This is a genomic window from Dinoroseobacter shibae DFL 12 = DSM 16493, assembly GCF_000018145.1.
Taxonomy (GTDB): Bacteria; Pseudomonadota; Alphaproteobacteria; order Rhodobacterales; family Rhodobacteraceae; genus Dinoroseobacter; species Dinoroseobacter shibae.
The window spans coordinates 110,596-167,029 of the sequence record NC_009952.1 but is presented as its reverse complement, the minus strand read 5'-3'; the positions used below and the strand labels follow the sequence as shown (position 1 = coordinate 167,029).

Sequence of the window (56,434 nt, the reverse complement as noted above, 5' to 3'; positions counted from 1 at the left end):
GTGCTCAGGGCATCGGCTGCCGCGGCCTTGCGGGCCTCGGCGCGGGCGATCTCATGGGCGAGTGCGTCGCGCTTGGCGGCGATCTCCTCCGGGGCGGCGGTGGCGGATTTCAACTCCGCACGGCTGGCCTCCAGACGCCCTTCCAGCTCCCCCTTGTGGGCCTCGGCGGTCTCCAGCCGGTGCCGCCAGCCGCTGATCTGGGTCGTGATCTCCTGGCTGCGGCGGGTGCGGGCCTCGCCTTCGCGGCGCAGCTCGTCATGGGCGGACCGCTTGGCCAGCATGGTCATCCGCGCGGCATCGACGGTGACACGCACCGCTTCCACCTGCGCCCGCGCGGCCTCCAGATCGCCCAGATCGGCCTGGGCCGCCTGCGCCTCGGCCACGGCCTTACGGGCCTCCAGCACCTCGTCGCGATACCGGCTGACCGCACTACCAAGGGTTTCGAGCTTGCCTGCCATGATATTGCGGTCGGCTTCGGCACGGCTGAGCGCCCGGCTCGCCTCGCCCAACGCGCGCTCCGCGCCCTTGCGGGCTTCTCGCGCGGCCCGGTCTGCCTCCGTCGCTGCGCGCATGGCCGCCTGCAGGCCCTCATGGGTTGCGCGCGCAGTGGCCGCCTTGGCCTCCGCGGCCTCGAGATCGGCCTTCAGTGCTGCCAGCCGGTTGATCTGCTGCAACCGCGCCGCGGCGGCGGAGGGCGCATCCTCCGCCCGCGCCGCCAGCCCGTCCCAGCGCCACAGATCGCCCTCGCGGGACACCAGACGCTGCCCCGGCTTCAACGCCGGTTGCAGCCGCGCGCCCTCGGCCCGGTCCACCAGACCGACCTGCGCCATCCGCCGCGCCAGCACAGCGGGCACCTCTACATGGGCCGACAAGGGCGCCGCGCCATCGGGCAGCTTCTGGGCCGCGTCATAGCCCGGCAGCAAGTGCCAGCCGGAGCGGTCGCCCTCGACCTCCGGCGCCTTCAGGTCATCGGCCAGGGCCGCGCCCAGCGCCGCCTCGTACCCGGGTGCCGCCGTCACGGCATCGAGCACCTGGCCCCCCTCGGCCCGCGCCCGGTCCACCAGCTTCTCCAGCGCGCCGACCTCGGCCCGGAGCGCGGTCGCCTCGCCCTCGGCCTCGGAACGGGCAGCGCGGGCCTCCGCCTCCGCCCCCTGCACCTCGGAGCGCTCCGCCTCTGCCGCGGCCAGCGCCGCCTCGGCGGCTTCGGTTTCGCCCTGGGCGGCCTGCTGATCGCGTTCCGCAGCCACAAACCGCGTCTCCGCATCGCACAGACCCGCCTGCGCCTCGGACAGGGCCGCCTCGGCGCGGCCCACCTGCTCCTGCGCGCGGGTCTCGGCCCGGCCCGCCTCCTGCAGCAGCCGCTGGGTCGACTGGTGCCGCGCGGCAAGCCGGGCGACATCCTCGGTCATCTCCGACTGGGTCGTCTCCCGGTCGGTCAGAACCTCGCTCGCCGCCTGCGCGGCCTCTGCCGCCGCCGCGAGCTTCTCGTCATGTCCGACCGACGCCTTGGCGATCTGCGCCTGCTCCCAGTCCAGCTTGGCGATGGTCTCGCCCGCGTCCCGGTTCAACTCCTCTTCCCGGGCGATATCGGCCTCAAGCGTCGCGATCCGTCCGGTCAGGGTCTCGATCGCCTCCCGCGCCCGGGTTTCCTGATCGGCCAGAGTGTCCCGCTGCACATGGAGCCGCTGAACCACTGCGCCGGCAATCGCTTCTTCCTCGCGCAGGGGCGGCAGGGCTTCGTCCGCGGCCACACGGGCCTTCGCGGCCTGACGTGCCGCGGTCTCGGCCGCGGCGGCCTCGGTCGTGCGCGCGGTCAGCTCGCCCACGGCCACGAGCCGCGTCTCATCCGCCTCTCGCCAGCGCCGATAGAGCAAGAGCCCCTCCGCCCGGCGCAGCTGCGCCCCGATCTCGCGATACCGCGCCGCCTGCTTGGCCTGCCGCGCCAGGGTTGCAAGCTGTGCCGCCAGCGCCTCCAGCACATCGTCGACCCGGTCGAGATTGGTCTCGGCCCCGCGCAGCTTCAGCTCCGCCTCGTGCCGCCGCTGATAGAGGCCGGAAATGCCCGCCGCCTCTTCGAGGATGCGCCGACGGGCCTTGGGCTTGGCGTTGATCAACTCGGAGATCTGCCCCTGCCGCACCAGCGCGGGCGAATGCGCGCCCGTCGAGGCATCGGCAAACAGCATCTGCACATCCCGCGCCCGCACATCCTTGCCGTTGGTCTTGTAGGCCGAGCCCACATCCCGGGTGATCCGGCGGATGATCTCCAACTGGTCGGTATCGTTGAACCCCGCAGGCGCGCGCCGGTCCGAGTTGTCGAGGATCAGCGCGACCTCGGCAAAGTTGCGCGCCGGGCGGCTCGCGGCCCCGGCGAAGATCACGTCCTCCATGCCGCCGCCGCGCATGGCCGTGGGGCGATTTTCCCCCATCACCCAGCGCAAGGCTTCCAGCAGGTTGGACTTGCCGCAGCCGTTCGGTCCGACCACCCCGGTAAGCCCATCCCCGATGATCAGATCGGTCGGGTCGACGAAGCTCTTGAAGCCATTGAGGCGCAGACGGGTGAACCGCATCGGGGGTCTCCGGGCATGATTCTTCGATCTCCAAGGGTCACGACCAGGGGCCATCGAGTCAATCCCGCCACTGCATATCGTCGTGGATAACTTGAAATCCGCGATATATTGCGCAGGCCGCTAAATGAGGCAGGCTTGAATTGCTGCACCTGCGACCAATGAAGACTTGACGCCTCCGGTGTCACGGGCGCAGAACAGTCAGGCATGGTTCCCCGTGCCCGCGCCAAGCGCCCGGGGGATCAAATGGGAATGTGGAACGGTCCGATCCAAACCGGAGGACCAAAGCCTCAGCCGCCCCCGCGACTGTATGCGGAGAGGGAGATCGACATGCCACTGGGGCCCGCCCCGGGAAGGCCGATCCACCCCGATGACCCGCGAGCCAGGAGACCAGCCATGCGCGACACCCTTAGCCGCCCGTCGGGTGTGACGGGCATGGAGAGAGACGACATGACGACCCAAACCACGACCCAGACCGCCGCAATCGCGCGCGCCGCAACCTCGACCACCGGCATCGTTGCCGCGATGGCCGCGGGCCTGCTGCTGCTGTTTCTGTCGGGCTACGCGCAAGCCACGATCCTGCATGACGCGGCCCACGACCAGCGCCACGCCATGGCCTTTCCCTGCCACTGAGCAGCGCCTGACAACATGTCCATGAAATTGCTGACCAGCGCTGTGTTCGCTGGGCTTGCAGCGGGGTTGATTGCCGCCCTCCTGCAATTTTCGTTCGTGACCTCGTCTCTTCTGGAGGGCGAGCTCTACGAGGCCGGGGAGAAGGTCCATTTCGCCGTGGACGGCACGCCACAGTCGCCGCGCGGCGGGGCCGAGGTCGACCTGGCGGCCGAGCCGGTGCGCTACGGCCTGACCGTGGCGTTCAACATCGTGACCTACACCGGCTTCGGGCTGCTGCTGGTGGCGCTGATGGCGTTGGCCGAAACGAAGAAGCTGACCAAGATCACCCCGCGCCAGGGCCTGATCTGGGGTCTTGCGGGCTTCGTCGCGATCCAGCTTGCCCCGGCCATGGGTCAACCCCCGGTCCTGCCCGGCTCCGTCGGCGCCGAGATCGGGCCGCGCCAGGCCTGGTGGCTGGCGACCCTGCTCAGCGCGGGTCTGGCGATGTGGCTTCTGGCCTTCGGGCGCGGTCTCTGGCCCTGGCTGGCGATCCCGCTCCTGCTTGTGCCGCAGATCATCGGCGCTCCGGTGCTCGACACCTATTTCGGCGTCACCCCGGCCGAACTTGCGGCAAGCTTTGCGGCCATGTCGCTGGGCTATTCCGCCGCCGGCTGGGCCGCCCTCGGCTTCTTCGCCGCCTATTTCTACTCCCGACAGGAGGCTTGAGATGCCCGCAAAGATCCCCGCCACGGTCGTCACCGGCTTTCTCGGCGCCGGCAAGACCACCCTGATCCGCCACATGCTCGCCAATGCGAACGGCAAGCGGATCGCCCTGATCATCAACGAGTTCGGCGATCTCGGGGTCGATGGCGACATCCTCAAGGGCTGCGGGGACGAAACCTGCAGCGAGGATGACATCATGGAACTCAGCAATGGCTGCATCTGCTGCACCGTGGCCGACGACTTCATTCCGACCATGGAAAAGCTGCTCGCCCGCGAGACCCCGCCCGATCATATCGTGATCGAAACCTCCGGTCTCGCCCTACCGCAGCCCCTGGTGCGAGCCTTCAACTGGCCCGGGATCTCGACCAAGGTGACCGTGGACGGGGTCGTCACCGTGGTCGATGGCAAGGCCGTGACCGAGGGCCGCTTTGCACATTCCGTGGCCGCCGTGGACGCCCAGCGCAAGCTGGACGAGAACCTCGACCACGAGACACCCCTGTCGGAGCTGTTCGAGGATCAGGTCGCCTGCGCCGACATGCTGGTGGTCAACAAGACCGACCTGCTGACCCCGGCCGAGGCCGAGGCGCTGACCGAGCGGCTGAAATCCGAGGCCCGCGGCGGGGTTCAGGTGGTCCGCGCCACCCATGGCGCGCTGCCGGTGGATGTGTTGCTGGGCCAGGGCATCGGGGCGGAGCACGATCTGGAGGCCCGCAGCGAGGTCCACCATCACCACCACCATGATCACGACGATCACGACGACGATCACCATGACGACCACCCCCACCATGACCACGACCACGACGCCTTCACGTCCTTCGTCGTCACCCTGCCGGAAATCACCGAGCCGGACGCCTTCGCGGCCCATGTCGCGCGCGTGATCGCCGATCACGACATCCTCCGGTTGAAGGGGTTCGCGGCCGTGGCGGGCAAACCCATGCGCCTGACCCTGCAAGCGGTCGGGCCGCGGATAGAGACCTATTTCGACCGCCCCCTCGGCGCGGACGAGACGCGCGAGACGCGCCTGGTGGTCATCGGACAGGCCGGGCTGGACAGCGTGGCGATCGCGGCAGCGCTGGCTGCGTAAGCCTTCGGTTATCGCTCAGGCCGGATCATCGCGCGGGCGCTTCGTGAAGGCGGCCGCGCAAACCGATCAGGGGGATTCGCCCAAAACCCCTTTCCGGCGCGCCTGACGCCATTCCGGAGAGCCGGTGTTTTCGGTGCCCAGCTGAAATCTTAATCTCGGACAAGTTTTGCCTGCAATACCGCGCAGATACCGCCCCTCACGCGCAGAAAACCTGTATTTGAGCCTCGTCTTTAGGCGGCGCGCGTGTCATACTTTGGTCTGAGGGGTTTGAACCTGTATCCAGGTTCGGAGACACATGATGCCTAGCGAAATCCGGATATTCCGGAGCTCACCTTTCGATCCCAACGCCCAGGAACTGCTTGTCCCGCCCAAGGCACGGACACGACCGGACCTGACCGACCTGACGGGACCGAACGCGTTCTTTTACCTGGCAGTCCTGCGGGAGGCGCCACAGGGCTGTATTGCACTGCGCAACATGGGCAGCTTCGGGCTGGTCAGCGCCTTCCGCTTCCTGTCGGACCGGGCCCGGACCAGTCTGCCCGACATCCTGATCGAGCAGGTCGAAACCCAGGCGCGCAGCCTGCGCCTGCCCGTTCTGCGGGCCTGGGTCGAACGGATGTACCCGGTTCAGGGCCAGGCTTTGCGCCGTAACGGGTACTTCCCCGTCGACCCCAAGACCGAGGAAGAGGACATGACCCTCTATGAGCGCCCCCTGCGCCGGGCGGCCACCTCACCCGAGCGACGGCAATCCGAACCGAGCCAGCCGGAACCGCCAGACCTTCGGACCCGGACCAAGGGGTCGTGACGGTCCTGGTGTTGCCGGGGCCGGTCCGGCTTGCTAGACCCGCGCGACAGGGTTGAACGGGGCGGATCATGCATCTTCTGGCGGCAACGCCCGGCAGTATCGACGACGGGCAGGAGCCCGTTGATCTCGGGCAGACGCCCGCGGATCTGGTCGTCATCTCCGCCGCGGATACGGAACTGGCCGGGCTGAGCGCAGCGCGGGCCGAAATGGACGCCCCGCCCCGGATGCGGCTGGCCAACATGATGCATCTGCGCCATCCGATGTCCGTCGACCTGCATATCGACGATTGCGCCTCGAAGGCCCGGTTGGTGGTCGCCCGCGTTCTTGGCGGGATGGGCTACTGGCGCTACGGGGCCGAGCAATACGCCACGCGGGTCGCGGCGGCGGGCGGGCATGTGGTTCTTCTGCCAGGCGACGACAAGCCCGATCCCGAGCTGCGCGCTCTCTCGACCCTGCGCGGCGCGGAATACGACGCGCTCTGGTCCTACCTAGTGGAAGGCGGGCCCGAGAATGCGGTGCATTTCCTGGCCTATGCGCGGCACTTGCTGGACCCGGCGCAGCCCGCGCCGCCCGCCGCGTCGCCGCTTCTGCGCGCGGGGGTCTACTGGCCCGGCGCGGGGCTGAGCAATCTGGATACGGTGCGCGCACAGTGGACCGAAGGCGCGCCGGTGGTGCCGCTGATCTTCTACCGCGCCCTGGTGCAAGGGGCCGGGCTGCATCCGATCAACCGCATGGTCAAGGCCTTGCGGGCCCGGGGGCTGAACCCGCTGCCGGTTTTCGTGGCGTCCCTGAAGGACCCGGTTTCCGCGGCGACGCTGGAGCATCTGTTCGAAGCAGCCCCACCGGACGTGATCCTGAACTGCACCAGCTTTGCCGTGGGACTGCCGGGGACGGAACGGCTGAGCCAGGGGGCGTCGAACCCCCTGGCGCAGCCAGCCGCCCGGGGGGCGCCTGTGTTCCAGGTCGTTCTGGCCGGATCGAGCCTGGAGGCCTGGGAAGGCGGCACCGCGGGCCTTTCGGCGCGGGACATCGCCATGAACGTGGCCCTGCCGGAGGTCGATGGTCGGGTGCTGACCCGGGCGGTCAGCTTCAAGGGCGAGGCGTTCTTTGACGACGCCACGGAATGCGCCATCGCCACCTACCAGGCCCAGGGCGACCGGATCGGCTTTGTCGCCGATCTCGCCGCGAACTGGGCACGGCTGCGACGGACGCCGCCGGGCGAGCGGCGCACCGCGCTGATCCTTGCCAACTATCCCAACAAGGACGGGCGGCTGGCAAACGGGGTCGGCCTCGACACGCCCGAGGCCACGGCGCGGATGCTCCAGCTGCTGCGCGACGCGGGCTACGGGGTGGACGCCCCCCCCGCCGATGGCGCGGCCCTGATGGACCGGATCCTCGCCGGCCCGACCAACTGGCTGACGGACAGGGCGGAGCGGACGGGCGGCGTGCGCCTGCCGCTGGACACCTACCGGGCCCATTACGCGGCCCTGCCGCTGGCGCTGCGGTCCCAGATCGAGGACCGCTGGGGCGCACCCGAGGACGATCCGTTCTGTGCCGACGGGGCCTTCGCCCTGTCGGTGATCCCCTTCGGCAACGTGGTGGTCGGCATCCAGCCCGCCCGCGGTTACAACATCGACCCGACGGAGACCTACCACGCCCCGGACCTCGTGCCGCCGCACAACTACCTCGCCTTCTACATCTGGCTGCGCCATGTCCAAGGCGCCCATGCGCTGGTCCACATGGGCAAGCACGGCAATCTCGAATGGCTGCCGGGCAAATCGGTGGCCCTGTCGGAGACCTGCTTTCCCGAGGCGGTGTTCGGCCCCCTGCCCCATGTCTATCCCTTCATCGTCAACGATCCGGGCGAAGGCACCCAGGCCAAGCGCCGGGCGCAGGCGGTGATCATCGACCACCTGACCCCGCCGCTGACCCGGGCCGAGACCTATGGCCCCCTGCGCGACCTCGAAGGGCTGGTGGACGAGTATTACGAGGCCGCCGGGGTCGATCCGCGCCGGATCGCCGAGCTGCGGCGTGAGATCCTGTCGCTGACCTCGGTCACCGGGCTCGACAAGGATGCGGGCTTCACCGGAGAGGAAGACAACGATCTGGCCAAGCTCGACGCTTATCTCTGCGAGTTGAAGGAGGCGCAGATCCGCGGCGGGCTGCACATCTTCGGCACAGCACCCACGGGGCGGCTGGCGCGCGATCTGGCCATCGCCCTGACCCGGCTGCCGCGCGGCGACGGGACCGGGGGCGATGCGTCGCTCCTGCGAGCGCTGGCAGGTGACCTGGACCTCGGATTCGACCCGCTGGACTGCGACATGGCGGCGGCCTGGGAGGGTCCGCGCCCGGACATGCTCGCCGCGATCGCCAAGGACAGCTGGCGCAGCACCGGCGACACGGTGGAACGGTTGGAACTGCTGGCGGCGGCCTGCGTCGAGGGCGCTCCGGCCCCGGGCCCGCAGAGCGCGACGGTGCTGGCCGAGATCGCGGCGGACGTCCTGCCCACCATCGCCGCCTGCGGCCCGGCCGAGGGGGCGGGCCTCCTCACCGCCCTGGATGGGCAGTTCGTCGCCCCGGCGCCCTCCGGCGCGCCCACGCGGGGCCGCCTGGACGTGTTGCCCACGGGGCGGAATTTCTATTCCGTCGACAGCCGCGCCATTCCGACCCCAACCGCGTGGAAGCTGGGCTGGAAATCGGCCAATTTGCTGATCGAGCGGCATTTGCAGGACCAGGGCGACTGGCCCAGAACGCTGCTGCTGACCGCCTGGGGAACAGCGAACATGCGCACAGGCGGGGACGACATCGCCCAGTGCCTGGCCCTGATGGGCGTCAAGCCGCGCTGGGACGCCGCCAACCGGCGCGTCACCGGGTTCGAGGTGCTGCCCCTCTCGGTCCTCGGCCGTCCGCGCGTCGACGTGACCCTGCGCGTTTCGGGCTTCTTCCGCGACGCCTTCCCGCAGCAGATCGCCCTGGTGGACAGTGCCGCCCGCGCCGTCATGGCCCTGGACGAACCCGAGGCCGACAACCCCGCCGCCGCCCGCGCCCGGGCCGAGGGGCATACCGCGCGGGTCTATGGCTCCAAGCCCGGGGCCTATGGCGCGGGGCTGCAGGCGATGATCGACGAGCGGCTCTGGGCCGACAAGGCGGACCTGGCCGAGGCCTATATCGGCTGGTCAAGCTATGCCTACGGGGCAGAGGCCGAAGGCACCCCGGACCGCGACGGCTTCACCGCGCGCCTGTCCCAGGCCGACGCCATCGTGCAGAACCAGGACAACCGCGAGCACGACCTGCTGGACAGCGACGACTACTACCAGTTCGAGGGCGGCGCCGCGGCGGCCATCGCGACCCTTCAAGGGGCGGAACGGCCGATCTATCACAACGACCATTCGCGCCCGGAACGCCCGGTGATCCGTACCCTCGACGAAGAGATCGGCCGCGTGGTCCGGTCCCGCGTGGTCAACCCGAAATGGATCGCGGGCGTGAAACGCCACGGCTACAAGGGCGCGTTCGAGATCGCGGCCACGGTGGATTACATGTTCGCCTTCGCCGCCACGACCGGCGCGGTCAAGAGCCACCATTTCGACCTCGTCCACGCCGCCATGCTGGAGGATGACGACACGCGGGAGTTCATCGCCGAGGCCAACCCGGCGGCCCTGCGCGAGATCGCGGAGCGACTGTCGGAGGCAATCGACCGCGGCCTGTGGCAACCCCGCTCGAACTCCGCCAAGGCCCGGCTGGCCCAGTTGGGGGCCGACACCCAAGCCGCGGAATGAGGATGTTGGAACAACGAGGCGGATGTCGCGCCGGGGCACGGCCCCGCCCCGGGCACCGCTGAGCGCGCAAGGCTCCCTTAGGCGCATCCGCCTCCGAACGGAACCGCCCGCCGGTTAAGGTTAATCGCCCACCGGAAACCGGATGCACTCCGAATGGCGCGGGACTGTCCGCCCAGCACAACCCCTGCTTCTTTTGTGCAAAAATACTCACGGCGCAACACCCGCCACCGGGAACGGCGTGGATCAGTACTCCACCCCGATCTGGGCCTTGATCCCGGCGCGGAAGGGATGCTTGACAAGCTCCATCTCCGTGACCAGATCCGCCGCCTCGATCAGGGGTTCCTTGGCATTGCGCCCGGTCAGAACCACATGGGTCATCTCGGGCTTCTCATCGGCGAGGAAGGTCAGCACGTCCTCCAGGTTGAGGTAGTCGTAGCGCAGGGCGATGTTGATCTCGTCCAGCAGCACCATCTTGTTGGCCGGATCGCGGATCAGTTCCTTGGCCTTTTCCCAGGCGGCCTGGGCCATTTCGATGTCGCGGTCCTTGTCCTGGGTCTCCCAGGTGAAGCCCTCGCCCATGGTGTGGAAGGCACATTTGTCGGAGAAGGTCGACAGGATCAGGTCGCGCTCGCCGGTGCTCATGCCCCCCTTGATGAACTGCACCACGGCGCAGGGCATCCCGTGCGCGATGCAGCGAAAGATCATCCCGAACGCGGCCGACGACTTGCCCTTGCCCTTGCCCGTATGGACGATGATCAGCCCCTTTTCGTCGGTCTTGGTGGCCATGATCTTGTCGCGGGCGGCCTTCTTCTTGGCCATCTTGGCGTTGTGGCGCGCGGTGTCGTCAGCGTCGGTCATGGGATCCTCCCTCAGAATATCAGCCCCAGCAGCAGCGGGGCCAGAACAGCGGTCAGTACTGCGTTTACGCCCATGCCGATCCCGGCGAAAGCCCCGGCGGTCTCGTTGACCTGAAACGCCCGGGCGGTACCGATGCCGTGGGCCGCGACCCCGACCGCAAAGCCGCGCGCCCGCCAATCGCGGATACGCAGCAGGTTCAAGAGAGGTGTGGCCGCCACCGCGCCGATGATGCCAGTCAGGATCACCAGCACGGCGGTGAGCGTGGGCAGGCCACCGATGTTCTCGGCGATGCCCAGCGCCACGGGCGCGGTGGCCGATTTCGGGGCCAGCGACATCAGCACCTCGCCCCGCAGCCCCAGCGCGTAGCCGACCCCGACCGCCGTCGCCATGGCCGCGAGCGAGCCGGCAAAGAGGGCCGCGATCATCGGCAGGGCGGCACGGCGCACCTTGGCGAGATTGGCGTGGAGGGGCGCGGCCAGCGCGACCGTGGCGGGGCCGAGCATGAAATGGACGAACTGGGCACCCTCGAAATACGTGTCATAGGCGGTCCCGCTGGCCCAGAGCACCAGCGCCAGAAGCGCCACCGCCACGAGCACCGGATTGACCAGCGGCGCGCGGCCCGACAGCTTCGACAGGGCGTCCCCGGCGACATAGGCCGCGAGCGTGGCGGTCAGCCACAAGAGCGGCTCGGAGGACAGGTAGACCCAGATCGCGCTCAGCTCAGTCATCGCCCGCATCCCCGATCAGTCGCGCGACACCGACGAAGACCAGCGCCCCCACGCTGATCGCCACAAGGGTGCTGATCACCAGAGCGATGAGCAGCGGCACACCGTTTTCCCCCAGCACATCGAGATGCGCCACCACCCCGACCCCGGCAGGCACGAACAAGAGCGACAGATGCGCCAGCAGCGCGTTGGCCGTGGGCCGCACCGCCTCCGCCACCTGGGGCAGCACAAGGAAGAACCCGAGCAGAAGCACCAATCCCAGGACCGGCCCCGGCACCAGCAGGCCCAGGGAGCGGGCAAGGACCTCGCCGATCAGCTGGAAGACGAGCAGGACAAGCAGGTGCAGGATCATCGGGGCCTCTCGGCGCGGGCATCGCGGCGCATACGCGCAGCCTAGGGCCAAGGCCCGGCGACGCAACGCAGAAAAGTGACCTTTGGTCGGGCTCTGGTGCTCTGGCAGGTCACGGGCCGGAAAGCGAGAGGGTTCAGCCGGGCGCGTGGCCGGGGCGCCGGATGGGATCGGTCGGTCAACTGCCATGGCCTCGCGTCCCGATGCGCCGGGTGCTGCAATGTGGGAAGGCCCGGGCGGATGGAGAAGAAAACGCGCCCGGCACAAGCCTCGATTTCGGGGCGGCACCCTGTGTTCATGCAGGCGCGGATGGCTTTGGATACTGGGCGCATCTACGACCAAAGTCGGAGGGATTTGTCAGGCAGTCTGCATTCCAAACGCCCTTTGCCCGGGCGGCGGGTTCGTTGCGAAACCTGCGACGGGCCTTGCAATCCGAGGCGGGCATTTGCCGACATGTGCACATCTGTAGTGGTCCGGACGCGACAGCCGAACGCGCCGTGCCGGAAGGCCCATGCAACACCTTGACACGAAAAGGAGGTTTCGCGTGCGAAACACACCTGTTTTTTGATTTCATTACAATGCCTTGAAGTGGTCACCAAGTTCTTAATCGACCGTGCGCTCCTGCACAATCGGTCCGCGCCGATCAGGTCGTTTCCACCTCTTGCCCCCAGCACATTCCCGGTTAGGTCAGGGCAAACAGCAAAGGACATCCCATGACACAGCCCAGACTTCTCGGCCTGTCCGGCTCCCTCCGGGCGGGCAGTTTCAACACGCAACTGATGCGTGAGGCGGCAGCGCGCTTCGGTCCCGCGGAGTTCAGTGAAGGCAATCTGCGCCTGCCGCTCTATGATGGCGATCTGGAGAGCGCCGAGGGCATCCCGGCCGAGGTGCAGATGCTGGCAGACCAGATCGCCGCGGCGGATGCGGTGATCATCGCGTCGCCGGAATACAACCAGAGCCTGACCGGGGTGTTGAAGAACGCGCTCGACTGGGTGAGCCGGTTGGAGGGCAAGCCCTGGGCCGGCAAGCCGGTGGCGATCGTCGCGGCGGCGGCGGGGCGCGCGGGCGGGGCGCGCGGGACCTATGCCCTGCGGCTGGCGATGATGCCCTTCGGCGCCCATGTGCTGCCGGGGCCGGAGGTTCTGGTGGCAGGCGCGTTCAGGGAGTTCGACAGCGAGGGCAAGCTGATCACGGAAAGCTACCAGAAGATACTCGACGCCCTGATGGCGGAGCTGCGCAAGGCGGCGATGGCGGGCTGATCACCGGGCGGAGAAGCGGTTTCGAAACCGCTTGGACGGGGCCTGAGGGCAATCCCCTGCAGGCAGAGTAAGGGTCGGGCCCGGGTGGGCGTGGCATGCGTGGCTGCCGCATGCCCTCGCCCGCTACGCCAGCCCGATCCGCAGCGGGCCAAGCGGTTTCGAAACCGCTTGGGCGCGTGCCTCAGGGCGTCGGCTTCGGCAGGCTGGCGGCGGGATCGAACTCCGGCGGAATGCGGGCCCGTCCGTCGAGGATGAGGTCGGCGGCCATTTCCGCCAGTTCCGGGGCCATGCCGAAGCCGATCTTGAACCCCCCATTGAGGATCACCCGGTCCGGGCGCAGAGGATGGGCCCCCAGCATCGGCGCGTGGGACTTCGCGCGCGGGCGCAGCCCAGCCCAGCGGGCGCGCACCGGGGCATCGCGCAGGACCGGCACCGCCGCACGGGCCCGGGCGATCACAGCGTCGAGCAGGGCATCGGTGCCGGTCGGGTCGGTATAGTCCCGCTCGGAGGTGGAGCCGACCGCCGTGGTCCCGTCCGTATGGGGCACGATGTGCAACCCGTCGACGAACAGCTGCGGCAAGGTACGGGCGTCGTATCCGAGCACGGCCGCCTGGCCCTTCACGCCGTTGCCCACCTGCACCCCGAAATGTCCGCTGAGTTCGGCCAACCCCGCCGCGCCCGTCGCCTCGATCACCTTGCCGGTCGGTGCATGGTCGCCGATCAGGATCTCTGCGCCCAGCCCCTGCAGCGCCGCGGCCATGGCGGCGCAGGCCTTGGCGGGGTGCAGGCGCGCGGTCAGGGTGTCGTGGGTCACCAGGCCCGTGGAGGTCACGGGCGCCCAGTTGGCAAACTCCGTCGCAGGCCGGATGTGCCAGGCGGCGCGGCCCTGCCACAGGGTTTCGGCCTGCTGCGCCCGGTCCCGGGCCAGCGCCAGCGCCCGGTCGTCGGCAATGGGTTGCAGACGGCCCAGCCGGGCGTACCCCGGGTCGCACCCGGTGGCCCCCGCGATCTCGGTCCACCAGGCTTCCGCCCGGATCAGGCTGTCGAACTGCACCTGTTTCTTGGGATTCCACTTTTCCGGCGTATGCGGGGCCAGCGCGCCGACGACGCCACCGGAGGACCCCGCGCCCACGTGATGCGTCTCGATCACCCGGACCCGTGCGCCCCGGCGCGCGCAGGCATAGGCGGCCGAGAGCCCAAGGATCCCCGCGCCCAGCACGGTCACATCCGGAATTGCCAAAGCCCGCCTCCTTGCTCATTGTCGCGGCTGGGCCGCCCGTTTCGAGCCGCCCTCGGAACAGGCGTGTAAGGCAGGACAGAATGCAAGGCCAGAATTTGGGCCAGATCTCGGGCCAGCGGGCCGAGGTGACATGGACCGAGGGGGTGCCGGTCTCGGCGCGGTTCGACGACCCGTATTATTCCAAGGCGGACGGGCTGGCGGAGACGCGGCATGTGTTTGTAGCGGGCAATGAGCTGCCCGCGCGGTTCGTGCCCGGGTTTGCAGTGGCGGAGTTGGGGTTCGGTACCGGCCTGACGCTTGCCGTGATGCGGGCGGCCTGGCGCGGGGCGGGGATTGCCGGGCCCTTGCGATTCACCAGTTTTGAAGCCTTCCCCATGGCCGTGCCGGAGATGCGCGCGGCCCTGGCCACATTCCCCGGTGTTGCGGCGGAGCTGGCGGATGTGTTGGCCGCGCTGGAGGGCGGTGCCGTTGTCGTCGAGGCGGCGGATTTGAGCTTCGAGCTCGTGCTCGGCGATGCGCGCGAGACGGTACCGGGTTGGCACGGGTGTGCGGACGCCTGGTGCCTCGATGGGTTTTCGCCTGCGAAGAACCCCGAATTGTGGGAGCCGACGCTCTTGGCGGCGGTGGCGGCGCGGACCGCCCCGGGCGGGAGCTTCGCGACCTACACGGCGGCGGGGGCCGTGCGGCGCGCGCTGGCCGAGGCTGGGTTCGAGGTGACGCGGGCCCCCGGGTTCGGGCGCAAGCGGCACATGAGCCGGGGGCGGCTGCCATGACCGCCCAGAATACCCGTTTGGGCATCTGGCTGATGATCGTGACGACGGTGGTCTTCGCCTTGCAGGACGGGATCTCGCGGCACCTGGCGGCGGAATACAACGTGCTGATGGTGGTGATGATCCGCTACTGGTTCTTTGCGGCCTTCGTGGTCACGCTGGCGACGCGTCAGGCGGGCGGCGTGCGGGCGGCGGCGCGGACCGAGCAGCCGGTGCTGCAGGCGTTCCGCGCGGTGCTGCTGGTGGCCGAGATCTGCATCATGGTGACGGCCTTCGTGCTCTTGGGACTGGTGGAAAGCCATGCGGTTTTCACCTGCTATCCGCTGCTGATCGCGGCGCTGTCGGGGCCGGTGCTGGGCGAGAAGGTCGGCTGGCGGCGGTGGTGTGCGATCGGGGTGGGGTTCGTGGGCGTGCTGATCATCCTTCAGCCGAGCGGCGGGGTGTTCGCCGTCGAGGCGCTGGTGCCCCTGGCGGCGGCGTTCGGGTTTGCCTTGTATGGGCTGTTGACGCGCTATGCGGCGCGCAAGGACAGTGCGCAGACGAGTTTCTTCTGGACCGGGACCGTGGGGGCGGTGGCGATCACCGCGGTGGGTGTCTGGGGCTGGGAGCCGATGAGCGCGCCGGACTGGGGCTGGATGGGGGCGCTGTGCGTCACCGGGGCGCTGGGGCATTACCTGTTGATCAAGTGCTACGAGGTGGCGGAGGCGAGCGCGGTGCAGCCCTTTGCCTATCTGCAACTGGTCTGGGGCGCGATGCTGGGGGTGAGCGTGTTCGGCGAGCAGATCCGGTGGAACGTGGCGCTGGGCGCGGCGCTGGTAGTGGCCGCGGGGATCTTCACCCTGTGGCGGGCCCAGGTCGCCGCGGCGCGGGCGCGCTGAGCAAGGATTTTCGAAAATCCTTGGGCGCGCGCCGGTCTCAGCGGGCGGTCAGGCGCTCGATCACGCGGAAGGGTTGCGCGCGTCCGGTCAGGCGCATCTCGTAGATCACCCGGCTTTCGGTCACGCGCATGATGTAGTTCCGGGTCTCGCGAAACGGCACGTGTTCGATCCAGTCCACCATCGCGTCCTCATCGAGCCCCTTGGGGCTGCCGAAACGTTCCGTCCAACTGCGCGACCGGCCCGGGCCCGCGTTGTAGCCGATGGCGATCAGGGTCAGGTTCTCGCCGAACTCCTCGATCAGCTGGTCGAGATAGGCGGCACCGAAGCGCACGTTCTGGGCCGGGTCGCTGAGGAGTCGCGCCGCCGAGAACGGCTCGCCCAGCTTGCCGGCCATCAACTCGCCCGTCCCCGGCATCAGCTGCATCAGGCCGCGCGCGCCCGCGGGGCTGACCACCGCCGGGTCGAACTCGCTCTCTCGCCGGGCGATGGCGAGCGCCAGAGCCCGGTTGACCGCGAGCCCCTGGCCAGGCACCAGGTTGGTCACCGGGTGATAGGCCCGGTGCAGCACGCGCCCGTCCTCGGCCGCGAATTTCGCGATCTTGAGGGCGATATGCGGCTCGTCCCAGGCCAGGGCCACATCGGCCAGCGCGCCCATTTCCTCCAGCGTCAGCCGCTCGCTCAGGTGCACCAGGAATCGCTCCGCCAGGCTCCGCTGCCCGGCTTGTTGCAGGGCCCGGGCGGCGCGGAAGACCGAGGTGCGCGCATAGGGGCTCGCGGCCCAGTCGGGATAGGTCTCGCGCCCGGCTAGCGCGGGGTCGGGCGCGATCCCGGCCCGTTCGGCGGCGAGTTGGCCATAGAAGGCGGTCTGGTGCTCGGCCCCCATCGCATAGGCGGCGCGGGCCTCGTTCGGCCGACCCAGCGCCTCCAGCGCACGGCCTTGCCAGTAGCCCGCCCGGCCGAGGGAGATCGGCGAGGCCACAGCGTCCTCGAACCGGCGGAAATGGCCCAGCGCCGTTTCGGGATCGTTCAGCTTGCGCAGGGCGATGAAGCCGGAGAGCCATTCCAGATCGGCATAGTGGTTGCCCTCGGTCAGGAAGTGATTGGCGGCCAGGCGGTAGGCCTCGCGATCCCGGTCGTCGCGCATCAGGTCGCGGGCGAGGGACCGGCGGCGATTGGCCCAGGCCTCGGGATCGCCGAGGGCCGCGGCAGAGGTCGACTGCGCGTCCAGCAACTCGCGGGCGGAGTCGATCCGGCCCTTGCGCAAGCGCCACTGGAACCGCTCGTAGGCGAGGCCCGGATGGTCTTGCAGCGCCGCCGGGACCGCCGCGATCAGCCCGTCCACCCCCGGCTGGTCGATCCGCAGGGCGATCCGGGCCTCGGCCAGGCGCTGCCAGGCGGGCGGCACGCTGTCGAGCATCGCGCGCGCATCGCCGGTGCGCCCCTCCCACAGGAGACGGTCGAGCCGGGCGATGTTCTGGGGTGTGATTTCGCGGAAATGCTCGCGCAGGAAGATCGCCTGTTCTTCGCGGTCCAGGTTCAGGTGACGCCAGGCGGTCGCCAGGGTCTCCACCGCGCCCTCGGCATCGCCGGTCGCGGCTTGAGCCGCGGCCAGACGCCGTGCCCCGGTGCCGGTGCGTGGGGCTTGCGGCGCGAAATAGGCCAGCACGTCGGCCGGGGCGGCATTTTCGGGGATCGCATCCTCCCCCCGCGCCCGCAGAAGCGGCAGGCCGGGCCAGTCACTGTTACGCGCGAGGAAGTCGCGGTAGTCCTGCCAGCTGCCCTGGCGCGCGCGCAGCAGGGTCCAGATCACCACATCGCGTGCGGCCTGATCCTCGAGCGCCGCGGCGGCGCGCGTGGCGCGGTCCCAGTCGCTGCTGCGCGTGGCCTGCAATGCCTCCGCCAGATCGGCGCGGACCGGCGCGGCCTGCGCCACCAGCCCCACCGCCGCCATCACCATGAAGAAAACTCGAATTGCCTTGCCTGCCATCTGTCTCGACCCGCCCTGTTTGCCTGGCTTTGCTTCACCATCTAGGGTGTTGCGGCGCAATGTGACAGGGGGATTTCGCGCACGGTTTTGTGCCCTGCCCCTTGCGCTGCCCCCGGCCGGAGCGGTAAGGCGCGCGTACCGCCAAGGGTATGATCAACGTCAGGAGGGTCTTCATGTTCAAAGGGTCTATGCCAGCGCTGGTCACGCCGATGAAAGACGGGGCCGTGGACTTTGCCACGCTCGAAGCGCTGGTCGAATGGCAGATCGCCGAAGGCAGTCACGGGTTGGTGCCCGTGGGCACGACCGGCGAGAGCCCGACGCTGAGCCACGAGGAGCACGAGGCGGTGGTCGCCAAGGTCATCGAGGTCGCCGCGGGCCGGGTGCCGGTGATCGCGGGCGCGGGGTCGAACAACACGGTCGAAGCCGTGCGCTTCGTGCGCCACGCCAAGGACGCCGGGGCCGATGGCGCGCTGGTGGTCACGCCCTATTACAACAAGCCGACCCAGGGGGGCATGATCGCCCATTACACCGCCCTGGCGGAGGCCGCGGACATCCCCATCGTGATTTACAACATCCCCGGCCGGTCCGTGGTGGACATGACCCCCGCGACCATGGCGGCGCTTGCTGCCCTGCCGACGATCGTGGGCGTGAAGGACGCGACCGGGGATCTGGCGCGCGTCAGCCAGACCCGCATGGCCTGCGGGCCGGAGTTCATCCAGCTGTCGGGCGAGGATGCCACGGCTTTGGGCTTCAACGCCCATGGCGGGGTCGGCTGCATTTCGGTCACGGCCAATGTGGCCCCCGCGCTCTGCGCGCAGTTCCAGGAGGCGACCCTGGCGGGCGATTTCGCCACGGCGCTGGCGCTGCAGGACAAGCTGATGCCGCTGCATGAGGCGATCTTCGTGGAGCCGGGGCTGGTGGGGGCGAAATATGCCCTGTCGCTGCTGGGCAAGTGTTCGGAAGACGTGCGCCTGCCGCTTCTGGGTCTGAGCGACGGCACCAAGGTGCTGATCAAGGACGCGATGATCCATGCAGGGATCCTTGGCTGACCGGGTCTGACCTGAGCCTGCGGCCGCGTCTGGCGGCGGACCTGGAGGCGCTCTGCGTCATCTGGGAGGCCGCCACGCGCAGCACCCATCCTTTCCTGCCCGAAAAGGTGATTGCGACCGAGCGCGCGGCACTGGCAGAGACCTATTTCCCGGCGACCCGGACGCTGGTGGCGGTGCGCGGGGGGCGGGTCGTCGGCTTCGGGTCCATGCGCGGGGCGGAATTGGCGGGGCTGTTCGTGGCGCCCGAGGCGCAGCGGAGCGGTGTCGGACGGGCCTTGGTGGCCGAGCTTTGCGCCGGCATGGCGGTCACGCTGGAGGTCTATACGCTCAACATGCACGGGCGCGCGGCCTATCACCGGCTGGGCTTTGTCGAGACCGGGCGTCGGGTGGACACGGCCACCGGGCTGGAGCGGGTGCAGATGGTGCGGCCTGCGGAGAGTGCTTGAATCCTACCCTGCGTTTGTTATGTCACGGCGATGGCCAAACCCAAGACCCCCGAGGAAAAGAACTACAAGGTGATCGCCGAGAACCGGCGGGCGCGGCGCGAGTATGCGATCGAGGAAGACCTCGAAGTGGGCATCGTGCTGGAAGGGTCGGAGGTCAAATCCCTGCGCGAGGGCGGCTCGAACATCGCCGAGAGTTATGCCACGGTGGATGATGGGGAGTTGTGGTTGGTCAACAGCTACATCGCGCCCTACGCCCAGGCCAAGACCTGGAAGCACGAGGAGCGGCGGCGGCGCAAGCTGCTGGTCTCGCGTCGGGAGCTGTCGCGGTTGTGGAACGCGACCCAGCGGCAAGGCATGACGCTGGTGCCCTTGGTGATGTATTTCAACCATCGCGGGCTGGTGAAGCTGAAGATCGGTGTGGCCAAGGGCAAGAAGCTGGCGGACAAGCGGCAGACTGATGCCAAGCGGGACTGGAACCGTCAGAAACAACGCCTGCTGAAGCAGAACCTTTAGAGCGTCGGGCGCGGGGGTGCGCGCGCCGGATGTGGGGTGTGTCGGGCTCTGCGAGGGATGTACTGGCCAGCGTCGGGGGTTTGCGCCGCGCTGGTGCGCGTCGCCGGGGGCGAGAGGGGCCAGCCCCTCTCGCGCTCTCCCAAGGATATTTGATGACTTGAGGGAAGGGCGCGCGGTTGAGCCTCCCTTGTTCATGAATACGCGTGGCGTCCGGCCTGCCGGAGGGCGGGGCATGCGGCCTCTCTTGCCAGCGGGGGCAACGCTCGTTACGCACTATGTGTCACTTTGTTGAATAAGGCGGCTGGTCCCGTGTCCCAAGACGATCCCAAGACCCTTGTTTCCACCGATTGGCTGGAAGCGCACCTGTCCAACCCGGATCTGCGCGTGCTGGACGCCTCTTCGTACCTGCCCGGTTCGGGGCGCGATCCGAAGGCGGAGTATGACGCGGCCCATATCCCCGGGGCACGGTTCGTGGCGATCGACGATGTGAGCGATGCACGTTCGGACCTGCCCCACATGGCCCCACCGGTGGAGAAGTTCATGTCGCGGATGCGGGCCCTGGGCGTGGGTGACGGGCACCAGGTGGTGGTCTATGACGGCGCGGGTCTGTTTTCGGCCGCCCGGATGTGGTGGCTGTTCCGGCTGATGGGCAAGACCGATATCGCCGTTCTGGATGGCGGCTTTCCCAAGTGGCAGGCGGAGGGGCGCCCGGTCGAGGACCTGCCGCCCGTGGTGCGGGACAGGCACATGACCGTGCAGCGCCAGGCGCATCTGGTCAAGGATGTCACCCAGGTGGCCGCGGCGGCGAAGCTGGGCGAGCCGCAGGTGGTCGACGCGCGCTCCGCCGGTCGGTTTAGGGGGGAGGAGCCCGAGCCGCGGGCGGGCCTGCGCGCGGGGCATATCCCGGGGTCGAAGAACCTGCATTATGCGACGCTCCTGGCCGAGGATGGCACGATGAAGCCCCTCGACGAGTTGCGCGCGGCCTTCGTGGCGGCGGGCGTCGATCTGGACAAGCCGGTGATCACCACCTGCGGGTCCGGCGTGACCGCGGCGATCCTGAGCCTGGCGCTGGAACGGCTGGGGCATCGCGATCACAGCCTCTATGACGGGTCCTGGTCCGAATGGGGCATGTATGGCGATCTGAAGGTCGCCACGGGCTGAGCGCCCCGATGTTCGCGCATCTGCGCCCGCAGGCCGACGACCCGATCCTGGTCCTGATGCGGGCTTTCCAGGCCGATCCGCGGCCCGGCAAGGTGGACCTGGGCATCGGGGTCTGGCGCGACGCGGAGGGGCGCACGCCGGTATTCGGGGCGGTGAAAACGGCCGAGGAACGGCTGTGGCGAACCCAAGACACCAAGTCTTATGTCAGTTTCGCGGGCGACCCGGCGTTTCACGCGGCGGTGGGCGATCTGCTTCTCGGGTCGGTGACGCGGCCCCGGGCGGTCACGGCGACCACGGGCGGCACCTCCGCCGTGCAGACGTTGCTGGCCCTGAGCCAGGTGGCGCGACCGGCGGCGCAAGTCTGGATCCCGGCGGAGACCTGGCCGAACCACCGGGTGCTGGCGGAGCATCTGGGGTTGGCGACGCGGGCCTTCACCTATCTCGCGCCGGAGGGCACCGGGATCGACCGGGAGGTGCTGTTGCGCGACCTTGCGCAGGCGCAGGCGGGGGACGTGGTGATCCTGCATGCGTGCTGTCACAACCCGACCGGGATCGACCCGGACCCGGAGTTGCAGGCGGAGATCGTTGACAGCCTGGCGCGGACCGGGGCGGTCCCGCTGGTCGACTGTGCCTATCTCGGGTTCGGAGCGGTGCCGGAGGCGGACGCCGCCTTCCTGCGCCGCCTCGCAAGTTTGCCCGAGGCGATGCTCGCCTTTTCCGGCTCCAAGAGCTTCGGGCTCTACCGCGAACGCGTGGGACTGGCGCTGGTGCTGCTGGAGCAGCCGGGCGTGGTGGAGGCCGTGCAGAGCCAGCTGACACGGCTGAACCGGGTGAACTATTCCTTCCCGCCGGATCACGGGGCCCGGGTGGTCACGGAGATCCTGGCCGATCCGGCCTTGCGGACCGCCTGGGAGGCGGAGCTGGCAGCAATACGCACCGCCTTGAGCGCCAACCGCCAGGCGCTGGCCAAGGCCCTGCGCGCCCGGCTGCAGAGCGACCGATTCGACGGGCTGGCGGCTCAGAGCGGCATGTTCGCGATGCTGCCGCTCGGCAAGGAACGGGTGATGCGGATGCGCGAAGACTTCGCCGTCTATGCGGTGGGGACAGGCCGGGTGAACCTGGCCGGTGTGACCCCCCGGACCACGGACCGCGTGGCCGAGGCGATCGCAGCGGTGCTGCGGGACTGAACCTGCCCGCGCCGGGCCTCGGAGCGCAGACCGGGCGCCGCGGTTTCCCACGACACCCAATCCCTGCACTGTTCACACACTCTACGAGAGCACTGCGTTGAAGAGAAAAATCCCGGGCGAAGACCGCCCGGGAAGTTGGTCAGGCTGAGAGGAAGGAGGCTCAGCCCTTGGTGAAGTCGGGATAGGCTTCCATGCCCAGTTCGGAGGTGTCGAGACCGTTGATCTCGTCCTCTTCACTGACACGAATGCCCATGGTCAGCTTGAGCAGGTACCACACGATCAGCCCGACCCCGAAGGTGAAGACACCGTAGGCGGCGATCCCGACCAGCTGTGTCACGAGGCTTGCGCCCTCCTGGTAGAACACCACGGCAATGGTGCCCCAGATGCCGGCGAAGAGGTGCACCGGAATGGCGCCGACAACGTCGTCGATCTTGAACTTGTCCAGCAGCGGCACCGTAAAGACCACGATCACGCCCCCGACAGCCCCGATCCAGAGCGCGCCGAAGAGTGTCGGGTCGAGCGGGCTTGCGGTGATGGACACGAGGCCCGCCAGAGCGCCGTTGAGCACCATGGTCAGGTCCGGCTTTTTGTAGAGGACTTGGGTCAGAATCAGCGCGGTCAGAGCACCGGCCGCCGCAGCCATGTTGGTGTTGGCGAAGATGCGCGACACGTCAGAGACATCGCCCACGGTGCCCATCGCCAGCTGCGAGCCGCCATTGAAGCCGAACCAGCCGAGCCACAGGATGAACGTGCCAAGCGTGGCGAGGGCAAGGTTGGAGCCGGGCATCGGGTTGACGCGACCATCCTTGTACTTGCCCAGGCGCGGACCGAGGATGATTGCACCGGCCAGAGCAGCCCAGCCGCCCACGGAGTGCACGACGGTCGAGCCCGCGAAGTCCGAAAAGCCCATCTCGGACAGCCAGCCGCCGCCCCACTGCCAGGAGCCGGAGATCGGGTACATGATGCCGGTCAGGACCACCACGAAGGCGAGGAAGGGCCAGAGCTTGATCCGCTCGGCGAGGGCACCGGACACGATGGACGCGGTTGCAGCGACGAAAACCAGTTGGAAGAAGAAGTCCGAACCGATGGAGGCATAGTCCAGTGCCGCATCAGCCGCGGCCACGCCTACGGGGTCCAGAACGGTCGGGACGAAGAAGCTGCCCACATAGCCGTTGAAGTCGCCCGGATACATCAGGTTGAAGCCGATGAGCCAGTACATGACCGCGGCAATCGAATAGAGCGCGATGTTCTTGGTCATCTGCATGGTGACGTTCTTGGACCGCACCAGGCCGCCCTCGAGCATCGCGAACCCGCAGGCCATGAAGAACACCAGGAAGCCCGCCATGCAGAACAACAGGGTGGTCATGATGTAGGGGCCGATTTCGTCGAACGAGGGCGCGGCGTCCTGGGCAAGTCCAAGGCTCGGCAGGACAATTGCCGCCGCAGCCAGCGGAAGGAGTTTCGTAAGTTTCATGCGTTGAAGCCTTTCTACGAAGGATTTCCTGCGCTCAGAGCGCGTCGTCGTTGGTCTCGCCCGTGCGGACGCGGACCGCCTGCTGCACGTCGAGGACGAAGATCTTGCCGTCGCCGATCTTGTCGGTCTTGGCGGTGGTTTGGATGGTCTCGACGACCTGGTCGGCCATGGTGTCGCCGACGACGATCTCGAGTTTGACCTTCGGCACGAAGTTCACGGCATATTCCGCACCACGGTAGATTTCCGTGTGACCGGACTGTGAGCCGAAGCCTTTGATCTCGGTGACCATCATGCCGCGCACGCCGATGGAGGTGAGTGCTTCGCGGACCTCCTCCAACTTGAACGGTTTGATTGCTGCGATGATAAGTTTCACGTCTGTTACCCTTCCTTTTGCAGGTGCCCTGCGAGAGTTCACCGCCGAACAACAGAACGCGAACCGGGTTCATTCAACGAAGGCGCCCCGTTTCCCGACAACCCAGGGTTGTTGTCGCACATTTTTTGCACGAATTTGGGCTTCTGCACATTTTTTGTGCATTTGCTGCATGGCGAAAAAGCGACAGGGCAGTGCAAAAGCGAGTCAGGCGGGGTTACATAGGGCCAGTCCTTGGGGCGATCCGCGGGGTTGGCGTTCGGCCTCCGCAGCAGGTACAGGCATCGCGTATGAGTTCAGACAAACGAAAGAGACCGGTGCTGCGCGCCGATGCGAGGTCTGCCGGACATCCGGCCAAGGCCCGGACAGCCGCGGCCAAGGCCCCGGCTAAACCCAAGCCCAAGCCGCGCCGCAAGACCGCAGCCAAGCGCCGGAGCTCTGCTCGGTCCGGCCCGCCGCGGGGCCTGTTCGGGCGGCTGTTCTGGGCAATCCGGCGGCTGATCGGCTGGATCCTCGGGCTGATCTTCGCCATCACCTGGCGCGGGATCGCGGTACTGTTGCTGATCCTCGCGGGGTCGGTGGCCTACCATTACTCCACCCTGCCGCCGGCGTTGCAGCTGACCGATGGGCGGGTGCGGGGGTCCGTGACGCTGCTGGACCGGGACGGAGATGTCTATGCCTGGCGCGGGGACCAGTTCGGCGGTGTGATCGACGCCAACACCGTGTCGCCGCATCTGAAAAACGCGATCATCGCCACGGAGGACCGGCGGTTCTACCAGCATTTCGGCATCAGCCCGCGCGGCATCGCCAGCGCGGTACGGATCAACCTGCGCGAGGGGCGCGGGCCGTTGTCGGGTCATGGCGGCTCCACTATCACGCAGCAGGTGGCCAAGCTGCTGTGCCTTGGGACGCCTTACAAGCCCGAGAGCGGCATGACCGAGGCGGAGTATGAGGCCGACTGCCGCCGGGGCGGGATCTGGCGCAAGGTCAAGGAAGTGCCCTATTCGCTGGCGCTTGAGGCGGCCTATACCAAGGATGAGATCCTGACGATCTATCTCAACCGGGCCTATCTGGGCGCTGGCGCGCGCGGGTTCGAGGCCGCGAGCCAGCGGTATTTCGGCAAGTCCGCGGCCGAAGTGGATCCGGCGGAGGCGGCGATGCTGGCGGGGCTTTTGGTGGCGCCGTCGCGCTTTGCGCCGACCAACGACCTGGAGCGGTCCCAGAGGCGCGCGGCCACGATCCTGCGGCTGATGGAGCAGGAGGGCTACCTGAGTGCGACAGATGCCGCGGTGGCCCGGGCCAATCCTGCCACCCTGTCGGAAGCAGCCGAGCGGCGCGCGGGCGGGTACTTCGCCGATTGGGTGATGGAGGAAGGGCCGAATTTCCTGACCTCGGAGACCACCGAGGACGTGATCATCCGCACCACCTTCGATCAGGATATCCAGGCGGCGGCGGAAGAGGCGCTGAAATACGTGTTCGAGACCAAGGTCAGCCCCGGCTCCAAGGCTCAGGCGGCAATCGTGGTGATGTCGGCGGACGGGGCGGTCCGGGCCATGGTGGGCGGGCGCAAGCTGCAGGTGTCCGGCGCGTTCAACCGGGCGACGCAGGCGCTGCGGCAGACCGGGTCGGCCTTCAAGCCCTTTGTCTATGCCGCAGCACTCGACCTGGGCTACAGACCGAACGACATGATCCTCGATGCGCCGCTGACCATCGATATCCCCGGTTCAGGCCCTTGGAGCCCGCGCAATTACACCAACAATTTCTACGGCGAGGTGACACTAACCGAGGCGCTGAAGAACTCGCTCAACACGCCCGCGGTGCGCCTGTCGGAGCAGGTCGGGCGGGAGAATGTGCGCAAGGTGGCCAGCGATTTCGGCATCGCGCGAGAGATGGCGCCGGGACCGGCGCTGGCGCTGGGGGCGTCGGAGAGCACGTTGCTGGAGATGACAGCGGCCTATGCCGGGATCCTGAACGGCGGCAGCAGCGTGGCGCCCTACGGGCTGACGGAGTTGCGGCTTCTGGGGGATTCCGAGCCGCTGATGGGCCAGGCGGGCGGGATCGGCGAACGGGTGGTCAGCCAGCGCGCGGCGCAGGAGCTGACCTTCATGATGTTCCAGGTGATCGAGACCGGCACCGGCGGGCGCGCCAAGCTGCCCGACGGACGGCAGGCGGCAGGCAAGACCGGCACCACCCAGGCCGCGCGGGATGCGTGGTTCGTGGGCTTCACCGCCGATTACGTGGCGGGGATCTGGATGGGCTATGACGATAACACGCCCCTGACGGGCGTGACCGGCGGCGGGCTGCCGGCGGAGATCTGGCGCGAAACCATGCGCCGGGTCCACGAGGGCGACCCGCAAAGACCCCTGCCCATGACCCTGCCGCCCCCCCGGGTGGAACCGGCGCCACAGATCGCCCGGCAAGAGCGGCCGCAGATTGAAGACCAGATCCGCAACGCCGCCGAACGGGTGCTGCGCGATGTGCTTGGTGGGTTGCTGGGGCGGAACTGAGCCGCGGCGCGCGGCAAGGCGCTTCGAAGCGCCTTGATCAAGCGCTTTGCAAAGCGCTTCTGACGCGATTTCCAAATCGCGTGTCCAAGCCCGTTCGAACGGGCTTGGTGTCCGATCGGCAGATCATTCAGGTCCCGGTGGGCGCGGCAACACCCCGACCGGATCAGGTTGTATTGCGCAACGCCTGGATCATCGCGTCGAGATTGCCCCCGTTGCGGTCCAGCAGCGCGCCGATCTCGGTCCGCTCCGTGATCGCGAGGTTCACGCCTTCGATGACGATGTTGAAGAACAGGTCGCGCCCCGAACGGTCGGACACCAGGAAAATCACTTCGAACGGGGCCTCGCCCCGCAGGAACGCGGTCGATTTCACCTCGAAGAAGCTGCGCACGGGACGTGCACTGTTCACCTCGATCCGGCCGCCGACGAACTCCTGGAAACGACGTCCGTATTTGCGCGAGATATAGGTCTTGAACGCGTCCGTGTAGGCACGCCGCTGGGCGTTGGAGGCCGAGCGCCATTCCACGCCGAGAACCGATTGCGCGATGATGTCCACATCCGCGTAGCGCTCGAAGATGCGTTCGAACTCGCGATAGAGGGCCGAGCCGGTCTTGCCCGAGTTGATCGCCGCGTCGATCTCGCCCACGAGCCGCCCGACAAGATCCTTGGCCTCGTTGGTGTTGAGGGCCTGGACGGGCCGTGGTCCGAGCAGTCCGGCAAAGGGCAGGCTCAGGGCGAAGGCACCCAGAGTGCGGAGCACGCGGCGGCGGGAAAGGTTACTCGACATAGGGGTCCTCGTAGGGATCGAAGTAAAGGTCGTCGGCAGGGGCGCCGCCCTCGATCAGGGCCACGGAGGGGTCTCCGCCGAAATCGTCGTAGGGATCGAGATAATCGTTTCCGGTCCCACTCCCAAGCCGGAAGCGCCGGTTCTGCAGGTAAAGAATGCGTGTAGAGGCGTAGCTGTCGATGCTGTTGTAGAGCAGGTCGTCCACGACCGATCCGAACTCCGCCCTGTCCTTGAGTTGCTCGACGGTGAAGAGCCCCGCGCGCACGGTGAGGGGTCGGGTGAAGGTGACAAGCTCGCCGATGGGATCGATCACGATGTCGACCGCCCGTCCGGACAGGTGCCGAGAGGTATGCGGCCCGAGCAGCGGGACCGACACGAAGGGCCCCTCGCCCACGCCCCAGACATACATGGTTTCGCCGAAGTCGGTGTCGAGCTCCTGCAGGCCCATGGCGGTGGCCGGATCGAGCAGACCGCCGAGCCCCATGGTCGTATTCACGAGGAATCTGAACATGTTGTGCAGCGCATTCTCTGCGCGCCCCTGCAGCACGTTGTTGAGGATCCGGGCGGGCTGCTCGAGGTTTCCGGTCGCGTTGCTGATGCCCTGCACCAGAGGGTCCGGAACCAGGGTGACATAGGCTTCGGACGCCTCGCGCAGGATCGCCTTGTCCAGCGCCTTGTTGAAATTGTGCACACCCCGGTTGGCAGGCTCGAACGGGTCGATCACCTCGTCCGGGCGGTTGGGCGAGGCACAGGCCCCGAGTGTGGTGATCACCGCAAGGCAGACAAGGGCGCGGGTCAGGGACTGAAACATGTGAATGGGATCCGGGGCAGATTACAACAAATGGCTTGAGACTCGGGCAGCGTCGTGACGTACATATGGAAACTACAGCATTTATAGAACCCACGTTAAACAAGTGGCGTTAAGAATCGGCGCAGCCTCGCCAGTTCGGCGCGCACAGACACATACGGAGACAGGGATCGCCATGGCGCCACGCACCTCCCCGAACGCGGGCAAGGGGCTCGAAGAACTGGGTGCGATCCGTCGCGCCAACATGCCGTTGTTCGCCTGGGTCTTCGTGTTCTCGATCTTCGTGAACGCCCTGATGCTGACCGGGCCACTCTACATGTTGCAGGTTTATGACCGGGTCCTGGGCAGCCAGTCGGAAGAGACCCTGCTGGCGCTGTCGGTACTGGTCGCATTTCTGTTTTTGATGATGGGGATCCTGGATTGGGCCCGCGGGCGTGTGTTGGCGCGGGCCGGGGCGCGCATGCAGGACACCCTAGACCAACGGGTGTTTTCGGCGTCGTTGCGCAAATCTTTGCGCCAGGGGCAGACCACGGCGTCGACCGGGTTGCGCGACCTGGAGTCGATGCAGCGACTGTTGTCTTCGCCGGCTCTTCTGGCGGTGTTCGACATTCCGTGGACGCCGCTCTTCGTGGCCGCGATCTTCATGTTTCACCCTTGGCTGGGCTATCTCGCCCTGGTGGGCGGGACATTCCTGATCCTGGTGACGGTGCTGAACCAATGGCTGACAAGTCGCCCGGTCAGCAAGGCGAACGAGGCCTCGGCCCGCGCCGAGATGATGTCGCAGCAACTGGCCGGGGGCGCGGAAACCGTCGAATCGCTCGGCATGCGCGGCGCGGCCTTCACACGCTGGAGCAAGGTGCGCGCGGAGTCCCTGTCGGAGACGCTGACATCCTCGGACCGGACCGGCGGCTTTTCCACCCTGACCAAGACATTCCGGCTGTTCCTGCAATCGGCGATGCTCGGGCTTGGCGCATATCTCGTCCTGCAGGGGCAATTGACCGCCGGGGCGATGATCGCAGGCTCGATCCTGATGGGCCGGGCCCTGGCGCCGATCGAGATGGCGATCGGACAATGGCCGCTGGTGCAGCGGGCGATGAAGGGACGGCGCGACCTGATCGAGTTGCTGGATGCCATCCCGCCCGACCCGGAGCGGACCCCCCTGCCCAAACCGAAGGCGCGGTTGGTGGTGGAGCAGCTGATCGTGGTGCCCCCGGGCGAAGCGCAAGCGGCCCTGCGGAGTGTGAGCTTCACGGTCTCGCCCGGGGAGGCGTGCGGGGTGATCGGGCAATCGGGCGCGGGCAAATCGACCCTGGCGCGGGCGCTGACCGGCATCTGGCCCGTGGCGGGCGGCAAGATCCGGCTCGATGGCGCGGCGCTGGACCAGTTCGGCCCGGATGTGCTGGGCACCCATATCGGCTACCTGCCGCAACAGGTTGTGCTCTTCGACGGCACCATTGCCGAGAACATCGCCCGGCTGGCCCCGCAGCCCGATGCCCAGGCGGTGGTGGATGCCGCCAAGCGTGCGGACGCCCACGAGATGATCCTGAAGCTGCCCAAGGGCTATGACACGATGTTGCTCGGCAGCCAGACCCGGCTTTCAGGCGGGCAGATGCAGCGGATCGGCCTGGCACGCGCACTCTACGGCGATCCGGTGCTGCTGGTGCTGGACGAGCCGAACTCGAACCTCGACAACTCCGGCAGCCAGGCCTTGAATGCGGCCGTGGCGCGGATGAAAAAGGATGGCAAGGCGGTGCTGATCATGGCCCACCGGCCCGCAGCGATCGAGCAATGCGATACGCTTCTGGTGCTGGAGGGCGGCTCGCGCAAGGCTTTCGGGCCACGGGACGAGGTGCTGAAATCCATGGTGTCGAACCACAAGGAAATCCTGAAGAAAGCCGCTGGAGGCGTGTCATGACCGGACCCGCGGCCAAGAAATTTCCCGCCCGGCGGCAGCTCTTGATCGGTGGGATTGCCCTCGCGATCCTGGTCGGCGGCTTCGGCAGCTGGTCGGTGATGGCCAATATCGCCGGCGCGATCATCGCCCCCGGTCAGATCGAGGTGGACCAGAACCGCCAGGTGGTCCAGCACCCTGATGGCGGCGTGGTCCAGCGCATCGCCGTGGACGAGGGCGATACGGTGGCGACCGGCGACCTGCTGATCCAGCTCGATCCGACGCTGTTGCAAACCGACCTCTCGATCGTCGAAGGACAATTGTTCGAACTGATGGCACGGCGGGCGCTGCTCGTGGCCGAGCGCGACGGTCAGGAGGAGGTGATCTTCGACGAGGAACTCCTGCTGGTTTCGGCGACCAGCCCGGAGGTCGCGGATGTCATGGACGGCCAGCGGCGCCTGTTCGAGGCGCGCAACACCTCCGTCGAGACCGAAACCGAACAGCTGACCCGGCGCCGGGCCCAGATCGGCAACCAGATCGAGGGGATCGAGGCCCAGCAGACCGCCCTGACCCAGCAACTCGACCTGATCGAGCAGGAACTTGCGGATCAGCAGAGCCTGCTCGACCGTGGCCTGGCCCAGGCCTCGCGGGTGCTGTCGCTGCAGCGGGAGCAGGCGCGGCTGTTGGGGTCGGTGGGCGAGTTGACCGCCTCCAAGGCTGAGTTCGAGGGGCGGCAGACCGAAATCGACATCGAAATACTGAAACTGTCGACCTCGCGCCGGGAGGAGGCGATTTCCCGGCTGCGCGACACGCAAGCCCAGGAATCGGAACTCAAGCAGCAGCGCCAGGCCTTACGCGAACGGCTCAGCCGTCTCGATATCCGCGCGCCACTCGGGGGGATCGTCTATGACCTGTCGGTTTTTGCCGAACGCTCGGTGATCCGCCCGGCGGAACCGGTGCTCTATATCGTGCCGCAGGACCGGCCCTTGATCATCACAAGCCGGGTCAATCCGATCAACGTGGACGAAGTCTATGTGGGCCAGGAGGTGAACCTGCGGTTTTCGGCCTTCGACCAGCGGCTGACACCGGAGTTGAAGGGCAAGGTCGTGAGCGTCTCGCCGGATGCCTTCGTGGACGAGGCGACCGGCGCATCCTTCTACCGGGTGGAAACCGCGCCGCAGGAAGGCGAGATGGAGAAGCTGGAAGGGCTCGACCTGATCCCCGGCATGCCGGTAGAAGCATTCATCCGCACCGCGGACCGCACGCCGATCGAGTATTTCGTCAAACCGCTGAGCGATTATTTCAACCGCGCCTTCCGGGAAGGCTGAGCGCGGGACAAGAGGGGGAACCATGTCTGGAAAATTCGAAACGCGCCTGGCCGAGCTTGGGGTGAGCTTGCCCGACGCGGCCGCGCCGGCGGCGAACTACGTGCCATTCGTGATCGTCGGGAACATGGTGCATGTCTCCGGGCAACTGCCCGCGGCCGACGGGAACATGGTGCTCGGCAAGCTGGGCGCGGACCTTGACGTCGACGCGGGCGCAGCCGCGGCCAAGCGTTGCGCGATCAATCTGCTGGCCCAAGTCAAGGTGGCCTGCGGCGGGGATCTCGACCGGCTGGAGCGGGTGGTGAAGCTGGTGGGCTTCGTCAACTCGACCCCCGATTTCGAAGATCAGCCCAAGGTGATCAATGGCGCGTCGGATTTCATGGTCGAGGCGCTCGGCGACACCGGACGCCATGCGCGCTCGGCGGTCAGTGCCGCGGCCCTGCCCTTCGGCGTGGCCGTCGAGATCGAGGGCCTGTTCCAGATCCGCCCATGACCCCGCCCCTGCCCCGGGCCTTCGTGACCCGGCCCCTGGCCCATCGCGGGCTCCACGACCCGACAACCGCGCGGATCGAGAACAGTCGTGCGGCCATAGAGGCGGCGATGCAGGCCGGCTACGGCATCGAGATCGACGTGCAATTGACCGCGGATGGCGCGGCGCTGGTCTTCCACGATGCCGAGCTTGACCGGCTGACGGGCGAGACCGGACCTGTGCGGGCGCGCTCCCTCGCGGCGCTGCAGGCGATCCGCCTGCGTGGGGCCGCAGATGGGCCACCGGAACTATCCGAAGTAATGGCCCATGTGGGTGGGCGCGTGCCGCTCCTGATCGAGCTGAAGGATCAGTCCGGCAGTCTTGGCCCCGAGAGCGAGGCGCTGGCCGCGGCGGTCGCGGGCGTGATCGGCGCGGCGACGGACAACATCGCGGTGATGTCGTTCAACCCACACACCGTCCAGCATCTCGCGCGGCTCCTGCCTTCGGTGCCGCGGGGTTTGACGACCATGGACTTCCGCACGGAAAACACGCTCAGCCCCGAACAACAGGTCCGGCTGAACGCCATCGCGACCTTCGACGCGGTCGGTGCGAGCTTCATCAGCCACGATCGTCGCAGCCTCGACATGGACGCGGTGACCCGGCTGCGGCACCGCGGTGTGCCTGTTCTGACCTGGACCATCACCAGCCCGGCGGAGGCGCGCGAGGCCCTGCAGGCTGCCGACAACATCACCTTCGAGGGGTTCCTGCCCCCGCGGCCCGTGCCGGAGGCTTGACCCGCGACGCGCCGGGGCCATTTGTGCAAGGCGACCTTGTGGAGCCTGCGATGATCCCCGACCCCCTGCCCGACCCGGACCGCGCGGCAGCGCGCGAGACCCAGATCGAGATTTCGGTCGTGGGGCGTCTGGACGAGATCGGGGCCGCGGACTGGGACGCCTGCGCCTGCCCGGAGGTCGCGGATGGCGGGCGTCCGGATGATCCTTTCACGACCTATCGGTTTCTGCATGCGCTGGAGGCGTCAGGCTCCATCGGGGCAGGGAGCGGCTGGGGCCCGCGTTACCTGGTGGCGCGCACGGAGGATCAGGTGATCGCGGTCGCACCGCTTTATGCCAAGTCCCACAGCCAGGGCGAGTTCATCTTCGATCACAACTGGGCCCATGCCTATGAGCGGGCAGGCGGGCGGTACTATCCCAAGCTGCAGATCGCGGTCCCTTTTACCCCGGCCACGGGGCGGCGGCTCCTGGTGCGACCAGGTTACGAGGGGATCGGGCAATCGGCACTCGTTCAGGGCGCGGTCCAGGTGGCCGCGGAGGCGGAAGTCAGCTCGCTGCACATTACCTTCTGCACCGAGGCGGAGGCCGAAGCCGGGGCCGCGATGGGGCTCATGCACCGGGTGTCGCAGCAGTTTCACTGGGTGAACCGGGGTTATGCGGATTTCGACGGGTTTCTTGCAGACCTGTCATCGCGCAAGCGCAAGAATATCCGCAAGGAGCGGCAGACGGCCCATGCGTTCGGCGGCGAGATCCAACAGATCACCCGCGACGATTTGCGGCCCGAACACTGGGACGCGTTCTGGGTGTTCTACCAGGACACGGGCGCGCGCAAATGGGGCACACCTTACCTCACGCGGCGTTTTTTCGACATCGCCCAGGAAACCCTGCGCGACGACATGATGCTGGTACTGGCCCATCGCGCGGGGCGGCCCGTGGCCGGGGCGCTGAACTTCGTCGGGCGCGATGCGCTTTACGGGCGCTACTGGGGCTGTGTCGAGGATCACCCCTGCCTGCATTTCGAGGCGTGCTATTACCAGGCGATCGAGTTCGCGATTGCCCATGGTCTCGGCACGGTGGAGGCCGGGGCGCAGGGCGCGCACAAGCTGGCGCGCGGCTACCTGCCGGCACAGACCCATTCGCTGCACTGGGTGCGCGACCAAGGGTTTGCCGAGGCGATCCAGCGTTATCTGGAGGCCGAGAAGGATGCCGTGGGCGAGGAAATCGAAGTGATGACGAGCTATGGCCCGTTCAAGAAAACACTGTCGGAGGATTGATGGCACAGAAACTGGATGACAGCACACGGGACGAGCACCTTGCGCCGTTGATGCGCGCGGGCTGGGAGATGGTCGAGGGGCGCGACGCGATCAAGAAGACCTTCGTGTTCGGCGACTTCACCGAGGCGTTCGCCTTCATGACCGGCACAGCCCTTTGGGCAGAGAAATGGGACCATCACCCGGAATGGAGCAACGTCTACAAGACCGTCGAAGTGACGCTGACCACCCATGACGTGGGCGGTTTGTCGGAGTTGGATATCAAGCTCGCCAGCAAGATGGACAACCTCGCCTAGGCCGCCATCGCGGCATGCGCGCCGCGGCCGATGACCAGCTGTGCTGCGACCGCGGCCTCATGGGCGCGCAACACGCGGCGGGCGCAGGGGCCGAAACCGGCATCAAGGTCTGCCAGCTGCGGGAAAAAGCCCAAGAGCTCGTCTCGCGCGGCATCGCCAAAGCCCGCGAGACCGGCCATGCCGGGATGAAAGCTCTCGCTCGGGATCCCCTCGGCATAGACGATCTCGTGCCGTGCAAATAGCAGGTGGATATAGGTCACGCGCGCGCGTGGCGCCTGTACCACGCTGTGGCCATTGACGAGGTGCAGGGCGGCGGCAAGGACCTCAGCCTCTTCGAAGAGGAGTAAGAGGCGGGGATCCGACAGCAGCATCCGATGCTGGGGGGATACGTAGAGCGGGCGGTCGGATCCGAGCGCGTCGGGCGAGAAGCGGATCGGCGCCAGGGCCTCGCTGCCCGGAAGGGTCCTGCGCCCGACCCAGAGCACGGGCTGCGCCCCGTGATCCCGCGTCTGCACAAGATCCCCGGGGCGCAAGGTTTCGACCGGCACGACTCCTTCGGGGGTCAGGATACGCGTTCCCGCGACGAAACAAGGGGCGGTGATCTGCTTGACAGGCACATCGGTGCTCTCCAGCACCCATTTGCAACCCGTAGACTTGGCATCCTGCAATTGGGTGCCATCGGTGGCCATGAAGACCTGCGACCCGTCTTCGAGGTAGAAGGTCACACCATAGACCCACTGCTCGCCTTCGCCGGAGTCGAAGCCGATCCAGTCGCCGAGATACGAGTCTGTGACTTCCAGGCCGTTGATCATGTCGCCGGGGCCGATATCGCCGTCCTCGTCCTTGTCGACGAGGGACATCTTCATGACGTTCAGCTCCGTGCCCTCGGCCAAATAGTAGGCGTCGTTCGGCCAGCCCAGGCTTGTATAGGTGTGATCTCCGTCAGACTTCGCCACGCAAGACGCCCCGGTTTGGTCATGCCATATGCATGTTCGGGGTTCGTTCTAGTCCGATTACCGTATCGTTCAGGTTAACGCCCCAAGAAAAGAGGCAGCGACATCAGCCGTTTTCGCGCAGCACGGCGCCGGCGAGGTAGAGCGAGCCACAGATCACGACACGCGCGCCGGGATCCTCGGCCGCGATTTGCGCCAGCGCCGCGGCGACATTTGCCGCTTGCAGGCTCGGCAGGCCGAGAGCTGCGGCATGGGCGGCGGTCTCGGCCGCGGTCAGGGTCGCAGCTTCCCCGGGGATGGAGACCGCATGCAGGGCCTTGGCCCGCGCTGCGAGAGGGCGCAGGAAGCCCGCCACGTCCTTGGTCTTGAGCATACCGCAGATCAAATAGGTCGGACGTTCCGGCAGTCCGGCGAGGGTCGCGGCCAGCGCCAAGCCTGCCGCCGGGTTGTGCCCGCCGTCGAGCCAGAGCTCGACCTCCGGCGCGAGCTCCACCAAGGGCCCATGGCGCAGCCGCTGCATCCGCGCGGGCCATTGAGCCTTGGTCAGCGCGGGCTCCGGATCGCCGGTGCCGAGCGCGCGCAGGGCGGCAAGCGCCATGCCTGCATTCTCGATCTGGTGGGGTCCCGGCAGGACCGGCAGGGGGAGGTCCAGAAGCCCGGTTTCGTCCTGGTAGACCAACCGTTCATGCTCCACGCTCACATGCCAGTGCTGCCCATGGGCGCGCAGTGGCGCGCCGACACGGGCGGCGCGATCCTCGATCACCTCCAGCGCGGCGTCCTGTTGTGGGCCGACCACGCAGGTCACGCCGCGTTTCAGGATGCCCGCCTTCTCGCCCGCGATCTCGGGCAGGGTGTCGCCCAAAAACTGCTGGTGATCGTAGGACACCGGCGTGATGACGCAGAGCGCGGGCGTGTCGATCACGTTGGTCGCATCGAGCCGCCCGCCGAGGCCGACCTCCAGCAGGGTCCAGTCGGCGGGCGTGCGGGCGAAGGCCAGAAGGGCCGCGACGGTCGTGATCTCGAAATAGGTGATGGGCGCGCCACCGTTGGCGGTCTCGCATTCCGCCAGAAGGGCGGCGAGATCCGGCTCGGAAATCAGCTCTCCGGCCAGGCGGATGCGCTCGTGAAACCGTGCGAGATGCGGCGAGGTATAAGCGTGACAGGTCTGCCCCGCCCCTTCCAGCCCCGCGCGGATCATCGCCAGCGTCGAGCCCTTGCCATTGGTGCCCGCGATATGGACCACGGGCGGCAAGCGTCGTTCAGGGTGATCGAGCGTCGCCAGCAGGCGCCAGACCCGGTCGAGGGTCAGGTCGATGATCTTGGGGTGAAGCGTCATCAGACGCTCCAGCAGCAGGTCGGAGCCGGGCGCGTTCACCGTGTCACGACCGTCCTGCGCCGGGTTTGTCCTGCGCAGGTGCGCTCGGGGCCGCCTTCTGGGGCTCCGGCGTCGCGGGCGCGGGATCGGGCGCCGGAAGGTCACCGACAATGGCCGGCCCGAGACCCAGCAGCATGCGGGTGATGCGGATCAACTCGTCGCGCAGTTTCATCCGGTGGGTCACCCGATCGAGCATCCCGTGATCCAGCAGGTATTCCGCGCGCTGGAAGCCCTCGGGCAGTTTCTCGCGGATCGTCTGCTCGATCACCCGGGGGCCCGCGAAGCAGATCAGCGCATTGGGCTCGGCGATTTGAACATCGCCCAGCATGGCATAGGATGCGGTCACCCCGCCCGTGGTCGGGTGGGTGAGAACGACGATGTAAGGCAGTCCCGCTTCCTTGAGCATCTGCACGGCCACGGTGGTGCGGGGCATCTGCATCAGGCTGAGAATGCCTTCCTGCATGCGCGCGCCACCCGCAGCCGAAAACAGGATCAACGGACGCTTCAGCGCCACCGCCCGTTCGGCCGCGGCGATGATCGCATTGCCCACATACATCCCCATGGAGCCGCCCATGAAGCTGAAATCCTGGGCCGCGGCGACGATGGGGGTGCGGCCGATCTCGCCTTCGGCTACCAGCATCGCCTCGGGCTCGCCCGTTGCTTTCACGGCGCTCTTCATCCGCTCGGGATACTTCTTCTGATCCTTGAACTGGAGCGGGTCGGCAATGGGTGCGGGCACCTTCACCTCGGAAAACACACCGCCGTCGAACAGCGCCTCGAAGCGCTGGCGCGGGGTGATCGCCATGTGGTGATCGCAGCTGATACAGACGAACAGGTTGTCCGACAGTTCCCGGTGAAACAGCATGGTGCCGCATTCAGGGCATTTGCGCCACAGGTTCTCCGGCACTTCCCGCCGCGAAAACAACGAGTTGATCGTGGGGCGGACGTAGTTGGAAATCCAGTTCATGGGCGCGATTGTCCTGGGGCTATGCCGATTGGGTTCGAGATAATCGCCGCGGCGCGGAAATGCAATCAGCGGGTCACGACCCAGCGGATCGCGAGATAGAAGAGAAGCGTCAGCGCCATGTCCTGCCACAGCAGCACGCTGATCTCGGCGGTGTCCGAAATCGCAAGCTCGGTGGTGTAGAGCGACAGGCCCGGGATCGTGCCCTGCACCGATACCCCGAGGATCGCCATGCAGTTATTGGCGAAATGCATCCCCCAGGCCGCGCCGATATTGCCGGTCAGCCGGGTCAGATCCGCCGCCATCAGCCCGAAGATCCCCGCCGCCAAGGCCACCTGCAAGGCCGTGTCGCCGGCCGTGGTCGGGTCGTAATGAGCCGCGCCGAAGAGAGCACTGGGCAGCAACATCCAGACCAGCGGGCTGGAGAACCGCGCCGCGAGTTGCTGTTGCAGGTAGCCGCGAAAGAGCATCTCTTCCGCGCCGGTCTGCAGCGCGATCATCAGCAGGGCCAGGGGCAGGAACGACACCCAGATGCCCAAAGGCAGGTTTGGCAGGATCTCCATGCCCGGCAGGAAGAGCAGCAGCGAAAGGCCCATGCCCGCCAGGGTGATCACGCTCGCACGACGGAAGTCGCGCGCCGTCTGCTCCCGCGCGCCGATCACGCTCCCGAGAGGCCGGCGGTGGACCAGCCGCAAGCAGGCCCAGAGGCCCAGCACGAGCCCACCAAAGGTCGCCAGCAGCAGGAGCGTCGCCGTGGGTCCGGCAGCGGTCTGCACCCGCAGCAGCCATTGGGCCGCGGCGCCCTCGCCGCCGATCAGCCCGATGGCACCGAAGATCCCCATGAGCGACGCGGCATAGATCCCGATCACCAGGACACATCCCAGCACGAGCCATCCCAGCCCCGCGCGGCGGCGTGCGGGCTCGGTGAAATGGTCGAACTCTGGGGTCCAAAGGGACCGGGAAAGGGACATCGGGCGTCTCCGGGGTTGCGCGCGCGGACGCTAGGGGCTGCGCGGGCAGAGGACAACCGCCATGTTCCGCGCGCCCCTGCGACCGCTTGTACCCGCGAAGCCGAGCGCGTATCAGATGAGCCAGTTGCCAGGAGATCCATGTCATGCTCAAGCGTTCGTTCGACAAGTCCAAGCTGCCCAGCCGTCACGTCACCGAAGGCCCTTCGCGCGCGCCGCATCGGTCCTATTACTATGCCATGGGCATGACCGAGGAAGAGATCCACCAGCCGCTGGTCGGGGTCGCCACATGCTGGAACGAGGCCGCGCCCTGCAACATCGCGCTCAGCCGCCAGGCCCAGGCGGTGAAGATGGGGGTCAAGCAGGCCTCCGGCACGCCACGAGAATTCACCACGATCACCGTGACCGACGGGATCGCCATGGGCCACGAGGGCATGCGGTCCTCGCTGGCCTCCCGCGAGGCGATTGCCGATACGGTCGAATTGACCATGCGCGGCCATTGCTATGACGCGATTGTGGGTCTGGCGGGCTGCGACAAGTCCCTGCCGGGGATGATGATGGCCATGGTGCGGCTCAACGTGCCGTCGGTTTTCATTTATGGCGGCTCGATCCTGCCGGGTCGGTTGAACGGCGAGGACGTGACGGTTCAGGACGTGTTCGAGGCCGTGGGCAAGCACCAGGCCGGGAACTACACCGATGCAGAGCTGGAAGTGCTGGAGCGGGTGGCTTGTCCGTCCGCAGGGGCCTGTGGCGGTCAGTTCACCGCCAATACCATGGCCTGCGTGTCCGAGGCGATCGGTCTGGCGCTGCCGAATTCCGCGGGCGCACCCGCGCCCTACGAGAGCCGCGACCAGTATGGCGAGGCGTCGGGCCGCGCGGTCATGGACCTGATCGAGAAAGGCATCCGCGCGCGGGACATCGTGACCCGGAAGTCGCTGGAGAATGCCGCGCGGATCGTGGCCTGCACCGGCGGGTCGACGAATGCCGGTCTGCACCTGCCTGCGATTGCCCATGAGGCCGGGATCGAATTCACCTTGCAGGATGTCTGCGACATCTTCCGAGACACGCCCTATTTCGTGGACCTCAAGCCGGGCGGCAAATACGTTGCCAAGGACATGTACGAAGCGGGCGGCGTGCCCGTGGTGATGCGCGAGCTGCGCCGCGCGGGCCTGATCCACGAGGATTGCATGACCGTGACCGGCTATTCCATCGGCGAGGAGCTCGACAAGGTCACGCTCGAAGCCGATGGCCGGGTGATCTATCCGGTCGACACGCCGCTCTCGACCACGGGCGGGGTTGTCGGTCTCGAGGGTAACCTGGCGCCCGAAGGTGCCATCGTGAAGATCGCGGGCATGAGCGACGACCAGTTGGTCTTCACCGGCCCGGCGCGCGTGTTCGAATGCGAAGAGGACGCCTTCGAGGCGGTTCAGAACCGCGCTTACGCGGAAGGCGACGTCTTCGTGATCCGCAACGAGGGTCCCGCAGGCGGTCCCGGCATGCGCGAGATGCTGGCCACCACGGCGGCGCTCTCGGGTCAGGGCATGGGCAAGAAGGTGGCGCTGATCACCGATGGCCGGTTCTCCGGGGCCACGCGCGGCTTCTGCGTCGGCCATGTGGGCCCCGAAGCGGCCCATGGCGGCCCCATCGCGATGCTCAAGGACGGCGACATGATCACCATCGACGCGCTGAAGGGCGAGCTGTCCGTCGCGCTGAGCGAGGATGAGCTTGCCGCGCGAAAAGATGCCTGGAGCGGCCCGCGGGAGACGATCTATGCCTCGGGTGCGTTGTGGAAATATGCGCAGCTGGTTGGCGGCGCACGCCTGGGGGCAGTCACCCATCCCGGAGCCAAGGATGAAAAACACATCTACGCCGATCTCTGAAATCGGGGGCCGCATGCTGGCGGGGCTTGCCCTGCTGGCGCTCGCGGGCTGCGCGGAGTTGGACGGGCTCGGACTGGCCGGCGGGCCGGTTCCGCCGGAGGCAACCGTCACCGTCTCGCGCAGCGCCGTGACGATCTCGGGCCCACGGGGGTTCTGCGTGGACCCATCCGCGACCAAGGATCGGGATGGGCAGGCCTTCGTGCTGCTGGGCAATTGCGCCGCGATCACCCGGTCGGGGGCGGCGCCTCAGCCGCGCATCCGCGCACTCCTGACCGCGGCGGTCCGGGAGACCCAGGCGATCGAAGTCGCCGAGCAAGCCCCTTTGCTGGAAGCCTTTCTGCGCTCCGACAACGGTCGGGCCATGCTGAGCCGGGAGAGCGATCCCGCAACCGTCGATATCCTGGAAAGCTTCCAGCAGGGCGATGTGCTCTATGTCCATGCCCGAGATGACAGCGAAGGCTATGCGCCTGGCATGTCCTCCGACCACTGGCGCGCGATCTTCGATCTGGACGGGCGCGTGGTCTCCGTGGCCGTGCTTGGCTTCGAGGCCAATCCCCTGTCGCGGGCAGAGGGCTTGCGCGCCGTGCGGGAGTTTGCCGCGCGAATCCAGAGGGATAATCCGGCGCTGTGACGCCGATACCCTTAACCGTATTTCAAAACGCTTGTTGCATGACGGATCGGGCGTAGGATTTCGCGGGCGTGTCACCTTCGAGCTGACAGTGCGCCCTCAAGGAAACAGGGAGACCGCAATGATGTTGCGCCGGTTGAACGCGTGGATGTCAGGCGGCGGCGAGCGGGCCGCCCCTCCGGAATGGCAGGACGTGATGGCGCCGCCCGCCGGGTGCGACCGCAGTGTCGAGGTGCAGCAGCGCGATGCCGCCCGCCGCGCCCGCGCCCGGGCCGATGCGGAGGCCCGCGAGGCCGAGGCCCGGTTGCGGCAGACCCAGCGCCCACGGCCCGACTTGCCCACGGGGGCTGTCTGGGCCCAGCGCCCGACGGCCTGGCACCAAGCGACGGAAGATCCGATCCGCATCGGCCCGGCCAACGGCACCCGGATCACACCGGACCTGACGCTGTTTCACGACTGCCCGAAGGCCGAAATGATCCTGCGCCAGTCCCTCGCACCGGCCAGCGCCCCCGCGCCCTTCGCGCTGATCCTCGACACCCTGCATTTCGAAGGCAGCTTCCTGTCCCTGGTGACCGGCCTGCCGGACAGCGAAGCCGCCGCGCTCAGCGACCGCGACGTTCTGCGGATCGAGTTGAGGCTGGAGGCTTCGGCGCCGACGAAGCTTTATGGTCGTCTGAACATGGAGCAGGGGCCGAACACCGCCCAGATGCTGTCGGAATTCTCTGCGCCCGAAAGTGGAACATGTCATGCCGCCTTCGATCTGGCCTATGGCGATTTGCGCGCGCAGCCGGTAGATCATGCGTGGATCGACCTGATCGTGGAGCGCCCGGCCATGTTGCGGCTGACCTTGCATGACGTCCTGCTGTCCCGATATCCGCGGGCGGAAATGTGACCGAGACCGCATCGGGCGCAGGCCCGACCCCGTTCGAACTTGTGAAGACCCGGTTTCAGGGCGGGCTGTGGGAAGGCCGTCTTACGGCACGTGCGCAGGTCGCCGGGGCGCCCGCCCTGCGGCTGATCCAGGACGGGACCGATCACCCGGCCCCGAGGGTCACGGCCGTGGCGGGCGCGCCCAACGCCTGGGACGTGAGGTTCGCCATCCCCGTCTCGGCCCTTGGCGAGGGGGTCAGCGTGTTCCTGGTAACCGATGCGGAAACGGGCGCCGTGCTGGCCCGTGTGCCCCTGCTCGCCGGGGAGGACCTGGCCGATGACCTGCGCGCGGAAGTCGCCCTGCTGCGCGCGGAGTTGGATCAGTTGCGCGGGGCTTTCCAGACCGCGATGCGGGCGCGACTGCCCAATGACTGACAGCCGCCCTCGGGCGCGGATCGACTGACGCAGCGTAGCGGATGACAAGCCGCGCGGGCGGCGGCAGTCTGCGCGCCACATCCAACGCCACCGGAGACACGCCATGACCGCCTATCCGAACCTGCTGCGCCCGTTGGAGCTTGGCCATACGACCCTGCGCAACCGGGTGTTGATGGGGTCCATGCATACCGGGCTGGAAGAGACGCGGGATTGGAACCGGGTGGCCGAGTTCTATGCCGCCCGGGCGCGGGGCGGCGCGGCGCTGATGGTCACTGGCGGCATGGCACCGAACCCGGAAGGCGGCGTGTTTCCGGGTGCCGCGGGGCTCTATACGCCGGAGGACATCGCCAATCATCGGGTGGTGACGGACCGGGTTCATGACGCGGACGGCAAGATCGCGATGCAGATCCTGCATGCGGGGCGATATGCCTACAGCCCCGATTGCGTTGCGCCCTCGGCGGTGAAATCCCCGATTTCGCCCTTCGCACCACGCGAACTGGACGAGGCTGGCATCGAAAAGCAGATCGCCGATATCGTCACTGCGGCCGCCCGGGCGCGCGAAGCCGGCTATGACGGGGTGGAGGTGATGGGATCTGAGGGATATTTCCTCAATCAGTTTCTCGTCACCCACACCAACCGGCGCGAGGACCGTTGGGGCGGGCCCTACGAGAACCGGATGCGCCTGCCGGTGGAAGTCGTCCGGAGGGTACGCGCGGCGGTGGGCGACGATTTCATCGTGATCTACCGGCTGAGCATGATCGACCTGATCCCGAACGGGTCCACCTGGGACGAGGTGGTGCAACTAGCCCACGCGATTGAGGGCGCGGGCGCGTCGATCCTGAACACCGGGATCGGCTGGCACGAGGCGCGGATCCCGACCATCGCCACTTCGGTGCCGCGCAAGGCGTTTGCCTGGGTGACGCGCAAGCTGATGGGCGAGGTCGGCATCCCCGTGATCACCTCGAATCGGATCAACACGCCGGAAATCGCGGAAGAGGTACTTGCCGAGGGTTGCGCCGACATGGTGTCGATGGCGCGACCCTTCCTCGCGGATCCGGATTTCGTGGCCAAGGCCGCAGCCGGGCGCGCGGCGACCATCGCGCCCTGCATCGCCTGCAACCAGGCCTGCCTCGATCATACGTTTTCCGGCAAGCTCAGTTCCTGCCTGGTGAACCCGCGCGCCTGCCACGAGACCGAGCTGCGCTATGAACCGACCGAGACCCCGCGCCGGATCGCCGTTGTGGGCGCCGGTCCCGGCGGGCTGTCGGCGGCCCTGGTCGCGGCGGAGCGGGGCCATGCGGTCACGCTTTTTGACCGGGCGGACCGGATCGGCGGACAGCTCAACATGGCGCGCCAGATCCCCGGCAAGGAGGAATTCCACGGCCTCGTGGACTGGTACGAGACCATGGTGGCCGAGCGCGGCATTGCCTTGCGCCTGAACACGGACGCCACACCCGAGACCGTCGCGGGCTTCGACGAGGTGATCGTCGCCACGGGTGTGCTGCCCCGTGACCCTGGCATCCCCGGGCAGGACGCCCCCAACGTGCTGTCCTATATCGACGTGTTGCGCCGCAAGGCACCGGTCGGAGACCGAGTGGCAATCGTCGGCGCCGGGGGCATCGGCTTCGACGTGGCGGAATACCTGGCCCATGAAGGCGAGAGCCCGACCGAGGTTCCCGAGCTTTGGCGCCGGGAGTGGGGCGTCGCGGACCCCGAGGACATTCGCGGCGGCCTCGCCGCCGAGGGGCCGCAACCCACTCCGAGCCCCCGACAGATCACCCTGCTGCAACGCAAGGCAGAGAAACTCGGCAAGCGACTGGGCAAGACCACGGGCTGGATCCACCGCGCCAGTTTGCAGATGAAGGGTGTCAGGATGCTCGGCGGGGTGCAGTACGAAGGGATCGGTCCGGAGGGACTGCGCATCCTGCGGGACGGAACCCCGGAAACCCTGGAGGTGGACACCATCGTGCTCTGCGCCGGGCAGGTGCCTGAACGCAGCCTCGCCGATGCACTGAGCGCGCGCGGTGTTCCAGTCCACGTGATCGGCGGCGCGGATGTGGCCTCCGAACTCGATGCGAAACGGGCCATCGACCAGGGCGCGAGGCTGGCGGCGGCACTCTGAATGGAACAGGAGCCTCTCCCGGCTCGTTGACCATATGTATGGACACGAGACGGGAGACCGACATGACCGAAATCACCAAGGCACGCATTCTCATCATCGCCACCCACGGCTTCGAGCAATCGGAACTGGAGGTGCCCCGGGACAAGCTGCGCGATGCCGGGGCACAGGTCCATGTGGCCAGCCCCGACGGCAACGAAATCAAGGGGTGGGACGGCGACGGCTGGGGCCGGATGGCCGAGGTCGACCTGCGGATCGAGGACGCGGACTCCACCCAATATGACGCGCTGGTGCTGCCCGGCGGGCAGATCAACCCGGACATCCTGCGCCTTGACCCGGCGGCTATTGCCCTGATCCAGGCGTTCCGCGACCGGGACCGGCCCGTTGCCGCGATTTGCCACGCGCCCTGGCTGCTGATCGAGGCGGGGCTGGTGGCCGGGCGCGAGGTGACCTCCTGGCCCTCCTTGCGCACGGATCTGGCCAATGCCGGGGCACAGGTGGTGGATGTGCCCGTGGCGCGCGACCGCGGGCTGATCACATCGCGAAATCCCGATGATTTCGACGCCTTCGTCGCAGCGATCATCGAAGAGGTAGAGAAGGGTCAGATTCGGGCTGACGCAGCCTGACCCGTTGATCTTCTGTTCGCCGGATTACTTTGAACCGGCGAACAAAACCCCTTTGCTTTCCCGATAATGTCCGCTGTTTGGCCCAATCCTGCCTGAATTGTCGCTGATACCTGACCAGTGTGTTGCCAGGTGTCAGGATAGTGAAATGGATCGACTTACGGAAATGGAAGCCTTCGCCACGGTGGTGGACCAGGGCGGGTTCACGGACGCGGCGCGCAAGATGGGGATCTCGAAATCCGCCGTGTCGAAGCATGTCTCTTCTCTGGAGGCCCGCCTCGGTGCGCGGCTTCTCAACCGGACCACCCGGCGCGTCAGCCCCACGGAAATCGGGCTGGCCTATTACGACCGGGCCCGGCATGTTCTGAACGACGCGGGCGAGGCGGATGCCATGGTCAATGCCATGCAATCGGAACCCAACGGTCTTCTGCGGATCTCGGTTGCCACGGATTTCGGAGTGAAGCACCTGTCGCCGGTCCTCGCCGGGTTCTTGCACCAGTTTCCCGAAATTCAGATCAACATGGTGCTGAACAACCGCTACGTGGAGCTGATCTCTGAAGGCTTCGACCTCGCCCTGCGGGTGGGCGATCTGGAGGACAGCACCTTGCGCGCGCGCAAGCTGGCCACCACGTCGAAGCGGATGATCGCGGCACCCAGCTATCTTGAGAAATTCGGACATCCCAAGCGGATCGACGATCTGAGCGATCACAAGCTGTTGCATTACTCGAACCAGTCATCGGGGAACCTGTGGAAGATCACAGCACCATCCGGCGAAAAACGGCAGGTGCGGACTGGGGGATGGTTGACGGTCAATGACGGGCAATCCCTGCTGAACGCGGCCAAAACCGGGCTGGGGATCGCATATCTTCCGAGTTTCCTGTTCGAAGACGCCTTGGGTCGTGGCGATGTGGTCGAGGTGCTGCCCGACCTGCCCTATGACGATCTGGGCATCTATGCGGTCTATCCGCCGGGCCGGTTCACCCAGCCCAAGGTCCGAGCCTTCATCGACTTCCTCGTGCGCGAATTCTCGGCTGAAAAACAGGCGATGTCGGCCTGAGCGCGGCTCAGGGTTGGGTCAGCACCGCCTCGACCCGCCGGTTGGCGCGCCGACCTTCCTCGGTCCGGTTGGTGGCGCGCGGGGCGAGGTATCCGACCCCTTCGGCCCGCAATCGCTCCGACGCGACGCCGTAGTCCGCTACCAACCGGTCGCGCACAGCCTCGGCCCGCCGCATGGACAGGGCCAGATTCGCGTCAATGGAGCCCTCGGCATCGGTATGGCCGACCAAGGCGATCACCAGATCCGGGTTTTCGGTCAGAAACCCTGCCAGCGCGGTCAGGGACGGGTATTGCCCGTTTTCCAGCGTGGCATTGCCCGTGGCAAAACGCAGATCCTCCAACACCACGCGACCCTGGGACAGAAGCAGGTCGGCCAGCGGGCGCGCGATGTCTCCGGACCGGGCCAGGGCGGCCCCCGGGACTTGTGCGTCCGGGGTCGTGTCCAGATCGAGCGCGATCTCCGCCGGGGTGATCTCGGTCAGTTGCACATAGCCCAGGCTTCGAGTTTCGCTGACCAGGATTACTGCGTAATGGCCGGTGCCACTATTCCGCGCGCTCAGGTAGCCGTAGCGCCCGAGATCGACCATCATCTGCGGAGGGCCGACATCCTCCACCGCGAAGCGGAAATCGTAGCCGCCGCAGCCACGCGCCGTACAATCCAGCAGCACTTCGTACCCGGCCTCTTCCAACTGCGCGCGAAGGCTCGCCAACAAAACAGCGAGCGTTTGAGGCGGCGACAGGTGCCAGACCCGGTGGCGCAGCGTGCCCTCGACCTGCCGCAACGGAACGGTGCCCGCCTTGGCCGGACCCGTGGGCAAGGCGTAGCGGGCCGCCGGGACGCTGGCGTCATGGGCCTGCATCGCGCCATCCGGCAAGGCCAGCTCCAGCGCATGGGCGCTTCCGGCAAGCCAGGCCAGGGCGAGCCCGGCCCAGAGCTTCACCGATGGGCCCCGTGGTATTCCGGGTTCGGGCGCATATCGACGCCGGAGGCCAGGCGATTGGTCATGTTGAAAAACCCGGTTACGGCAGAGATGTCCCAGATGTCCCGATCGGTGAACCCATGCTCCCGGAGCCGGGCACGGTCAGTCTCGGTCACCTTGGCGCTGGCCTCGGTCAGGGCCACGGCATAGTCGAGCATCGCCATGGTCCGTGGCGACAGGTTGGCGACGCGGTAGTTCATCACCATCTGCTCGCCCAGTTCGGGGTTCCCCGACAGCTCCCGCACCGCCGCGCCGTGGGCCACCTGGCAGTAATAGCAGCGGTTGACCGACGAGACGACGACCGCGATCAGTTCACGCTCCAGCTTGGTCAGGCCCGACTCCGCCAGCATCAGGTCGTTATAGAGAGCGGCGAAAGTGTTGAGCTTGTCGATATCGAAGGCATAGGCGCGCAGGACATTGGGCACGAGACCAAGCTTCTCTTCGCAGATCGCGAAATACTTGGCGGTCTCGGGGGGCAACGGATCCACCTGCGGCAGGTTGAGCGCGGTCACAAGGTCAGGTGTATCGGTCACGGCGTCTCCGTCCAGTTGGGGTCTCGGCGATAGTGGTAGTGTTCCACAGGGACCATCCCGAGGGAAGTGAAGACACCTTGCGAGGCGGCGTTGTCGGCCACGGTCAGGATGGCAAAACGCGTGGCATCGTGCCGGCGTGCCCAATCCGCGCCGCCGCGTGCCATGTTGCGGGCGGTGCCCAAACGACGGAGGGCGGGGGCGACCTCCACCGCATGCATCACGGCGATGCCGGCATGGATGGCGACGAAGGCGCAGCCCGCAGCACGGTCCTTCACGCGCCCCAGGATCGCGGTTTTCGGATCGCAGGACCCGGCCATGATCGCCAGACGCTCGGGGCCGATGCCGCCCTCAGCCCAGATCTCCTGCATGATCTGCAGCGGGGGCCAGATGGGAAAGGCGCTGACCGGGGGCGGGCCGTCCCGGGCCACGGTGTCGATGGGGGCCTCCATCACGATGACCGGGTCGTTGACCTCGTATCCCGCGGCCTCCAGCGCCGAATCGAACGCACGCTGGGCGCCGCGCACCATGAAGAGCGGGCGCTGGCCGAGTGCGCGCATGGCCTGGGCGGCGGCGGCGATCTCGGCGGGCTTGGGCACCTGGTCGGTGGTGGCGGCCGAGACCCGCTGGCCCCCGCCCTGCCCTTCGCGCAGGGTGAAGGGGCCCACCCGATGCAGCCGGGGTGCCGCCCAAGTGGCGTCAATCGCGTCCCAGATCCCGCTCATGCAGCATCCGGAAAGGTCACCCGCAGCGCCGCGACCGCCTTGGCAAGCGCGGACGCATCCGTCCCGCGCACCACGACATTCGCGCCGAAGACGCCATCCTTGATAAACGGGTACGACCCGAAGGAGAGGTCGGGGAACTCCGCCGCGAGCGCGCCAAGTGGCCCTGCAATCTCGCCCTCGGGACGGATCACGCGCAGGCTTTCGGACAGGACCGGCGCGCCGCCTGTCAGCGTGGGCAGGATCGAGGCGACCATGGCGCGGAAGACCGACGGCACCCCGGCCATCACGTGCACATTGCCCAGGGTGAAGCCGGGCGCAGCACTGACCGGGTTGTCGATCAGGGTCGCGCCCTCGGGGATACGCGCCATCCGCAACCGCGCCGCGTTCAGCTCGGTCCCGGATTTGGCGTAATGCGCGGCCAGCAGCGCACGGGCATCCTCGCGCACGTCTATGGGCGCATCGAAGGCGGCTGCCACCGCGTCGGCGGTGATATCGTCATGGGTCGGCCCGATCCCGCCGGACGTGAACACATGGGTGTATCGCCTGCTCAGCTCCCGCACGGTGGCGGTGATGGTCGCGGCCTCGTCCGAGATCACCCGCGCCTCGGTCAGCGGGATGCCCTTGGCCGTCAGCTCCCCGGCCAGATGATGCATGTTCTTGTCCTGGGTGCGCCCGGACAGGATTTCGTCGCCGATGACGATCATCGCTGCTGTCGGTGTTGCCATGGCCTTACGTCCCTTGCCCTGCCCTTTGACCGGGTATAGGTCCGCGCCATGCGCTTTCAAACCCCTCTTGTGCCCGCCCGGCTGGTCCGGCGATACAACCGCTTTCTCAGTGACGCAGTGTTGGAGGACACCGGCGAAGAGGTCCGCGCCCATTGCCCCAATCCCGGCGCCATGCTGGGCCTGAAGGACGCGGGGCAGCGGATCTGGCTGGAGCCGAATGACGATCCGAAGAAGAAGCTGCGTTATGGCTGGCGGCTGGTGGAACTGGCAGACGGGCACATGGCGGGGATCGACACCTCGGTGCCCAACAAGGTGGTGGGCGAGGCGCTGGCGGCGCGCGCGATCACCGAGTTGGCCGCCTACGGCACCATCCGGGCGGAGGTGAAATACGGCACCAACTCGCGCGTGGATTTCCTTGCGACCGAGCCGGGTCTTCCGGACACCTATGTGGAGGTCAAGAACGTCCATCTGCGCCGCGCAGAGGATTGGGCCGAGTTTCCCGACAGTGTGACCACCCGCGGCGCCAAGCATCTTGCCGAGCTTGCCCGCATGGTCGAAGCCGGGCACCGAGCGGTTATGCTCTACCTCGTGCAGCGCACGGATTGCACACGGCTACGCCTGGCGCCGGACCTGGACCCAAGCTATGCCCGCGCGTTCGACGCGGCCCGCGCGACTGGGGTCGAGATGCTGTGCTACGGCACGCTTATCGACACGGGCGGTGTAACGCTGGGGCGGGCATTGCCGGTCGATCCGGCGGCGCAAGCGCCGCAGAACGAGGACTAGAAGCCCGCTGCGAAAGCCCTTATCTTACCGGGTGATGGAGACTTCAGTGAACGAACAGCCGCGCACGACCCTGACCAAGGATGGTATCCGCCTCTATGAGCGCGCGGATTTCGCAGGCATGCATACCGCGGGGAAACTGGCCGCACAGATCCTCGACGATATCGCGCCGCATGTGGTGCCCGGCGTGACCACCGGAGAGCTCGACCGGATCATCACAGAGCAGGTGGAGGCCGCCGGCGCAACCTCGGCCACCATCGGCTACAAGGGGTATCAGCACGGCTCGTGCATCTCGATCAACCACGTGGTCTGCCACGGCATCCCCGGAGAGAAGAAGCTCAAGGATGGCGACATCCTGAACATCGACGTGACAGTGATCGTGGATGGCTGGTTCGGGGATACCTCGCGCATGTACGTGGCCGGCAAGTTGAACCGCCGCGCCGAGCGTCTGATCGAGGTCACCCATGACGCGCTGATGGAGGGGATCAAGGCCGTGCGCCCCGGCAATACCTTCGGTGACATCGGCAACGCGATCCAGACCTTCGTGGAAAGCCACCGGATGTCCGTCGTGCGCGATTTCTGCGGCCACGGGCTGGGCCGGGTGTTCCATGCGCCGCCGAATGTCCTGCATTACGGACGCAAGGGGACGGGCCCTGTCCTTGAAGAGGGCATGTTCTTCACCATCGAGCCCATGGTCAACCTCGGTCGGCCCGAGACCAAGGTGCTCGCCGATGACTGGACCGCCGTGACGCGCGACAAGAGCCTCAGCGCGCAGTTCGAGCATTCCATCGGGGTGACCGCCGACGGGTGCGAGATCTTCACCCTGTCCCCGGGCGGCCTGTTCCACCCGACCTACAAAGCTTGATCGCCAGCGCTCCGCAGGTTTGCGCAAACCCGTGAGCATGACCGCGGGGCTTGCCGTGCTGGAGTGTTCATTCTTGGCGTCGGTGAGAAGGTCACCGCGGCACCGGGCATTCGTAACTCCCAAAGACCCTTGCACGCCGCAATCATCACGACGCCGCCAGGGTCTTCCACCTACCAAACTTCGCTATCCGGCCTGCTCGAAAATGACCCTGTTGTTGGGATCGGCGGGGAAGCCGAGGCGTTGGAGTTCGGCACGGATCCTCTCATAACAGGGCATTTCGCCCGCACAGACCTGAAACAAAGTCCAGGCAACCGAGACCTTTTCGGGCGAAGTCCGCGCCCGACTGATCAAACGTCCGTCCCTCGGTGTGCTTCCCAGGGCAGCAAGACTCAAGGACGCGATCACATCCGAGAAAAGGCAGGTATTTCGAGGGGGGTGCTCCTCAGAAAAGTCGCGAGGCTTCCTGCACCCCATTCGACCGCGCCTTTTCGGTTTACGCTGTTTTCGACCGCAGATTTCGGTTCGAGGGCAGACTGCAGCCTTTTGGAAGGTGACAACCCGTGATTGAGGCGCCAACGGGTCCGACCGCTGGCAAGTCTCTCCTCCGACGATCACCCGGGACACCACCACCGCACATGGCAAGCGAATCCTCCAAACGCGCGACATAGATCTCGTACTGGCTCAGACAGTTTCCCCGAGCTTTTGACAACATGGCCAATTGGTTGCGATGTCGTGCCACGGCAAGTGCTTGCGAGCCAGTTGCAACAGGGGCGTTTTACACCTAGCTGAACGTCAGTGCAGCGCGTATGTCAGCACCGACCTGTTCTTAACCGATCCAGGAGGCCCCTGCGATGACCTTCCTCTCAAAGACCGCGGCACTGACCATGCTGGCCGTGTCGGCCACATCCCTGCCCAGCCTTGCGCAGGAGGTCACGCTCCGCTTCCAGCACTTCGTCTCGCCTCTCAGCGCGAATCCCACCTATTTCATGGAACCCTGGGCGCGGAAGATCGAGGCCGACAGCAACGGTCGGATCAAGGTGGAACTCTACCCGTTCATGCAACTCGGCGGCAAAGCCCCGAACATGTACGACCTAATCCGCGATGGCGCGGTGGATGGCGGTTGGGTGATCCCCGGCTACCAGCCCGGCCGCTTCCCCGAGGCCGAGGCGCTGGAACTGCCCTTCATGACGACCAAGACGGGGGAGGACGCCTCCAAGGCGGCCTGGGTCTATACCCAGAAGCACCTGATGGACGATTTCGCCGACGTGAAAGTGATCGCCGCCCACATGCACGGGCGTGGCCTCGTGCACAAGAAAGGCCCCGCGATTGCGGAACTGAGCGATTTCGAGGGCCTGAAGCTGCGCGGACCGTCTCGTCCAGCGACCCTGCTGCTGCGCGAGATGGGCGCAACCCCGGTCGGCATGGCCGTGCCCGCATTCCCCGAGGCGTTGTCCCGCGGCGTGGTCGATGGTGGCGTGATCACATGGGAAATGTCGCCCTCCCTCAAGCTCGACGAGCTGACCGACAGCCATACAGACGTGGCGGGCGACAAGAGCCTCTACAACCTTTTCTTCCTCTGGGCGATGAACAAGGCGAAGTATGACAGCCTGCCTGACGACCTGAAGGCCGTGATCGACGCCAATTCCGGTTTCGCCGCCTCGGCCTGGGCTGGGCGCGCCCATGACACCGGAGACGCCGAAGGTAAGCAGGCCATGGCCGATGCCGGCAACGAGATCGCCACCATGTCCGAGGAGTTGACCGCCGAGATCGTCACTCTCGGCGAGGCCGTAACCGAAACCTGGATCGCTGAGATGACCGACAAGGGGCTTGATGGTGCAGGGCTCGTTGCTGATGCGCGCGCGGCTGTGCAAGTGACCCGTTCCGACAACCAACCGCTCAACTAAGCCAAGCGCGTATTCCGCAGGCCCGATCGTGCAGGGCCTGCATTACAGGGTTAGGTCCGGAAGTATCCCTGGGGAGCACGGGGCTGGCCCCTGCTCCGCCATGATCAAGCCTGCCCTCGGTTCACTCCCGGTCCCGAGCCGCCCAGTCTTCCCAAAGCCGCAGGAGAACGGGGCGCCCGCCATAACTGCTCAGGCAGTCGCCGATCAGAACGGGCCCGGGCCGTGGCGGTCGCGGGACTTGGCGCACCGCCTTCTCGGAAACGGCTACGCGCGCATCGAAAACGGAACTGTCAGACATCGCGTGCCTCCAACACGGTCACATGGGTGCCACCATAGCGCCGCTGGTCGCGTAGATCAAAACCCGGCAGCGGGTCTTGGGGCGCACCCTCTTCCCAGACAATCAAGGCCCCCGGTGCGATCCAGTCCCGCTGCGCAAGCGCGCGCACGCCGAGCCCCTGACCGTAAGGCGGGTCGAGAAACACGAGAGCGAACGGCGCCACTTCCGGCGGACCAAGCTTGCAGGCATCGCTTCGCCGCACGCGGGTCTCTGCCGCCACTCCGAGGCTCCGGATGTTGTCGGCCAGCAGTCGCTGGGCCACGCGGCCCGTTTCCACGAAGGTGACATGAGCCGCGCCGCGCGACAGCGCCTCCAGCCCGAGCGCTCCGGTGCCAGCGAACAGGTCCAGCACCCGGGCGCCGGTGATCGGGTCGCCGTACGCGCCCGACGTCAGGGATGAAAACAGCGCCTCGCGCACCCGGTCCGGTGTCGGGCGCAGATGTGCCGCCGCATCGCCCTTGCCCAGGCTCGCAAGCTTGCGCCCTCCGAACCGACCGGCGATGATCCTCATGCCCGCATCAGATCCTTGAGCTCGGTCGCCGGGTCTGCGACCAGCGTCGCGTCCGGGCTCTTGCCCCCATCAATCAACCGCTTGCCGACCATGTAGGCCCGCGGCGCGTTCATCGCATCCACCGCCAGCAGGGTGTTACCCGCGTAATACCAATGCGAGATCGCACCAGCGTCATCGCGTACAACCACCCGGTCATAGCCCGTGTTCAATCCGGCAATCTGCAACTTCACATCGTACTGATCCGACCAGAACCACGGCTTCGGAACATAGGGCGTCTCTGCCCCCAGCATGTTGGCCGCCACCGCTTCGGCCTGGTCGATGGCGTTCTGCACCGATTCCAGCCGGATGCGCGCCCCGCGATGGGGCAGAGAGGCACAGTCGCCAGCGGCCCAGACCCCGGGTGCCGATGTCCGGCCTAGGGCGTCCACGGCGATCCCGTTGTCGAGGGCGACGCCCGCCGCCGCGGCCAGATCCGTGGCAGGTGCGATCCCGACGCCCACGATCACCAGATCCAGCGCCAATTCGCTCCCGTCGCTGAGCCGCGCGCCCGTCACTGCGCCCTCTCCTGTGAGCCTGTCGAGCCCCACGCCCTCGCGCAGATCGACACCATGATCCGCGTGGAGCTTGCGGAAGAACGCAGAGGTCTCGGGCGCCGCGACCCGCTGGAGGATCCGGTCGGCCATCTCCACCAGCGTGACCCGAAGGCCAAGCTTGGACGCCACTGCCGCGGCCTCCAGCCCGATATAACCGCCCCCCACGATCAACACATGTTTGCCCGCGCTCATCTGCGGCGCCATCGCGTCCACATCCGCCAAGGTGCGTACCGTGAACACGCCGTCCAGCGTCCCGCCGATGGAGGCGGGCAACCGGCGTGGCACAGACCCGGTGGTGAAGGCCAGCTGGTCGTAGGACAACCTCTCATCCCCCAGAAACACCTCGCACGCCCCGGTATCGACGGCCTTAACCGGCGTGCCCAGCTTTAGGGTTATGCCATTCTCTGCGTAGTACCGCGCAGGCCGCAGATAGAGCCGCTCCTCCGCCATATCCCCCAGAAGATACCCCTTGGAGAGCGGCGGGCGCTGATAGGGCGGCACGGGCTCTTCTCCGACCAAGGTGACCGCACCCTGATGGCCCAGCACCCGCAGCTTCGCCACGAGGGACGCGCCTGCCTGCCCGGCGCCGATGACAACAATGTGGGACATGGGGAGTTCCGTTTTCGCTCTGGTGTCCGGGTTGTACAAGGCTATATGGCGGACGTGAAGAAACGCAACGCGGAGGGAGACAAGCGATGCAAGTGGGTGACAAACTACCCGAGGCCGATCTGATCAAGCTGGGCGCTGATGGACCGGAAACCGTGTCGGTGTCGAGCCTGACGGCAGGACGCAAGGTGATCCTGTTCGCGGTGCCGGGGGCCTATACACCGACCTGCCACTCGGCCCATGTACCGAGCTTCGTGCGCACCAAGGACGCGTTCGCCGCAAAGGGCGTGGACGAGATCATCTGTGTGTCGGTCAACGATCCCTTCGTCATGAAGGCCTGGGGCGAGGCGACCGGGGCCGCAGATGCGGGCATCACCATGCTGGGCGATCCCGGCAGCGAGTTTACCAAGGCGATCGGCATGGATTTCGACGCCCCGCCAGCGGGGCTTCATGCCCGCTCCAAGCGCTATGCGCTCTATGCCGAGGACGGTGTGGTCAAAGTGCTCCATGCCGAGGAAAACCCGGGCGTTTGCGAGACCTCCGGCGGCGAGGCAATGCTCGACGCGATCTGACACGCCGGACGGGGCCGGGCGCAGTGCACGGCGCAGCCCCCCGGCCCCGTCCAGCTCAGTCCGTGCGACCCCAGTCGGCATCCTGCATCTCACGAAGACGCGACGCCGTACGCTCGAATTCGAACGTGCCTTCGCCCTCGATGTAGAGCATCTCCGGCGCAGCCGCGGCCGAGCAGATCAATTGCACCTTCGCCTCGTAGAGCGCATCGATCAGGGTGACGAAGCGCTTGGCCTCGTTGAAGTTCGACCGGCCAAGCTGTGGAATGTCGTCGATCATCAACACCCGCACCGCACCCGCCAGCGCAAGGTAGTCCCCGGCGCCCAGCGGCTGACCGCACAGCTCCCAGAACCGCATCCGCGCAACCCCGTTGTGATAGCGCGGGATCTCCACCGCGCGCCCCTTCACGGTCAGGGTCAGGGGGTGGTTCTCGCCGCCGGTCAGATCCTCCCAGATCGCGTCCAGCTTTTCCCGCGCCTCCGCGCCCCTCAGCGCGAAATAGCGCTGCGCGCCGGTGAGACGGTTCTGCCGGTAGTCGGTCTCCGAGACCAGCTCGTGAACGATAAGCCGCTCCTTGATCGTCTCGATAAATGGCAGGAACAGGTCGCGGTTCAGCCCGTTCTTGTAAAGGTCATCGGGTACCCGGTTCGACGTGGTCACGATCACCACCCCATCCGCAAAGAGCAGATCGAACAGACGCCCCACCAGCATGGCATCGGTGATGTCGGTGATCTGCATCTCGTCGAAACACAACAGCCGCGTGGTCCGCGCCACATCCGCGGCCACCGGCGCCAAAGCATCCTCGACCCCGGTCTGGCGGGCGGCATGCAGGGCGGCATGCATTTCCTGCATGAACGCATGGAAATGCACCCGGCGTTTTTCGGCTATCGGGGCCGCCGCAAAGAACAAGTCCATCAGCATGGATTTGCCGCGCCCCACCCCGCCCCAGAGATACGCCCCGCGCTTGCCCTCAGGCGCCTGCGGCTTGGCAAAGCGTTTCAGAAAGGAGCGTTTGGGCACAGGAGCTGCCAAGGCCGCGCCGACCTCTTCGAGCACGTGCAGCGCGGCCACTTGTGCGGCGTCGGCGGTGATCTCTCCGTCCGCGACAAGGGCATGGTAGCGCGCGATCAGGTCGGTCATCTGTCTCTCTCGGGGCCTTTGGCGTGGGCTGACGGTTAAGCGATCCTGATGCGAAGGGCCAGAATTATTGATTTGCCCGCGCCGCATCCTCGGCGCAACGTGGCGCCATGGAACACCGCGCCCCCCTCGTCACCCCGGTCCTTCTGGCCGGGTGCGTCATCATCCTCGTGAGCTTCGCGATCCGGTCCGCCTTCGGGGTGTTCCAGATCCCGATACAGGAGGAGTTCGGCTGGCTGCGGGCGGAATTTTCGCTCGCCATTGCAATCCAGAACCTCGCCTGGGGGATCGGCGCCCCGCTCTTCGGCGCCATCGCCGAACGGTTCAC

At 67.1% G+C, this 56,434-nt stretch carries 53 protein-coding genes and 1 riboswitch (2 of these 54 running past the window's edge); of the genes, 32 read left to right on the top strand and 21 right to left on the bottom strand.

Annotated features, from left to right (window positions below; all coding sequences use genetic code 11):
• Positions 1–2,567 carry the 5' portion of a chromosome segregation protein SMC gene (smc, locus tag DSHI_RS00810; protein WP_012176845.1) on the bottom strand. It extends 886 nt beyond the left edge of the window, so the window shows 2,567 of its 3,453 coding nt (coding positions 1–2,567); it begins with the start codon at positions 2,565–2,567; its stop codon lies beyond the left edge, outside the window.
• 188 nt (positions 2,568–2,755) lie between these two features.
• Positions 2,756–2,977, top strand: a riboswitch (cobalamin riboswitch).
• On the opposite strand from smc, the gene DSHI_RS00805 reads away from it, so the two are divergent.
• The 5 genes from DSHI_RS00805 to cobN all read left to right on the top strand — a co-directional run bounded on the left by DSHI_RS00805 (position 2,961) and on the right by cobN (position 9,564).
• A complete protein-coding gene (locus DSHI_RS00805) occupies positions 2,961–3,197 on the top strand; it encodes a CbtB domain-containing protein (protein WP_340214008.1) in 237 nt (78 codons plus the stop codon). Its footprint overlaps the riboswitch before it by 17 nt.
• 21 nt (positions 3,198–3,218) lie before the next feature.
• The gene (locus DSHI_RS00800) at positions 3,219–3,902 is read left to right on the top strand and encodes a CbtA family protein (protein WP_340214009.1); all 684 of its coding nucleotides are present in this window, start codon (positions 3,219–3,221) and stop codon (positions 3,900–3,902) included.
• Position 3,903: 1 nt separating this feature from the next.
• Positions 3,904–4,983 (top strand): cobalamin biosynthesis protein CobW, encoded by a 1,080-nt coding sequence (cobW, locus tag DSHI_RS00795; protein WP_012176842.1) that lies wholly within the window; start codon positions 3,904–3,906, stop codon positions 4,981–4,983.
• A 298-nt stretch (positions 4,984–5,281) separates the two neighbouring features.
• The gene (locus DSHI_RS00790) at positions 5,282–5,788 is read left to right on the top strand and encodes a hypothetical protein (RefSeq protein WP_157865176.1); all 507 of its coding nucleotides are present in this window, start codon (positions 5,282–5,284) and stop codon (positions 5,786–5,788) included.
• Between the two features lie 68 nt (positions 5,789–5,856).
• The gene (gene cobN, locus DSHI_RS00785; RefSeq protein ID WP_012176840.1) at positions 5,857–9,564 is read left to right on the top strand and encodes a cobaltochelatase subunit CobN; all 3,708 of its coding nucleotides are present in this window, start codon (positions 5,857–5,859) and stop codon (positions 9,562–9,564) included.
• A 243-nt stretch (positions 9,565–9,807) separates the two neighbouring features.
• On the opposite strand, the gene cobO is transcribed toward cobN, so the two are convergent.
• Genes cobO through DSHI_RS00770 form a run of 3 tightly spaced genes read right to left on the bottom strand, consistent with a single transcriptional unit; the run spans position 9,808 to position 11,499 of the window.
• Complete coding sequence (gene cobO / locus DSHI_RS00780) at positions 9,808–10,422, bottom strand: cob(I)yrinic acid a,c-diamide adenosyltransferase (protein WP_012176839.1); 615 nt, start codon at positions 10,420–10,422, stop codon at positions 9,808–9,810.
• An 11-nt stretch (positions 10,423–10,433) separates the two neighbouring features.
• On the bottom strand, positions 10,434–11,150 hold the full coding sequence (locus tag DSHI_RS00775; RefSeq protein WP_012176838.1) for an LrgB family protein: 717 nt from the start codon (positions 11,148–11,150) through the stop codon (positions 10,434–10,436).
• Positions 11,143–11,499, bottom strand: coding sequence for a CidA/LrgA family protein (locus DSHI_RS00770; RefSeq protein ID WP_012176837.1), 357 nt, complete (start codon positions 11,497–11,499; stop codon positions 11,143–11,145). Before DSHI_RS00770 ends, DSHI_RS00775 begins: the two co-directional genes overlap by 8 nt.
• A gap of 710 nt (positions 11,500–12,209) precedes the next feature.
• On the opposite strand from DSHI_RS00770, the gene DSHI_RS00765 reads away from it, so the two are divergent.
• Positions 12,210–12,755, top strand: coding sequence for an NADPH-dependent FMN reductase (locus DSHI_RS00765; RefSeq protein WP_012176836.1), 546 nt, complete (start codon positions 12,210–12,212; stop codon positions 12,753–12,755).
• A gap of 181 nt (positions 12,756–12,936) precedes the next feature.
• Here DSHI_RS00765 and DSHI_RS00760 read toward each other — a convergent pair whose 3' ends face one another.
• Positions 12,937–13,995: an NAD(P)/FAD-dependent oxidoreductase gene (locus DSHI_RS00760; RefSeq protein WP_012176835.1), complete on the bottom strand. Its 1,059-nt coding sequence runs from the start codon at positions 13,993–13,995 to the stop codon at positions 12,937–12,939.
• 80 nt (positions 13,996–14,075) lie between these two features.
• Here DSHI_RS00760 and mnmC2 point away from each other — a divergent pair, with 80 nt between their 5' ends.
• Both mnmC2 and DSHI_RS00750 read left to right on the top strand, forming a co-directional pair.
• Positions 14,076–14,768 (top strand): tRNA (5-methylaminomethyl-2-thiouridine)(34)-methyltransferase MnmC2, encoded by a 693-nt coding sequence (mnmC2, locus tag DSHI_RS00755; RefSeq protein WP_012176834.1) that lies wholly within the window; start codon positions 14,076–14,078, stop codon positions 14,766–14,768.
• Entirely contained in the window at positions 14,765–15,643 is an 879-nt protein-coding gene (locus DSHI_RS00750) for a DMT family transporter (protein WP_012176833.1), read from the top strand. The genes mnmC2 and DSHI_RS00750 overlap by 4 nt, the downstream gene beginning before the upstream one ends.
• A gap of 37 nt (positions 15,644–15,680) precedes the next feature.
• On the opposite strand, the gene DSHI_RS00745 is transcribed toward DSHI_RS00750, so the two are convergent.
• Positions 15,681–17,630: a lytic transglycosylase domain-containing protein gene (locus DSHI_RS00745; protein WP_012176832.1), complete on the bottom strand. Its 1,950-nt coding sequence runs from the start codon at positions 17,628–17,630 to the stop codon at positions 15,681–15,683.
• Positions 17,631–17,803: 173 nt separating this feature from the next.
• Here DSHI_RS00745 and dapA point away from each other — a divergent pair, with 173 nt between their 5' ends.
• The 5 genes from dapA to DSHI_RS00720 all read left to right on the top strand — a co-directional run bounded on the left by dapA (position 17,804) and on the right by DSHI_RS00720 (position 21,986).
• Positions 17,804–18,679, top strand: a complete 876-nt coding sequence (gene dapA / locus DSHI_RS00740) for a 4-hydroxy-tetrahydrodipicolinate synthase (RefSeq protein ID WP_012176831.1) — start codon at positions 17,804–17,806, stop codon at positions 18,677–18,679.
• A gap of 107 nt (positions 18,680–18,786) precedes the next feature.
• Positions 18,787–19,125, top strand: coding sequence for a GNAT family N-acetyltransferase (locus DSHI_RS22180; protein WP_050757766.1), 339 nt, complete (start codon positions 18,787–18,789; stop codon positions 19,123–19,125).
• Positions 19,126–19,155: 30 nt separating this feature from the next.
• Positions 19,156–19,638, top strand: a complete 483-nt coding sequence (smpB, locus tag DSHI_RS00730; protein WP_012176829.1) for an SsrA-binding protein SmpB — start codon at positions 19,156–19,158, stop codon at positions 19,636–19,638.
• A 309-nt stretch (positions 19,639–19,947) separates the two neighbouring features.
• Entirely contained in the window at positions 19,948–20,799 is an 852-nt protein-coding gene (gene sseA / locus DSHI_RS00725; RefSeq protein ID WP_044027571.1) for a 3-mercaptopyruvate sulfurtransferase, read from the top strand.
• 8 nt (positions 20,800–20,807) lie between these two features.
• A complete protein-coding gene (locus DSHI_RS00720) occupies positions 20,808–21,986 on the top strand; it encodes an amino acid aminotransferase (RefSeq protein WP_012176827.1) in 1,179 nt (392 codons plus the stop codon).
• 160 nt (positions 21,987–22,146) lie between these two features.
• Here the strand turns inward: DSHI_RS00720 and DSHI_RS00715 are convergent, their stop codons facing one another.
• Together DSHI_RS00715 and DSHI_RS00710 are read right to left on the bottom strand one after the other, a co-directional pair.
• Positions 22,147–23,460 (bottom strand): ammonium transporter, encoded by a 1,314-nt coding sequence (locus DSHI_RS00715; protein ID WP_012176826.1) that lies wholly within the window; start codon positions 23,458–23,460, stop codon positions 22,147–22,149.
• 34 nt (positions 23,461–23,494) lie between these two features.
• The gene (locus DSHI_RS00710; RefSeq protein WP_012176825.1) at positions 23,495–23,833 is read right to left on the bottom strand and encodes a P-II family nitrogen regulator; all 339 of its coding nucleotides are present in this window, start codon (positions 23,831–23,833) and stop codon (positions 23,495–23,497) included.
• Between the two features lie 287 nt (positions 23,834–24,120).
• Here DSHI_RS00710 and DSHI_RS00705 point away from each other — a divergent pair, with 287 nt between their 5' ends.
• Positions 24,121–26,337, top strand: coding sequence for a transglycosylase domain-containing protein (locus tag DSHI_RS00705; protein WP_044027570.1), 2,217 nt, complete (start codon positions 24,121–24,123; stop codon positions 26,335–26,337).
• Between the two features lie 163 nt (positions 26,338–26,500).
• Here DSHI_RS00705 and DSHI_RS00700 read toward each other — a convergent pair whose 3' ends face one another.
• Together DSHI_RS00700 and DSHI_RS00695 are read right to left on the bottom strand one after the other, a co-directional pair.
• Positions 26,501–27,121 (bottom strand): MlaC/ttg2D family ABC transporter substrate-binding protein, encoded by a 621-nt coding sequence (locus tag DSHI_RS00700; protein ID WP_012176823.1) that lies wholly within the window; start codon positions 27,119–27,121, stop codon positions 26,501–26,503.
• Positions 27,111–27,932, bottom strand: a complete 822-nt coding sequence (locus DSHI_RS00695) for an MlaA family lipoprotein (RefSeq protein ID WP_012176822.1) — start codon at positions 27,930–27,932, stop codon at positions 27,111–27,113. Before DSHI_RS00695 ends, DSHI_RS00700 begins: the two co-directional genes overlap by 11 nt.
• A 172-nt stretch (positions 27,933–28,104) precedes the next feature.
• On the opposite strand from DSHI_RS00695, the gene DSHI_RS00690 reads away from it, so the two are divergent.
• From DSHI_RS00690 to DSHI_RS00665, 6 genes are read left to right on the top strand one after another with little or no spacing between them, the layout of a single operon-like run.
• Positions 28,105–29,844: a type I secretion system permease/ATPase gene (locus DSHI_RS00690; protein ID WP_012176821.1), complete on the top strand. Its 1,740-nt coding sequence runs from the start codon at positions 28,105–28,107 to the stop codon at positions 29,842–29,844.
• Entirely contained in the window at positions 29,841–31,148 is a 1,308-nt protein-coding gene (locus DSHI_RS00685) for an HlyD family type I secretion periplasmic adaptor subunit (RefSeq protein WP_012176820.1), read from the top strand. The genes DSHI_RS00690 and DSHI_RS00685 overlap by 4 nt, the downstream gene beginning before the upstream one ends.
• Positions 31,149–31,170: 22 nt before the next feature.
• The gene (locus tag DSHI_RS00680) at positions 31,171–31,638 is read left to right on the top strand and encodes a RidA family protein (protein ID WP_012176819.1); all 468 of its coding nucleotides are present in this window, start codon (positions 31,171–31,173) and stop codon (positions 31,636–31,638) included.
• Positions 31,635–32,408 (top strand): glycerophosphodiester phosphodiesterase family protein, encoded by a 774-nt coding sequence (locus DSHI_RS00675; protein ID WP_012176818.1) that lies wholly within the window; start codon positions 31,635–31,637, stop codon positions 32,406–32,408. Before DSHI_RS00680 ends, DSHI_RS00675 begins: the two co-directional genes overlap by 4 nt.
• A gap of 50 nt (positions 32,409–32,458) precedes the next feature.
• Positions 32,459–33,679 carry a GNAT family N-acetyltransferase gene (locus tag DSHI_RS00670; protein WP_012176817.1) on the top strand — a complete coding sequence of 407 codons (1,221 nt, stop codon included), beginning with the start codon at positions 32,459–32,461 and terminating at the stop codon, positions 33,677–33,679.
• Positions 33,679–33,972: a 4a-hydroxytetrahydrobiopterin dehydratase gene (locus tag DSHI_RS00665; protein WP_012176816.1), complete on the top strand. Its 294-nt coding sequence runs from the start codon at positions 33,679–33,681 to the stop codon at positions 33,970–33,972. Before DSHI_RS00670 ends, DSHI_RS00665 begins: the two co-directional genes overlap by 1 nt.
• Here DSHI_RS00665 and DSHI_RS21215 read toward each other — a convergent pair.
• From DSHI_RS21215 to DSHI_RS00645, 4 genes are all read right to left on the bottom strand, one after another.
• Positions 33,969–34,928 (bottom strand): Hint domain-containing protein, encoded by a 960-nt coding sequence (locus tag DSHI_RS21215; protein ID WP_012176815.1) that lies wholly within the window; start codon positions 34,926–34,928, stop codon positions 33,969–33,971. The genes DSHI_RS00665 and DSHI_RS21215 overlap by 4 nt on opposite strands.
• 103 nt (positions 34,929–35,031) lie before the next feature.
• A complete protein-coding gene (locus DSHI_RS00655) occupies positions 35,032–36,300 on the bottom strand; it encodes a bifunctional folylpolyglutamate synthase/dihydrofolate synthase (protein ID WP_012176814.1) in 1,269 nt (422 codons plus the stop codon).
• Between the two features lie 4 nt (positions 36,301–36,304).
• A complete protein-coding gene (gene accD / locus DSHI_RS00650; protein ID WP_012176813.1) occupies positions 36,305–37,267 on the bottom strand; it encodes an acetyl-CoA carboxylase, carboxyltransferase subunit beta in 963 nt (320 codons plus the stop codon).
• Between the two features lie 65 nt (positions 37,268–37,332).
• Positions 37,333–38,235: a CPBP family intramembrane glutamic endopeptidase gene (locus DSHI_RS00645; protein ID WP_012176812.1), complete on the bottom strand. Its 903-nt coding sequence runs from the start codon at positions 38,233–38,235 to the stop codon at positions 37,333–37,335.
• A gap of 143 nt (positions 38,236–38,378) precedes the next feature.
• Here DSHI_RS00645 and ilvD point away from each other — a divergent pair, with 143 nt between their 5' ends.
• The 7 genes from ilvD to DSHI_RS00610 all read left to right on the top strand — a co-directional run bounded on the left by ilvD (position 38,379) and on the right by DSHI_RS00610 (position 45,844).
• Positions 38,379–40,112, top strand: a complete 1,734-nt coding sequence (gene ilvD / locus DSHI_RS00640; RefSeq protein ID WP_012176811.1) for a dihydroxy-acid dehydratase — start codon at positions 38,379–38,381, stop codon at positions 40,110–40,112.
• Complete coding sequence (locus DSHI_RS00635) at positions 40,084–40,743, top strand: hypothetical protein (RefSeq protein WP_012176810.1); 660 nt, start codon at positions 40,084–40,086, stop codon at positions 40,741–40,743. The genes ilvD and DSHI_RS00635 overlap by 29 nt, the downstream gene beginning before the upstream one ends.
• A 118-nt stretch (positions 40,744–40,861) precedes the next feature.
• On the top strand, positions 40,862–41,632 hold the full coding sequence (locus DSHI_RS21210; protein WP_012176809.1) for a DUF6478 family protein: 771 nt from the start codon (positions 40,862–40,864) through the stop codon (positions 41,630–41,632).
• The gene (locus DSHI_RS00625; RefSeq protein ID WP_012176808.1) at positions 41,629–42,045 is read left to right on the top strand and encodes a hypothetical protein; all 417 of its coding nucleotides are present in this window, start codon (positions 41,629–41,631) and stop codon (positions 42,043–42,045) included. Before DSHI_RS21210 ends, DSHI_RS00625 begins: the two co-directional genes overlap by 4 nt.
• A gap of 103 nt (positions 42,046–42,148) precedes the next feature.
• Entirely contained in the window at positions 42,149–44,167 is a 2,019-nt protein-coding gene (locus DSHI_RS00620) for an oxidoreductase (RefSeq protein ID WP_012176807.1), read from the top strand.
• Between the two features lie 62 nt (positions 44,168–44,229).
• A complete protein-coding gene (locus DSHI_RS00615) occupies positions 44,230–44,790 on the top strand; it encodes a type 1 glutamine amidotransferase domain-containing protein (protein WP_044028171.1) in 561 nt (186 codons plus the stop codon).
• Positions 44,791–44,935: 145 nt separating this feature from the next.
• Positions 44,936–45,844 (top strand): LysR family transcriptional regulator, encoded by a 909-nt coding sequence (locus DSHI_RS00610; protein WP_012176805.1) that lies wholly within the window; start codon positions 44,936–44,938, stop codon positions 45,842–45,844.
• 7 nt (positions 45,845–45,851) lie between these two features.
• On the opposite strand, the gene DSHI_RS00605 is transcribed toward DSHI_RS00610, so the two are convergent.
• From DSHI_RS00605 to DSHI_RS00590, 4 genes are read right to left on the bottom strand one after another with little or no spacing between them, the layout of a single operon-like run.
• A complete protein-coding gene (locus DSHI_RS00605; protein WP_012176804.1) occupies positions 45,852–46,784 on the bottom strand; it encodes an OmpA family protein in 933 nt (310 codons plus the stop codon).
• Positions 46,781–47,356 carry a peroxidase-related enzyme gene (locus tag DSHI_RS00600; RefSeq protein WP_012176803.1) on the bottom strand — a complete coding sequence of 192 codons (576 nt, stop codon included), beginning with the start codon at positions 47,354–47,356 and terminating at the stop codon, positions 46,781–46,783. Before DSHI_RS00600 ends, DSHI_RS00605 begins: the two co-directional genes overlap by 4 nt.
• Positions 47,353–48,078, bottom strand: coding sequence for a GNAT family N-acetyltransferase (locus DSHI_RS00595; RefSeq protein ID WP_012176802.1), 726 nt, complete (start codon positions 48,076–48,078; stop codon positions 47,353–47,355). Before DSHI_RS00595 ends, DSHI_RS00600 begins: the two co-directional genes overlap by 4 nt.
• On the bottom strand, positions 48,075–48,803 hold the full coding sequence (locus DSHI_RS00590; RefSeq protein ID WP_012176801.1) for a competence/damage-inducible protein A: 729 nt from the start codon (positions 48,801–48,803) through the stop codon (positions 48,075–48,077). Before DSHI_RS00590 ends, DSHI_RS00595 begins: the two co-directional genes overlap by 4 nt.
• A 48-nt stretch (positions 48,804–48,851) precedes the next feature.
• Between DSHI_RS00590 and sfsA the strand changes: the two genes are divergently transcribed.
• From sfsA to DSHI_RS00575, 3 genes are all read left to right on the top strand, one after another.
• A complete protein-coding gene (gene sfsA / locus DSHI_RS00585; protein ID WP_012176800.1) occupies positions 48,852–49,586 on the top strand; it encodes a DNA/RNA nuclease SfsA in 735 nt (244 codons plus the stop codon).
• 46 nt (positions 49,587–49,632) lie between these two features.
• Positions 49,633–50,448, top strand: a complete 816-nt coding sequence (gene map, locus DSHI_RS00580) for a type I methionyl aminopeptidase (RefSeq protein ID WP_012176799.1) — start codon at positions 49,633–49,635, stop codon at positions 50,446–50,448.
• Positions 50,449–51,299: 851 nt separating this feature from the next.
• Positions 51,300–52,352 carry a TRAP transporter substrate-binding protein gene (locus DSHI_RS00575; RefSeq protein ID WP_012176798.1) on the top strand — a complete coding sequence of 351 codons (1,053 nt, stop codon included), beginning with the start codon at positions 51,300–51,302 and terminating at the stop codon, positions 52,350–52,352.
• 290 nt (positions 52,353–52,642) lie between these two features.
• On the opposite strand, the gene rsmD is transcribed toward DSHI_RS00575, so the two are convergent.
• Together rsmD and DSHI_RS00565 are read right to left on the bottom strand one after the other, a co-directional pair.
• Positions 52,643–53,200, bottom strand: a complete 558-nt coding sequence (gene rsmD / locus DSHI_RS00570) for a 16S rRNA (guanine(966)-N(2))-methyltransferase RsmD (protein ID WP_012176797.1) — start codon at positions 53,198–53,200, stop codon at positions 52,643–52,645.
• Positions 53,197–54,402, bottom strand: a complete 1,206-nt coding sequence (locus tag DSHI_RS00565; RefSeq protein WP_012176796.1) for an NAD(P)/FAD-dependent oxidoreductase — start codon at positions 54,400–54,402, stop codon at positions 53,197–53,199. Before DSHI_RS00565 ends, rsmD begins: the two co-directional genes overlap by 4 nt.
• Positions 54,403–54,488: 86 nt before the next feature.
• Here DSHI_RS00565 and DSHI_RS00560 point away from each other — a divergent pair, with 86 nt between their 5' ends.
• A complete protein-coding gene (locus tag DSHI_RS00560) occupies positions 54,489–54,971 on the top strand; it encodes a peroxiredoxin (RefSeq protein WP_012176795.1) in 483 nt (160 codons plus the stop codon).
• Between the two features lie 55 nt (positions 54,972–55,026).
• Here the strand turns inward: DSHI_RS00560 and zapE are convergent, their stop codons facing one another.
• Positions 55,027–56,109, bottom strand: coding sequence for a cell division protein ZapE (gene zapE / locus DSHI_RS00555; RefSeq protein ID WP_044027567.1), 1,083 nt, complete (start codon positions 56,107–56,109; stop codon positions 55,027–55,029).
• A 107-nt stretch (positions 56,110–56,216) separates the two neighbouring features.
• Here zapE and DSHI_RS00550 point away from each other — a divergent pair, with 107 nt between their 5' ends.
• On the top strand, positions 56,217–56,434 hold the start of the coding sequence (locus DSHI_RS00550; RefSeq protein ID WP_012176793.1) for an MFS transporter. It continues 1,018 nt past the right edge of the window; 218 of the gene's 1,236 nt are visible here — the first part of the coding sequence; the start codon lies at positions 56,217–56,219; its stop codon lies off the right edge, out of view.

Bases quoted from the DNA above. Each gene is read 5' to 3' on its own strand.
- DSHI_RS00805 (WP_340214008.1), top strand. From the start codon at position 2,961: ATGCGCGACACCCTTAGCCGCCCGTCGGGTGTGACGGGCATGGAGAGA.
- DSHI_RS00800 (WP_340214009.1), top strand. From the start codon at position 3,219: ATGAAATTGCTGACCAGCGCTGTGTTCGCTGGGCTTGCAGCGGGGTTG.
- cobW (WP_012176842.1), top strand. From the start codon at position 3,904: ATGCCCGCAAAGATCCCCGCCACGGTCGTCACCGGCTTTCTCGGCGCC.
- DSHI_RS00790 (WP_157865176.1), top strand. From the start codon at position 5,282: ATGCCTAGCGAAATCCGGATATTCCGGAGCTCACCTTTCGATCCCAAC.
- cobN (WP_012176840.1), top strand. From the start codon at position 5,857: ATGCATCTTCTGGCGGCAACGCCCGGCAGTATCGACGACGGGCAGGAG.
- cobO (WP_012176839.1), bottom strand. From the start codon at position 10,422: ATGACCGACGCTGACGACACCGCGCGCCACAACGCCAAGATGGCCAAG.
- DSHI_RS00775 (WP_012176838.1), bottom strand. From the start codon at position 11,150: ATGACTGAGCTGAGCGCGATCTGGGTCTACCTGTCCTCCGAGCCGCTC.
- DSHI_RS00770 (WP_012176837.1), bottom strand. From the start codon at position 11,499: ATGATCCTGCACCTGCTTGTCCTGCTCGTCTTCCAGCTGATCGGCGAG.
- DSHI_RS00765 (WP_012176836.1), top strand. From the start codon at position 12,210: ATGACACAGCCCAGACTTCTCGGCCTGTCCGGCTCCCTCCGGGCGGGC.
- mnmC2 (WP_012176834.1), top strand. From the start codon at position 14,076: ATGCAAGGCCAGAATTTGGGCCAGATCTCGGGCCAGCGGGCCGAGGTG.
- DSHI_RS00750 (WP_012176833.1), top strand. From the start codon at position 14,765: ATGACCGCCCAGAATACCCGTTTGGGCATCTGGCTGATGATCGTGACG.
- DSHI_RS00745 (WP_012176832.1), bottom strand. From the start codon at position 17,630: ATGGCAGGCAAGGCAATTCGAGTTTTCTTCATGGTGATGGCGGCGGTG.
- dapA (WP_012176831.1), top strand. From the start codon at position 17,804: ATGTTCAAAGGGTCTATGCCAGCGCTGGTCACGCCGATGAAAGACGGG.
- smpB (WP_012176829.1), top strand. From the start codon at position 19,156: ATGGCCAAACCCAAGACCCCCGAGGAAAAGAACTACAAGGTGATCGCC.
- DSHI_RS00720 (WP_012176827.1), top strand. From the start codon at position 20,808: ATGTTCGCGCATCTGCGCCCGCAGGCCGACGACCCGATCCTGGTCCTG.
- DSHI_RS00715 (WP_012176826.1), bottom strand. From the start codon at position 23,460: ATGAAACTTACGAAACTCCTTCCGCTGGCTGCGGCGGCAATTGTCCTG.
- DSHI_RS00705 (WP_044027570.1), top strand. From the start codon at position 24,121: ATGAGTTCAGACAAACGAAAGAGACCGGTGCTGCGCGCCGATGCGAGG.
- DSHI_RS00700 (WP_012176823.1), bottom strand. From the start codon at position 27,121: ATGTCGAGTAACCTTTCCCGCCGCCGCGTGCTCCGCACTCTGGGTGCC.
- DSHI_RS00695 (WP_012176822.1), bottom strand. From the start codon at position 27,932: ATGTTTCAGTCCCTGACCCGCGCCCTTGTCTGCCTTGCGGTGATCACC.
- DSHI_RS00690 (WP_012176821.1), top strand. From the start codon at position 28,105: ATGGCGCCACGCACCTCCCCGAACGCGGGCAAGGGGCTCGAAGAACTG.
- DSHI_RS00685 (WP_012176820.1), top strand. From the start codon at position 29,841: ATGACCGGACCCGCGGCCAAGAAATTTCCCGCCCGGCGGCAGCTCTTG.
- DSHI_RS00680 (WP_012176819.1), top strand. From the start codon at position 31,171: ATGTCTGGAAAATTCGAAACGCGCCTGGCCGAGCTTGGGGTGAGCTTG.
- DSHI_RS00675 (WP_012176818.1), top strand. From the start codon at position 31,635: ATGACCCCGCCCCTGCCCCGGGCCTTCGTGACCCGGCCCCTGGCCCAT.
- DSHI_RS00670 (WP_012176817.1), top strand. From the start codon at position 32,459: ATGATCCCCGACCCCCTGCCCGACCCGGACCGCGCGGCAGCGCGCGAG.
- DSHI_RS00665 (WP_012176816.1), top strand. From the start codon at position 33,679: ATGGCACAGAAACTGGATGACAGCACACGGGACGAGCACCTTGCGCCG.
- accD (WP_012176813.1), bottom strand. From the start codon at position 37,267: ATGAACTGGATTTCCAACTACGTCCGCCCCACGATCAACTCGTTGTTT.
- DSHI_RS00645 (WP_012176812.1), bottom strand. From the start codon at position 38,235: ATGTCCCTTTCCCGGTCCCTTTGGACCCCAGAGTTCGACCATTTCACC.
- ilvD (WP_012176811.1), top strand. From the start codon at position 38,379: ATGCTCAAGCGTTCGTTCGACAAGTCCAAGCTGCCCAGCCGTCACGTC.
- DSHI_RS00635 (WP_012176810.1), top strand. From the start codon at position 40,084: ATGAAAAACACATCTACGCCGATCTCTGAAATCGGGGGCCGCATGCTG.
- DSHI_RS21210 (WP_012176809.1), top strand. From the start codon at position 40,862: ATGATGTTGCGCCGGTTGAACGCGTGGATGTCAGGCGGCGGCGAGCGG.
- DSHI_RS00620 (WP_012176807.1), top strand. From the start codon at position 42,149: ATGACCGCCTATCCGAACCTGCTGCGCCCGTTGGAGCTTGGCCATACG.
- DSHI_RS00615 (WP_044028171.1), top strand. From the start codon at position 44,230: ATGACCGAAATCACCAAGGCACGCATTCTCATCATCGCCACCCACGGC.
- DSHI_RS00610 (WP_012176805.1), top strand. From the start codon at position 44,936: ATGGATCGACTTACGGAAATGGAAGCCTTCGCCACGGTGGTGGACCAG.
- DSHI_RS00595 (WP_012176802.1), bottom strand. From the start codon at position 48,078: ATGAGCGGGATCTGGGACGCGATTGACGCCACTTGGGCGGCACCCCGG.
- DSHI_RS00590 (WP_012176801.1), bottom strand. From the start codon at position 48,803: ATGGCAACACCGACAGCAGCGATGATCGTCATCGGCGACGAAATCCTG.
- sfsA (WP_012176800.1), top strand. From the start codon at position 48,852: ATGCGCTTTCAAACCCCTCTTGTGCCCGCCCGGCTGGTCCGGCGATAC.
- DSHI_RS00575 (WP_012176798.1), top strand. From the start codon at position 51,300: ATGACCTTCCTCTCAAAGACCGCGGCACTGACCATGCTGGCCGTGTCG.
- rsmD (WP_012176797.1), bottom strand. From the start codon at position 53,200: ATGAGGATCATCGCCGGTCGGTTCGGAGGGCGCAAGCTTGCGAGCCTG.
- DSHI_RS00565 (WP_012176796.1), bottom strand. From the start codon at position 54,402: ATGTCCCACATTGTTGTCATCGGCGCCGGGCAGGCAGGCGCGTCCCTC.
- DSHI_RS00560 (WP_012176795.1), top strand. From the start codon at position 54,489: ATGCAAGTGGGTGACAAACTACCCGAGGCCGATCTGATCAAGCTGGGC.
- zapE (WP_044027567.1), bottom strand. From the start codon at position 56,109: ATGACCGACCTGATCGCGCGCTACCATGCCCTTGTCGCGGACGGAGAG.